Source organism: Novipirellula aureliae, from assembly GCF_007860185.1.
In the GTDB taxonomy this organism is placed as follows: Bacteria; Planctomycetota; Planctomycetia; order Pirellulales; family Pirellulaceae; genus Novipirellula_A; species Novipirellula_A aureliae.
Window position 1 is genome coordinate 57,672 of sequence record NZ_SJPY01000013.1, and the last position, 44,748, is coordinate 102,419.

The window sequence follows — 44,748 nt, forward strand, 5'->3', positions numbered from 1 at the left end:
ATGATCGAATGAATTTTGTCACCATCGCGACGAGCATCTTTAAGACGCTTCAGGATCACAACCGCGACCCCTTCGCCGGGTACAATCCCAGCAAAGTCGCGGTCAAAGGGGGCTCGTGGATTCGAAGAAGTATCTAACATTCCGCTTGCTGCAAACATCTCGTAAGCGGTCGCACCCATACTTCGCTGTCCGGCACACAGAATCATCATGTCGGTGTCGCCGGCGAGCAGCATGTCGGAGGCCAAGTTCAATGCGGCCAGCGGCGCAGCGCTGCCACAATCGATCGTGACCGCGCCTCCCATTAAATCCCATGTCTTGGTGATCCGTGATGCCAATGAACTGGTACTAAAACTACCGCTCTCGTCGATCAGGGCGGGCCAGTGGCCGAGCAACACCTCAGCGAACTTCTTCTCGACCACCGCGATTTGATCTGCGGGGATTTCACGCGCGGCCAGCGAACGCCGAACGATCCGTTGAATCTCAGGAATCCGCAGAGCCAATTGTAGCTGAGAGCTAAAATCACCACCGAATTCTGTTCCCATGATTACACCCGTTCGGGTACGATCGAACGGTTTTTCGTTGTAGCCGCTGTCGGTGATCGCTTCGTCCGCCGCAGTCAACAGCATGAATTGCAGCGGGTCGGCCTGTTGCACTTGCTTGGGCGGAACCTTGTGTCGCCGCCAATCGTATTCGAAATTCGTGATGAAGCCCCCAAACGTGGTCGGCGTGTGGTGGGGTTTGAAACCATCGTTCAAAACATAGAGCTCATGCGGCAAGCGTTCCTTGGGGGCCTTGCATTTCGGGTCGGTCCCTTCGTTGAGCATTTTCCAGAACTCGTGATGATTCAACGCGCCTGGTTCAACACATCCCATGCCGATGATCGCGAGACTCGCCTCGTCGCTTCCGGGAGTCACCGTCGTTGGAATACCACTAGCGCCAAGTCGTGGCGCGGATGCTAATGCGAGTTGGGCAGCTTTGGGCACGTACTCATCCACAACGACGTGCATGTTCAGTCCCCCGATTCCGAAAGCATTCACACCGGCACGGCGTGGCGAACCATCCGCTTGCGTTGGCCACGCCTCGGGCTGTTGGGGGACGTATACCGGCGCCTTCTGCCAATCGATCTTGGGGTTCAATTCTTGAATGTTAATGGCTGGCGGGATGATTCCGTGTTGCATACAAAGCACCGACTTGATCACGCCTGACATTCCAGCCGCTTCAAGGGTGTGACCAATATTCGCCTTGACGCTTGTCACAGGAATTTTGTGTCCGTCGGCGAATGCTCCCGCTAGGAATTCGCTGATCGAGCTGATCTCGGTGGCATCACCAAGCTGTGTGGCGGTCGAATGCGCTTCGATATACTGAAGTTTGCTTCGATCCAAACCATTTTCGTATGCGCGTTGCATCGCCTTCAGTTGCCCCTCTTTACGAGGCGCCCAAAGACTTTTGCCCTTACCGTCTGAGGCCACTCCCATGCCGGAAATGACCCCTTGAATGTTGTCGCCATCGGCGATCGCTCGTTCGAGCGCTTTCAGGACCATACAGACGTAACCTTCGCCCATGATCAATCCGTCGGCGCCGACGTCGAACGGACGACTTCCCGTGGAACTCATCGCCTGCGCCGCCGAGAAGAGCACCAATGAATCGGTTTTACAATCCGAGGCCCCCCCGACAATCGCCATTTCCACTTGGCCGGACTGTATCGCCCGAGCCCCCATCATGATTGCCTGTAGCGAGGATGCGCATGCTGAGTTAAGTGCCAAGAATGGGCCGGTGAGCCCAAATCCCTTACTGATCGTCCCAGCGATCATATGACCCGAGATACAATGGGTCTTGTCCGAAACCACAGGCATCCGCGTTTGAACGTCTGCAATCAACTCTTTGATGATCGCGTTTTGCATCGCTGGGGCCAGCGTTTGAAACTCATCCACTTCACGCAGAAATTGCGCTGCTTCAACGATCATCGTTCCATACGTGTTGTTCCCGGCCCGTTCACTTCCTTGAGCGTGCCCAATGTAAACCGCGACATTTCGAGTTGGTAAGTTGAACGGATCAAAGCCACCGTTTGTCAACGCTTGATGCGCGGTTTGGCACATCAAAAGGTGACAGTGATCCACGGCGTCAACCAGCTCTTGCGAGATCGGGCAGAGATCGTGACGAAACTCCTTGCTTTTGACAAGGGCGGCAAGCTTGGAGTAGGTCTTGTTACGCACCCCTTTTTTGGGATCGAAATATAACTCTTGATCCAGAAGCTCAGGAGGTACCTCGGCGATTGCCGAGCGACCTTCGCTGATCAGTTGCCAGTACTCTTGCAGATTCTCTGCTCCAGGTAACCGGCACCCCATCCCTACGATGGCCAATGGGATTTTCTTCATGCTATTGGGGGAATTAACGGGCATAGTTTTCTCTGCTCGTCCTTGGATCTTGGATCAAGATGGATTGGATTTGGGCAATTGTTGAGCGACGTGGTCGACAAAATCTAAGACGGTGTCGAGCGAATTTCCGGCACCTTGGACGACCAAATTGCCGACTCGCAACGCGTCGGCCGCTTTGGTTTCCCCCGACGCTAATCGCCGGAAAGTGTGCGAACTTAGGTACGCGTGTGGCAGTGATTCGTCCGCTCGACCGTCGAACAATTCTGCCAAATGAGGACCCTGTCGCTGTAACGTCCATTCGCCTCCGCCCGGACCCGAGACCTCCAGTACCGCGCAAAAAGGAGACTCCATCGCGTAGCCGTTGATCAGTGGGCGATCGGATCGCGCACGTTGCAGCAACTGAGTACCAACATCCAGAGGTGCCGGCACCGGTCGGGAAATGGGCCAGCCAAAATTGTTCTCGACAGCAAATTTAGCCAAACGCCACATGACTTCGCCATCGATGACGGGACACGGAATCTCCGGGGCCGCCGCCAATGTGTTCGCTGTGCCGAATTCAGGGTCGTCTCGCCAGTACGATTGGTAGGTCTCCATTTGCGTCCGAAAAATATCTTCGAACCCTTCGCTGTCGAGCAAATCGGGACTCGCTTTTTCTAACGCAGGAATCGAGAGTTTTTGGATCGCATCACTCAACACTGCGGTCATCTCGTTGATCGAGACGCGATTACTTGGCGTCAAATGATAGGTTCGGCCGTGCAACGACTCGTCCGCCAAAATGTGCGTCATCACCGATGACACCCAGTCGACCGGTACGAAGTTCTTACGCTCCTCGCCAGTCAATCCCAACGCTTGCAGTAGGAACAAAACGTTCATCTCGGATGCGGGTACCTTCCCGACCAACATGTGAACGACCTTCAGCGGTGTATAGAAACCATGATAGGTCGTTGTGTATCCCGTTTGTGAATCACCGACAATGATTGCTGGGCGGTGAACCGTTAGCGTATCGATCCCTTCCCAAGTGCGGACAAGCTTTTCCGCTGCAAGCTTGCTTTCTTCGTAGGGGTTCCCAAGCGATTGGCCAACGTCGACATCGGATTCGAGTATCTTGCCTGTCCGCAGACCACAGACGTAGGCGGTTGATACTTGATGAAACTTGCGGATACCGACCTTGCGAGCAAACTCAAGTGCGTTTCGAGTACCCTCTAGATTCGAACGCCACGGCTCGTTCGTCTCTTCATCCAATTCAAAGGAAAGACTCGCAGCACTGTGAACCAAACTGTGACAGTTCTTACCAACCCATTGCTGTGCTGAATCACTCAATCCCAAGTCCTTTTGGCAAATGTCGCCCTCGAGCACGATGGGACGAGGTAGAATGCAACCTAGCCGTGACTCCCAGCCAGCAAGAATACTCTCGACTCGCCCTTTTGCGCTTTCGATTCGGCTTTTGCGAACCAAGACGGCGATGGGTAAGCCCTGACGCAGGCAATCCCGCATCAAAAAACTGCCCAACAATCCGCTGGCGCCGGTGATTAAGAAATATCGATTCACGTGTTAGCAGACGGTAGTGTTAATGGGCCAATGTAAAGTACGGAGATCTGCGGTATCTGCGCTCAATGGTTTAGGAAGTTTATTCCGATTACAGGGCTTGGTCAAGCGGGTTCGCCACCCCCCAAATATAGCAAGGGTGCTTTCCCGTTTCGTGCAGAAATACTCAAACAGGATTTTCCCAAACGTTACTCCGGTGCGTTTTGAACCGTGACAAACGACGACGCTCGCTATCCTTTCGACCCAACGATGAGATGAAATTCACGCCTAAACCGTTCCTGGACGTCTGTCTCCAATGCGATACTGCTTGGATTTCTCTCAATCGCCCACCAAACAACGCGATCAATCCGGCCATTGCCCATTCATTAAAGACAATGTTGAGCGACATTGTTCGTGATCAGCGAATCGATTCTATTGTGCTATCGGGATCAGGAAAGTGCTTTGCAGCGGGTGCCGATCTCGCATTCTTTGCCAGGCAGGCCGATGCGGAAGACTTCCATCGCATCGAGCAATTCTCTGCACAATTGCACGCACTATGCAATTTCATTGCTGCCTCGCCCAAACCGATCATTGCTGTGGCCGGCGGTAACACACTTGGCGCGGGACTCGAATTGGCACTGGCATGCCACCGGATCATCGTCAATCGAACGACAACATTGGGGTTACCCGAAACCGGGCTCGGGATTTGCCCTGGTAGCGGCGGTACCCAACGGTTACCTCGTCGGATCGACCCCGGACTTGCAAAATGGATGATTTACAATGGAGCCATGTTGTCCGGAAAGGTTGCCGAGAAGTTGGGGGTTGCCGATCATTGCTTGGTGGAGGGTGACTTTGACCTTGGTATTGTGAATCAGGTCGCCAACGTCATTCTACAAAATCGCAAGCGCCCCGCGCCTCCGCAGGAATATCAAGTACTTGCTCAAGTTTTTTCGCAGTTCAGTGTTGCCGAGTTACTTCAACTTGCGTCCCAAGAGTCGATGCCATCTCCATGGGATGGACGTACGCGCCGGGCGGTGAAATCGTTGCTGAAACGTCCACGATGTGCGTTACTGCTAGCCGAGCGATTGATCGAAGAGGGGAGTCAATTGCCATTGAACGAGGCGTTGAAATTAGAGATTGCTGCTCAAAGAGAAATGTTTGAAAACGCGGACGCCCGTGAAGGACTGAAGGCGGCGTTAGCGTCCCAAAATCCCATTTCGTAAGCGTCGCCCGATGCGAGGCTGATTCAATAAAATAAGAGGTGAGCTTCGTTCGATCCCTACCATTTCACCATCTCACAACCCTGTCGCTGTATCATAAATCGTGAATTCCTGTTTGGGTCCTCGACCAACTCGGCTAACCGGAATCTCGATGTCATGGTTCCAAACGACCCAAGTTCTCCGCTCGACGGCATCGGCAAGAATTTTTGGTTTCACCGATCGGGTTTGAAGCGGATACAACTCGTAGGCTGTGTGCCACTGGGGCCGAACATGAGCGGCGGAAGGACAGATGTCTCCAATGAACAGCACCGAGGATTCCGCGTCTTCAAAGTAGAAGCAAGTGTGACCGCGAGTGTGCCCGCCACTGAGTCGGGCGGTTAAGCCTGGCAACAATTCACCGTCGTGCTGAAAGACGTCGACTAAACCCGCTTCGGCCAACGGGCCAATGTTTTGAATCGGATAGGCAGCTCGAATCTCGCTGGCTTGCCCCATCGCGTCTTCCCATTCCCACTGGTGGACCCAATGCCGTGCGTTTGGGAACGTCGGCACGATCTGGCGATCGGTCGTCCATCGGGTCGCCCCCCCAGCGTGGTCAAAATGCAGATGGCTAAACAATACATGGGTCACCTCCTCGGGCTTGATACCGAGACTTGCGATTCCTTCGACGATTGGCTCGCGTGGCTCCAAATCATTGACTTTGCGATCCAGCGGCGAGTATTTCCCTCCGTAGCCGGTGTCGATCAAGACGACGTTTTGACCGTCGCGTGCGACGATGCAATGGGTGTCGACCATGGTGCGATGCAGCGAGTCCACCGGTGGTGCAACGTTCTGCCAAACCGTCCGAGGTACGATCCCGAATAGGACTCCGCCATCGATTCGAAACCGACCACCACTAATCAGGTCAAGTTGCCAGTTTCCGATTCGCATGGTTAAGTTTTCAAGAGAGGAGAACGATGCCGCAATTCGGCCTTGAGTTGTTTAACGTTCTCGGATACGTGTGGATTTGTGTCGGACCCGAGGCGAAACTACAGATTGGACAACGCGGCCATGTCAATCTTGCCAGTGGCGTTGCGCGGTAACGCTTCGACAAATGAAATCATACTTGGACGCTTGTAGTACACCAAGTTCTTCTCGCAATGAGCCCGAACATCCGCGTCGTCAACCCCATGAGCAACAACTGCTGCTTGTACCGATTGGGATCCCGTTCGATGCTCACGTGAATAGACTTTTGCCTCAATCACACCCGAGATACGAAGCAGCACATTTTCGACTTCACTCGGGATTACCTTCATTCCCGCAACATTGATCACTTCAGATTGTCGGCCGTGTAGATAGATTCGGCCCTCGGTATCCTGGTTTGCAATATCACCTGTCTTGAACCAGCCATCGACCACGAATGATTGATCCAGCCCGTTCTCGTCGAGATAGCCGGTCATCATTGATTCACTGCGGACGTAGGTCATGCCAAGCCCTGGTGCCAGACCTTGTCCATCGTCGCGAACATCGACTTCGACATCCTTCATCGCAGGACCAACGCAAATTCCTGCCACCGCTTGGGAACCGGGTAGACTGATCGCAATACCGCCCGTTTCGGTCGTTCCGTAGAGCGGACGAACCGCAATACCAAACTTATTCGCGAAGGCCTTTGCCGTTTTTTCGTTGAGCGGCGCACCGGCGCTAAAGACGGTGTTGACGCGTGCAAACAAATCGCCCCTGGTTCCAAACATCAACGAACCCAACATGGCTGGGACCGCTGGCACGACCGTGACGTTGGTGTCACGAAGTGCCGATTGAACCAAGCCCGCTTCAAATCCTCGCATCGTAATGATTGAAGCTCCACATAATAGTGGCACCATCGTTCCCATCCCATAGCAATAAGCGTGACTCTGGGGAGCCGCGACCAGAATCGTATCGCTTGCTTGAATCCCTGTGGTTTCGATGTAATGAGCTGCTTCCGCGATCGCAGGTCGGCCGGGCCTCAGGGCTACTTTGGGTTGTCCGGTTGTCCCCGAAGTCGGGTGAAGGGGCACACCAGGCAAAACCAGAGAGACATTGCCAGCCGACTCATCGACGATTTTCACGTTCGCGCAAAGCAACCGGGCCCAATCCGCTGCTTCGACTAGATAGGGTTCCAGCCCCGTTTCGCGATACTCCGTTTCGCTGCTGCCGTCACCAAAAACCATTCTTGCCGCATATCGCTCGGCATAGCGACGCATCTCTGCCGCAGGAGTTTTCGCATGTAAAATGAGCGGTGATGCGCCACGAGCCAGAACCGCGCAGAGCGCGGCGGCAAATAGGGGACCATTGGCCACTGCCATCACCACCCGATCGCCGTAACCGATTCCACGTTTGGCTAGCAGTCGTCCCAACGCAACTCGACCCCTGGCGAACTCGACCGCATCAACACGCACTCCCGTGTCAATCGCGTGCATTTCGCCCGAGTAGTTCTCAGCGGCCGACAGAATCGGTTCGGCACTCAGTTCACTTGCAGCAGGTTTTCGCAGCAGCATCCGCAAATCGCTCCAGCGCCATGTCGATGTCGTCGGCAGTGTGAGCAGTCGACAAGAACATTGGCTCAAACTGGTTGGGGTGGAAGTAAACGCCGCTGTTTTGCATGTGATGTTGGAAGTGAATGTACTTGTCGAATTGACAATGTTTTCGCACGTCGCGGTACTCGTTGACTTTCTCAATCTTGCCATCGGTCAAGAACAGACCAAGCAGTGGTCCGACGTTCTGAACCAAATGAGGAATCTTCAGGCGGCCAAAGATCTCTCTCAGTCCATCGGCGAGTTTGGTTGCTAGCCCTTCCATGTAAGGATACATGGTTTCCCGGCTCTCAAGAATCGTGTCCATCGCCGCTTCAGCCGCAGCCATGACCACCGCGTTTCCAGAAAAGACGCCGCCATGGAAAAGTTTTTGTTCCGTGATCATTGACATCATTTCATGCGACGCACCAAAAGCACCGACGGGATAACCTGATCCGAGTGCCTTGGAGATCACCGTGATGTCGGGCTGAACCATGTAGCGACTTTGAGCTCCGCCGGCCGCGACTCGAAAACCGGTGATCACTTCGTCAAAAATCAACAAGGAATCATGGTTCAGCGTCATCTCGCGAACTCCCTGTAAATAACCATCCGCTGGCGGGATAACCCCCGAGTTGCCCATCACCGGCTCCATGATGCATGCTGCAATCCGATCACCATATTCGCGGAAACATGCTTCAAGGGCGTCGATGTCGTTCCAACGCACGACGACGACATCGTTCGGTGCGCCTGCAAGACCAAGTGTCCCCGGGATGATCGGTCCATAACCCTTTTCAGGCAATGCGTCGAGCGGAGCATGGTATTTGTTGAACACCGCGTCGCTCCAACCATGGTAGTGGCCTTCGAACATCACCAAAACGTTCTTGCCGGTGTAAGCACGTGCTAACCGAACTGCCGCCGCACAGGACTCGGTGCCGGAATTTGCGAACCGCATCAATTCCATACCCGGATAAAGCTGCTTGATCTTTGAGGCGACGCGAGCGCTTATCTCGGTCGGAAAGCCAAGTTGCGATCCGCTTGTGCTGATCTGCTTGACAACACTATCAATCACCCGCTGAGGGCAATGCCCAAACAAGAGTGGCCCGTATGCCATATTGAGATCGAGATACTCTTTTCCATCCACATCCCATACGCGTGCTCCCTCACCACGCTCGGCGACCAAGGGCAGGTGGTATGATAATACCCGCATCGAGCTGCTGTCGCCACCTGCAATGCTTTGGCGGGCATTCGCAAGTGCAATTTCGCTTCGAGAGGGTGATTCGTTCGTCGACGGAGGGTGTGAAAGCGAATCCGAAATCGCGTAAGACATGTTAAACCCCGGTGCAGATTTGAAGTGTTGTGGCAGACTTGATGTGAGGCGGGCGATCAACAGAACGGGAGAAAAGGTGTACCACCCAGATGTGATCTCGACCCCCCCCTTCTGTCTAGGTTCTCGTAATATATCGAGTAGCAACCCACTGTCAATCTACGATTTGCCCTATCGTTCGCAAACTACCAAAACCACGTCGTTTAACCGCGGCAGAGCGGCAAAATTGCCCATGCTATCTTATCGTTAACGTGTCCCAGCGGTCCGTCTCGTTTTTTGGAGAAGAAAGAATTTCCCCAATGGACTGTAAAGAATTGCTGGCAATAAGACCAAGTCGGCCAACAATGCTACCGAAAGTAGTGAAGCCATCAGCCAAGCAAAGCGTTGAATCGGCACGAAGGGACTCAGCGCAAAGACCAGCATTCCGAGTCCACATACTAAAGTGGTTTGTGACATTGCCGGCGCACAAGTTCGTAGGCTTTCGATCGCAGCTTGTTGATGAGAACCATGGCGAGCGAACGAATCGCGAAAAGCCATGATTAAGTGCATGGAATCATCGACGCCGATTCCCAACACGGCGCTGGCAGTCATCACGCCGCCAATTTCAACATTCCAACCCATCGCTCCCATCAAGCCGAATACGCCCAGCGCGGGAATGACGTTTGGAAACATCGCCAAAATGCTCCCGATCGGATTACGCAAGACAATCGCCAAGGTGATTGCGATCAACAGCAAGGCTGTAAAATAACTGAAGGTCAGATCACTCAATAGCCGCTGCTGGGTCTTTGCGGCCAAGGGGGCGCCACCGCTAATCGTAAACGAAACGTCAGGATCGGCGGCCTCTTTGAGAGTTTTTGCAGTAATGGCTTTAAGTTCACTCATGATCGCCGAGTAGTCTTGTTCTATGGATCCTTCCACGCGAGCAGTCAATCGCCAAAGTCGTTGGTGTGATTCTTGTCGCAAAAACCGCAGCGACTCAAAGCGGTCAAGCGACTGGTTGACTCCTGAAGACCAGCCGGTTCGGTAGGCAATATCACCAACCGATTGTCGCACTTGGTCAGGCGGGATCGGAGGTGTGAAGTTCAGGGCTGAAATCAAGCTGCCGACTGCTTCACAGCCCCTCAGTTGTCGTTGCAATTCCGCTACCCAACGAAGTTCATCCACTATTTCACGATCATCTCGAAGGGGAACTTCGACGACGATTTCAACCGGGACCAGCGGCCCGATGCGTTGCTCGATCCATGCGTAGTCGCCAAGCAATTTTGCGTCGTCTGGAAAAAGGTCGTGCATCCCAGTCGAAATCCTTAAGCGACGGGCGTTGTACGCTCCCACGACCGCTAGCACGAAAAAAAACGACAGAATGATCGGCCAATAACTCATCCAACGCCACCGAGCGGCGGACTCTTTGGGCGACTCGTTGGCAGCAAGCGAGCCTGGATTCAACGACACATGGACGCTTGGAACATCTCTCCCCGAAAGGCCTTTCCGGCTTGCAGGAAAGTACATCGCTAAGTACCAAAGTGTCAAAAGCACAGCCGTGGGAGCCGTAATCGCTGTATAGAGCCCGAATTTATGGACGGGTACGATTTGGCTAATCGCCAAAGACCCAAAGCCAATCCCCGTCGTGATGGCCGCAAGCAATGTTGGCTTGAACGCGGTTCGGAGCGCGACCCATGCTGGACTTTCGTCACCCGCTTGCTGACACGCATGGCGATAGTAGCCGTACATATGAATGCCGGCCGACACGCTAAGCACCAAGGCCAAATTGGCGGTCAACAGTAAGATGCTATCCATTTGCGTGCCGCTGTAGTGCATCAGCGCCATCGACGCTTGCTCGTTGTAGAGACCGATTCCAAAAATCACCAATGCATACCAAATCCGACGCATGCATATCATCAATAGTCCGACACACACCAAGAAGGAATAGCCATTCAATCGTAGAAGTGACGATTGGCTCGCTTCGTCAATCGCGACCGTTTCGATCGTGGATCCAGCGAAATGGATTTCGTCGATGGGTAGCTCCAAAACGCTTGACGCACTTCGTCGGGCAAAGTCGATGGCGGAATGCCGGTCTGCCATTCCGGCGTCGGAGACCAGTGCAAGCATCGCTGTCGTTTCTTCTTTACCAAGAATCCAACCGAACATACGTGACATGGCTTGACGTCGGGACAAAGCAAGTGGTGGGGCTTGCATTTGCTCGAGAATGGAATCACCAGTCCAAACGTCGCGAAAAAAAACACGGTGGTTACGATCGAGCGGATCAGCCGCGAGCAGGACCTCACGTAAACGCTCGATCTTGGGATCACCAAGCTTTGCACCATCCCAACCAATCATCAGCAATTCATCGCTGCCGAATCGCTGATAAAACTGATAGAGTGTCTCCGTTTCCTCAAATCCAGCTGGCAACCAATCTTCAACTTTCGTGCCACTGTTTTCCCACGCTCGAATTGCTCCGAGCATGACAATCGGAAACACAGCAAACGCAAGAATCAAGCTGCCCCAACGAACCGTCACGCTTGGCCAACGGTGCCTTTGGTCAGTGTTAGCGGGTCTTTTTGTGCTCATGAATGAACCATCATCTCTTCCTTCCACCTCGCAACAAGTTGAAAGGCGGCTTGTTGCGAAAGAATCTCCGGCATCACTCGTAGCGATAGATTGATTCGGCCGCCCGTCGTGTTAATCAACGTGGTGACGTGGGTTCCCGGTCGCAGCGGTGCAGCACCACTGATTCGTTTCAAAGTAAGATCACCTGCAATGGTCAAGCCATCCTCGTTTAGTGGCAATTTGGTGCGGAATCGCCGCGGAACATCCCCAAGGTTGGTTACCACACAGCTGGCTGGACGAGTTGCACGAGTCGCAGCATAAAGTCCCCCGGGGATTCGATCGGCCATCGCCACTCCGTCCAAGAACATTGCACCAATCTTCCATCGCTGAATGAAGCGACTATGCTCGGCGACCGTTTGCAAGGCAGAATCCCAATCGTCGATCGCATCACGTTGTCGCGATAGGAATCCATAGCCTATCATGTTCGCCGCACTCATTCGCACCGCTTGCCTTGGTCGAAGCAAAACAGGCATGTTTGCGACTAACCAACTACGACGCGATCCCACAAGGTGTTGGTCGTTCCATTTTGCGATCACTCGCAGTAACGATAAAATCGCCCAATCGTTCAACGACACCTCCGCTTCATTGGCCGCCGCCCGGACTTGACTGCTTTGGGCCATATCAAACGGTGCGTCGAGTATTCGGATATCGCCACACTGTACTCTCTGCCTGGAGTCTCGGGCAATATCCCCCGCGACCATTTCCGCGCGACGAGTGAAAAACCTCAGAGATTCCATGGCAGTAAACCTGAATGCCGTCATCCGGTCCACGGGTTCGGGGATGGCTCGATCCACTTCAGCGCGGCGAGACAAGTATTTTTGATGAGGCCGACGAAGTTTCGTGCGATCAAGTTTTCCGATCGCCACGGCGTAATTTGCAAACACATCGCCACAGAATTCCATAAACGAAACCCCATCGGTGGCAGCATGATGAAACATGAACTCAATCGATGTTTCCTCACCTTGCTCGACGACGTTGCAGCGAATGGTGGGACCTTTAAAAACATCGACTTTGCGATCGGCAGCCGTTGGCGTTTCGCCATCGGAAAAGATCTTAACTTCAGCGATGGCCTTGTGATTAATTCGCCAAACCTTGCGATCCACTAGGCTGTGCAGCATAGGATGCCAAAGAATCGCCTCACGAAAAGCAATGCGAAAAGGTTCGCGTTGCGGTTTGCCCTGGACGGTCCAACGAATGGGCACACACATGGAATAACAATCAAGTCGCTCATCGCATATCATGTAGCGTTCAAAGGGCGACAAACGTAGCGGGTCTCCGTTGAAATCGCTAGTCGGATTGTTAGATTCAGTGGCCATCAAGTCTTGGAATTGCACGGATTTTTGGTCGCTGTTTTGCTTTGCTGCCGATCGGCCGTCAGTCGAAATCTCGGAGATGCCAATTGTAGCCGCGTTGACTGGCTCCGATAGCATATACTCTCGTCGCACGAGACACAGGCCCTCTTGCGATTTGCCAGAACAAAATGTTTAGGTTGTTTGCGCCGGACGTCTTGAGTATTCCATCGTTGCATGGCCGAGAATTTGCTTGCCAAAGAATATCATTCGGTTGGCCATCTCCGATTTAGAGCACAAGAGAACCCTCTTCTTGAAAAGTGTTCCCATTCGCTGCCCGGATCGCGGTCATCATTGATTTCACGCCGTTGTCTTTGAGCTCCCCTTTGAATTTCGACGTGAACCTTGAATCATTGTCCATCATTCGAATCGTGGGATCTCCATTTCTTAGCCAACCAATTCAATTTGACAGCGGTTGCGGCCCATATACCGAGGCCACCAAAGTACTGCGTAAACTAGCGCCAACCTTTGAATCAACTTTCTGGTACCAGCAACGACTGTCCGGGGGTCAGCAACGGTCTATTGGTTTGCCCAGTTCGGTTTGGAAATAGTGTATTTCCAAACTCCGATTCCGTTCCTCCAACGGACTTGGGGGCCATCCCTTAGGTTTACCCACATCTATTCAGGTTTCCCATTGACTCGGCTTCCGTTACCACTGCCTGTATCTCGCTCCAGTCACGCCAAATCGTGATCCAACCTGGAGCACGATCGCCTTTGCGGTTTCAGTGTCGCGATCTACTGGAGAGAACCGCCGGAGTGGCAAGCTTGCCGTTAGTTGAAAAGGCACGCCTGATGTCGACTTAGCCCATGATGAAGCGGTGTTTGACGAATCTGGTAACGAGAGTGACAGTATCTCTGCTCGTGAATTGGGGTTGGATAAGTAGACCGACGGATAGGTCGTCGTGATGCGTGTACCGAGATTGCCACCGATCCATTCCCTCAATGTACTTCGCTTGGCGATTGCACGTTTCATCGCCAAGTTGTCCATGTCTTTTGCCTCGTTTCGAATCGATGTGAAACGACGACGTGTAGGCGGGCCGACAACCATCGCGACGATGCCAGCATGCAACGATTCGGTGCTGCGGTTGACAATGCGGGGCGTTCATTGGTTTGGGATGGAAAATGAAACCAATGAGCCAAGGGGTGTTCCAAACGGACCATCCCCTCGGTGGGGCCACCAATCTACAACCGTGATCGCTTCGTTTGAATCTATTTTTCGGCGAAGCGACCACAAGTTGTCGCAATCTGTTTTAACGCTCCTAAATCGATCTTTCCCATACTGGTCATCGGCAATTCATTCACTTCGATAAAATCGGCTGGCTTGGGAATCCATAGCGGTGGAAACTCATTTTCAGTCAACTGTTGAACAATTTCAGTGGGCGAGTATTTGATTGGTGGTGTGTGAATCACAATCAGACGTTCTCCCTTCGCGGTATCGGGGATCGCGGTAACCGCCGCGTATTGCAAGCCTTCGTCCGCGTTGGGGGCTACAATTTGGTTGATTGCGTTTTCCACCGCTTCGTGCGGGACCATTTCGCCGCCCAGTTTTGAAAAGCGGCTTTGACGCCCGGTGATGGTGATGAAACCGTCCGCATCTTGTTTGGCAAAGTCGCCTGTGTTGTACCAACCATCGTGTAGGACTTCTGCTGTCATTTGGGGTTGCATCCAGTACCCTAGCATGACGTTGGCGCCGTGAGCCAGCAACAACCCCTCACATCCGATCGGGCGTTCCACTTGCGATTCGGGGTCCACCACTTTTACTTGCACTCCCGGCACGGGCCGACCGACCGTTCCTGACCTATCTCCGGTAACTCCCTTTTGCAACGTTCGAGAAGCAGGTACGTTGACGGATATCCATGGCGACGTTTCGGTCGTTCCATAACCTTCAACCGCCGTTGCCTTGAATTTCTCACTAAACGATTTTGCCAACATTGGATCAAGGCGTTCAGCACCGACAATAGCCAATTCTAAATTTGCAAAATCATCCGCGTCACATCGACGTAGATACATTTTCAAAAAGGTTGGCGTTGCAAACAACACGGTCGCTTTGTACCGTCTGGCGAGCTTCCCAATTTCCTTGGATCCGAATGGATCAACGTGGTAGACTGCTGCCATATCCGTTACGAGCGGCAACCACAATGTGCCGGAATAACCAAAGGCGTGAAAGAAAGGCAAGATACCAATCGTTACATCGTCACGATTTACTCGGTATAAATTCCGAATCGCATTCAGACTGGCGTCGATGTTTCCATGCGACAACATCACTCCCTTGGGCAGTGTGGTTGTGCCCGACGTGAATAGAATGGCCATTAGATCGTCGTCAGAATTCTTGTCTAGGCCAAGCATTCGACCGAGCATCGTAACGGGAAGAAGGTAGCCCGCAGCGATGCACAACAGTCGATCCCACCAAGTCGCAAGTTTTGCCAAATCCTCCACGAAAATCATTTCGGCAGAAAGCTCAAATGGTCGTCGCTTCAGGAATCGCCGACTGGTCAATACGTGCGTGATCGCACACTGCGTGACACAATGCTGCGCTCGGTCGTTCTTGAATGTGTAGTTCAGATTCACCACTGTTTTTCCAGCGAAAGCAACAGCTAGGTTGGCCAAGACCGCAGCAACCGACGGAGGCAGAAGGATACCGATCGATGACTGTGCGGAATTCGCAATTCCCGATCGGATTAGCACACGGCGAAGCACCAATGATGCAGCGAGTAGGCGGCCACCACTCAATTCAAGACCTGTTGAATCAGCCACCTTGCAACGAAACATCCGACAACGGCAGCCGCGAATAAAGCCAAACAATGGAGACACAGTAAAACCTCAAAGCGAAAACGGCGGTCTTGACCGTAAGCACCATACTCTCGGTGGGACCGCCTGATTCGATGTAACAAGCAAATCTAGTTCCGGCACGCCGATTGCTCGTTTCCAATTCGGAGGTTAACAGGATGAGTATCACGAAAACCGAGTCATCAACCCAAGTCCAAAGTGTGATGCAGAGGCATCCGGTCAAAGTCTTAGAATCGGACGCGATCACGGATGCAGTCGATCGAATGCGAGAGAATCACGTTTCCGCCCTACCCGTTGTCGACGAGGGGGGCTATTTGAAAGGGATACTGACTCTCAACGATTTCCTGCGTCTGATTCAAGACACCGCGACCACCTTGAAAGATTCGTTCCCACGCTATGAGGATGCGTACTGGGTAACACAACTCGTTCGAGAGTCCTTTGGCAGCGACGATGTTTCCTCTGCGATGACGACGCAGCCGATTACGGCTTCTTTGGACGATTCACTTCTGGATTTATCGAAATCAATGGTCGATCACCAAGTGCATCATATCCCTGTGGTCGGAAAGGACGGCAAATTGTTGGGCATGGTTTCAACGATTGACATCGTTCGTCTCGTGGCCGATGGGGTTTTGAGTTCATTGCACTTGAATCGATTGTGATCTCAAACGTCGCTAGAATGGCGATCGATTGCCGAACACAGCCATGCCCTATTCCAATTTCTTCTCGCCGACGATTGCCATGGGCGTCCTTTGGGCATTGATGCATCCCCCCACTTGCTTGACGTGGGATTCGGCAGCCGCGTTTAGGGCAATGTTTCGTCGCAATGAAGAAGGAGGGGAAGGATCTTACCTGGCTGTGGCTTCCAGCCGCAGCTTAGGGCGTCAAAAATGGATACCGCAATAGACCATCCATTCAAACAACCGGTGGGGAGGGTTAACGCCTGGCCTCGTCCAATGCCGCTATTTCAATCTGCAGATAATACAAGATACGAACACCGAGTGCGCACCAGCGGACAGTCTCTGAGACAACGGTGCGTCGGTGTCACAGGCAACACCGTTGGTTTTTGAGAATTTTCATAGCGTCGTCCGATTGAATTGACGGAACAGGAATTGCGTTTCAGAAACAAGCACATTGCAACGGCGCAATTCTAAACGTAACGAAATAGGGAGCCACCAAAATGAGTAGTCAAGACAAATTGGTCGCGGAATTAATCCGTGGACTGAAACATGAACGCGATGAGTTGAAGGTTCAAATGAATCTCGGCAAAAAGGAACTACAGGATCAATGGGAAGCAATTGACGAAAAACTCGATTCCCTAGACCAACGCTATACAGCCCTCAAAGGTGCAGTCGACGAAACGGCCGACGAAGTCTATGACTCGCTAAAATTATTGGCGAGCGAAATCAACGTTGGTTTCGATCGTATTCGGAAACATCTGTAAAGTTTCGATCCTCTTTCCAGTGCAGGACTTCCACGACCGGAACTCTCAAACGTTTTGGGAGGAGTGCTAAGAGGATGCTGGTGAAGGTGACGAAAACCTCCGCCTTCGCCATTCATCCCGTCACCGTTCATCCGGATCAGACGGTATCGGCTACATAATCATCGCCTGTCGAAAGTTCGAAAGCTCGGCTTCCCAGAGTTCATCGGTAGAAAGCACCGATTGGCAGGGTAGCACATTCGGAAAAAGATGGCTGCTAAATTTAGACGAAGATGCGTATCACGTACACGTGATTCTCCGTCATCATGTCGCTGTGGAGACGTCTCATGTTCAGATGCAACAGGTAGCCGATCACCAATAGGGGGCAAACGATCGTGGCTCTACATGCTAAAGCACAGGAACTCGCTCCACGGGTACGATACGAATATGACATGTTCGGTTGGTCAGCAGACAAACTATTTGCGTGCCGAAGCGAGTTCCTAGAGGAGGGAGACGACGGCGATCTGATAATCGACGATTGCGAGGATGAGTTAGGGCGACCATTTATCATTGAAGTCGCTTCATCTGGGTAGCCAAGTCCTCCGGTGGTGTGTCCTCGGTGCCTGCCGAATGGTGATCTGCCCAATGGTGATCTGCTAGACCGAATTGCATCTTGAATTCTTTGAAGCCGCAATAGACGACGGGCACGACAAATAGGGTGACGATTTCGACGGCCATGCCACCGAACACAGGCAGGGCCATCGCGCGGGCAACGTCGGCACCTCGGCCAGTCGCCATCAGAACGGGAACGAGTGCGACAAGCGTGGTTGCGGTTGTCATTAGGCAAGGCCGAATCCGTCTGACTCCAGCGTCGATCGTTGCCGCCCGAATGTCGGCAATCGTGTTCAACCGTCGTCGCGTGAAGACTTGATCGAGATAGGTTGCAATCACGACGCCGTCGTCGACTGCGATGCCGAATAGGGCAATGAACCCGACCCAAATCGCGGTATTCATTTCCGCTCCGTTTATCGCTAATAGAATCATGCCGCCGCCAAAGGCGACGGGGATTCCAGCGAACACGGCCAGCGTGATGGGGACGTGACGGAATTGCAGATAGATGACCAGCAAGTTGATGACAATGACCAGCGGCACCAACCACATCAGCCGATTGTTGGCTTCAATTTGATTGCGAAAACTGCCAACAGCTTCGATCGAGTAGCCAGGCGGAAGGTGTAGTTTGGAGGTGGGAGATAACGTTCCTTCACTCCCCCCTCCTTCACTCCCCCCTCCCAACTGTGCCAGTCGCAACTGCTCCTCAATCGCCGATATCGATTCCAGATCGCCGATCGCACCATTGGAGGAAAAGGAAACGTGAGCAATCAAGCGAGCGTTCTCACTGTTGATCGCACCCGGTCCCCACGTCGTTTCTAGCTTTGCCAGCTCACCCAACGGAACGACGGCTCCGCTGTGCGTGACCACTGGCAAACGATCGAGTTGTTCGATTCGCTCTCGCAGATCGCGGTTGTAACGCAAGCGGACGGGATAACGCTCTCGACCTTCGACCGTATTGATCAGGTTCATCCCGCCGAGTGCGGTTTCGATGACCTGGTTGACCATCTGAGCCGACATGCCGTACCGCGATGCGGCTTCGCGATCAACGGTGAATTCGATGTACGGCTTGCCCAACACGATGTCGGGATTGACCGTTCCCGAATTGACGTAGGGCGATTGTTTGAGTTGTTCGGACACCTGCAGCGCTGCATCGGCAAGCGTTTGCAAGTCATCTCCGTAAATCCGAATCGCCATCGGAGCTTTGATGCCACTTTGCAGCATCACGACGCGGCCTTCGATGGGCTGGAGTGGCGAAGCGGGCGTCACTCCCGGCAGCGTGGCAACGCGGTTGATTTCATCCCAAACTTCGCGGGCCGTCACGCCAGGTCGCCACTGCTCGCGAGGTTTCAGCATGACATAGGTTTCGACCATCGCGGCGGGTGCCGGATCGAGAGCCGAATCAATCCGACCGATCTTGCCTAGAACGTCCTTGACCTCTGGGATTTGGCCGATCAACGCGTCCTGCGTTTGCAGTATCTGCATCGACTGGCTGAAGCTGGCCGCCGGGTAAAGCGTTGGCATGTAGAACCAACTGCCCTCATCCAGTGCGATCCAGTCGTCGGTTTGAAGGCCTTTCGCATCCACTTTCAAACGGGCGTAACCAGGAAGCTCGTTAAGATTCGTTCCCACAGACTCGGTTGCAATTTCCAATGGCCTGAGATATGACAACAACGGTTCGTCGCATACTTTGCAAACGACTCGGTCAGTCGGATTCTCAAACTGGCAGTTTTGACATTTGGGATCCAAGCCAAGCCCTTGCCAACAGACAGTTCCTGCGATCACGATCACAACCGGCAGACTTGCGAACGCCAGCTTGTGCCGCAGGAAAAGCGAAAGCGTTGGTCGATAGACTCTGACGATAAAACGGCTGACGATGTTCTCATGCATCGGTCGCACACGTTCACGAGTCAACATCCAACCCGCTACCGCGCCCTGTACTGCTGCTGTCGCCGTCACTGCCGATAGCGGCAAGTCAAACTCATCGACGACGTGATGACCCCAGATGAAAAACGCGGTTAGGCCGAACAATGCTGCACCCGCGAACGCTGCCAGCAACGCGGTTCGCTTTCGATAGTTCGCACTGCGAAGCATCAATCGGCACAGCGTGGGAACGATTGTCACCGCTGCAATCAATGCTGCTGATATGGCAAACGTCTTGGTCATCGCCAACGGTGCGAACAGCTTGTAGTCGCGACCCGTCAAAAAGAACACCGGCAGGAAGCTGACGATGGTTGTGGTGACAGCGGTTAGAACTGCGGGCGCAACTTCCGCCGCCGCATCGTAGATGACGTCGCTACGCGAGCTGGGAAGTCGGGAGTTGGAAGAAGGGGAGTTGGGAGTGAAGGAGTTGGGAGAAGGGGAGTTGGGAGAAGGGGAGTTGGGAGTGAAGGAGTTGGGAGTAGGGGAGTTGGGAGAAGGGGAGTTGGGAGAAGGGGAGTTGGGAGTAGGGGAGTTGGGAGAAGGGGAGTTGGGAGTAGGGGACCTCCGAAGCTCCATTTCTTCACTCCCGTCTCCTTCACTCCCGTCTCCTTCACTCCCGTCTCCTTCACTCCCGTCTCCTTCACTCCCGTCTCCTTCACTCCCGTCTCCTTCACTCCCGTCTCCTTCACTCCCGTCTCCTTCACTCCCACCTCCTTCACTCCCAACTCCCCTTCTCCCACCTCCTTCACTCCCACCTCCCGACTCCCATTCCGCCAAGTGCTGATAGATGTTCTCGCTGACGATGATCGCCATATCGACCATCGTTCCAATTGCTATCGCGATTCCCGCCAGCGACATGATGTTCGCTCCAACGCCAAACACGTTCATAGCGATGAACGACAGCAAGACGGCAATGGGAAGCGTAACGGCGACGATGAGGCTGCTGCGGATGTGCAACAGGAACAGCAGAATGACGACTGCGGTGATGAGAATTTCATCCCGTAGTGCGGTAGAAAGCGTTGCCACCGTTTCGTCGATCAGACCCGTGCGATCGTAGATGCCCTTGATCGTAACGCCTTTAAGGGAAGGTTCGATTTGGGTGATCTTATCTTTGACTCGTTCGATGACCGCTCGCGGGTTCTCGCCGTATCGCATCACGATCACGCCACCGACCGCCTCGGCCCCGTTGTAGTCGAGTGCACCGCGGCGAAAGTCCGGCCCGAGTTGCACGGCGGCAATGTCGCGAACCCTGACCGGTACGCCGTCACGCTGCATAATGACAGCTTGCTCAATGTCGCGGATCGTCTTTTCGGTATCACCATCGCTCCCGAGAAGGCCCTTGCCGCGAACGATGAACTCCATCCCGCCGGTTTCAACGGTCTTGGCTCCGACATCGAGATTGCTGCCGCGTATGGCGTTCACGACTTGATCGAGCGGGATGCCGTGAAAGCGAAGTTTGTCCGGATCGACTTCCATTTGATATTGGCGAACATAGCCGCCGATTGATGCGACTTCGCTGACGCCCTCGACGGCCTGCAAGTCATACTTGATGACAAAATCCTGCAGGCTCCGGAGGTCAGCCAGACTCATGCCGTCCTCGGGAGGAACCAGCACGTAGTAGAAAACTTGCCCAAGCCCGGTCGCATCGGGGCCAAGTTGGGGGACGACACCATCGGGTAGCTGGGCAGCAGCAGTGCCGAGCTGTTCGGACACTCGGCTGCGTGCCCAGTAGAAGTCGACACTTTCCTTGAACGTGATTTGAACGAAGCTGTATCCGAACATGCTCTTGCCGCGAACCGATTCGGCTCCCGGCACCGCCAGCAGCGACACGCTTAGTGGGTACGTGACCTGATCTTCGATGTCTTTTGGCGAGCGACCCGGCCAAGGGGTCAGCACGATGACTTGGTTTTCACCGATGTTTGGAATTGCATCAATCGGAACGCGATTGTAGCTGATCCAGCCGAAGACCGTGACGCCAATCGTCAACATCACGACCAGCCAGGGTTCTTTAACGCAGAAGCGAATGGTTGCGTCAAGCATCGCTTCGCCCCGAGTTGGAAGAAGGGGAGTTGGGAGAAGGGGAGTTGGGAGAAGGGGAGTTGGGAGTGAAGGAGTTGGGAGTGGAGGAGGTGGGAGCTAGGAGAAGTTGTTGATCGAGTATGGGGCAGTCGTTCGCATCAAAGTAGTTCACTCCCACCTCCTTCACTCCCATCTCCCCCACTCCCAACTCCTTCACTCCCACCTCCTTCACTCCCATCTCCCCCACTCCCAGCTTAAAGTCGATGCACCACTTCGACGAACCATGAATCATCGCGACGATCATCCGCAAAATTTCGTCGTAGAACTCGATGACCTGTTTTGTTGTTTCCGGGTCGAGGTAGCCATGCGCGGATGCGTACTCAATCCAAACCTGCGTTTCGGCGGCTTCTGCCTCGGCAACATTCATCGTACTACAAAAGTGCTTTTCGTAGCGTCGCTTTCGCCATGCTTCAGCGATGTTTGCACTCACACTCCGCGATGAACGACGTACCTGATCCGTTAACGAGTACATCTCTTCACGAGGGAACGCTTTCGATAATTCAAAAATCCGTTTCCCTGCCGCAAAAGACTTTTGGTAAACGATCAAATCGCGGTGTGACCTTATTCGCTCATTCATTTCAATTCTCCATGCAACGCATCATCGCCCGTCTGTACACTCCCAACTCCCAACTCCTTCACTCCCACCTCCTTCACTCCCACCTCCTTCACTCCCAACTCCTTCACTCCCAACTCCTTCACTCCCACCTCCTTCACTCCCAACTCCTTCACTCCCACCTCCTTCACTCCCAACTCCTTCACCGTCTCACCGCAGGAAAGCATTTCGCTGCCCCAATATGGATTGACCAGTTTGCCCTCAGGTTGCATCCAATCGCCACCACCGCCGGGAACCATCGGGCAATACATGTGAACGAGTTTCGTTGCCGTTTCCTTGCCACGCACGATGGTTGCCGCACGAAGAAGCGAATGACTGAGCGGCCGGAAGGCTTTTCGGACCTGTTCCAACGAACCTTGCATTCGCGCGAGCGATTGCTTGGCACTTTGCAGATGACTCTGGGCCTCGTCGGGAACGGCCGCCAATCTCGTCAACTTGCCCAGCGAATCATCCAGCTTCTTCAGCTCAAGCGGCGGAGGACTCTGGTCGGCGGCCAAAGCTTTCTGAATTACAAAGTAGGCGGCGTATGCTCGGTCAAATTGCTCGGCACCATCGCCGGTCAATACGATCGGATCACCGTCGGGCAGTTCTAGCGGCCCTGGCGGATAGCTGGCCGCTTTGCTCGGGTCCATCAACGACGGATTTCCTGCAAGCTGCATCTGCGAGTCAATCAAGAAGTTGCCGTTCGTCGCAACCGTTTCACCCGCCGACATACCTTCCAGGATGACGGCTCGATCGTCCGTCATCGGCCCCACCGTGACCCGGCGAATTTCAAATCGACCGGGTTCCGTCTCAACATACAAAACGCTGTTCTCGCCCGTCATCAGCACCGCATCGCGGGGAACCGTGACGATCTGCTGTTTCGGCAAAGGCTCGCTGGCGTAACCGAGCTTTGAAGTGGGGATCAAATCCATGCCACCGATTGGGCAAGCACCCGGTTGATCACGTATTACCTGCGGGTGCATGGGACTGATGTACTTTCCGGCAAGGGCGGGATCGTAGATTCGATCTTGGCGAATGGCCGGAACGGAGACGCGTGCGGTCGCATAGTCGCCGGGCCTTAGCTTCGCATCCGGGTTCGGCATCTCGACGCGAACTCGAACCGTGCGGGTCTTGTGGTTCACAATAGGGTCGATGAAGGCAACCCGTCCCATGAATAATTCGCCGGGTAGCGATGAGACTTCCGCTTCGACCCGTTGCCCGAAACGCATCCGAGCGGCATCGTCCGGAAATAGATCGAGCATCAGCCAGACTGTCGACAAATCGGCGATACGAAAAATTTTGTCGCCCGTCTTGATGTAATCACCTTCAACGGCGTGCTTCTCGATCACGGTGCCTTTGATCGGCGAGCGAACGCGAATCCGGCTTTCAGCTTTCCCGCGTGAACGAAGCTCGGCGACCTGGTCTTCGGTCAAACCAAGCTCGATCAGTTTTTGCTTCGAGAGTTCACTCAGGTTTGATGAACCACCCAGCCGTTTCAGCCCGCCGCCTTGTAACGCCATCAAATATTCGACTTGGGCCGAATATAAATCGGGGCTGTAGATCAACGCGAGGTCATCGTTCTTTTCAACCGGCACACCGATATAGTTGGCGTAAAGCTTTTCAATGCGACCGCTGGCGTAGGCGGAGATCGTTGCCAACTTGCTCTCGTTGTAGTCGATCGAACCGATCGTGCGAATGGTCTGCGAAACAGGGCCGAGTTCTGCAGTCGCGGTTTGAATGCCGATCAAGCGACGAGCAGCCGGTTCGATCGTTACAGACATTCCATCGCCGCCGCCACCACCGGTTGCTTTGACCAACTCCATCGCGCAAACCGGACAACGACCCGGTTCGCTCGATGGTGGAGTACACATCATCGGGCAGATATAGCGGCCATTCCCGGCGTTAGCGTTCGCAATAGGCGGCTTCGCCGAGTCAGCAACCGGCACCAACTTCATCGCACAAATCGGACAATTGCCCGGCTCGTTCTGGCGAATCTGAAGGTGCATCGGACACGTATAAGTCGTTCCTGAGTTGTTGGAGCCAGCATCGTTGCTCTTCGCGATCATCTCACCACTATGAAGCCAGCCCTGCCGCTGGGCCAAGCCGACAAGCGCAATGCCCAACACGAACACCGTCAACATGACACCGGCATGCGTGACCGTCCGTCCGAGCCATTTCAAGCCGCTTAGCCTTGAGCGAATGTTCATAGCTTTGGGAGTTGGGAGTTGGGAGTTGGGAGTTGGGAGTTGGGAGCTGGGAGCTGGGAGCTGGGAGCTGGGAGTTGCTCACCGCTAGCTCCTTCACTCCTCCACTTCTTCACTTCTTCACTTCTTCACTCCTTCACTCCTTCACTCCTTCACTCCTTCGCTCCTTCACTCCTTCAAACTTCTCCGCTTTCTCTTCTTCGCTCAACGCAGCCCACTTTTGCGGGCATCCATCACAGCAGAATCCGATCGTTTTTCCGTCGTATTCGGCGGTCAATTCTTTGGTCGGTTTGCCGCCCATGATCGGGCATTTGGAATTGGCAAAGCTAACGGGCGTCGCCTCAACTTGGTCCGTCACCGACGGTGCCGTTGTGGTTTGGTCCGATTCAGCGCAACCGACAATGGTTGCTGAAAGAAGTAGCTGCAGAGCTGCGGAAATTGCAAAATAGCGCATGGAAGTTTTCTCTGTAGGAAGACGGAAATTAGTCCGTCAGAAGGTTTTGGGGATCGTTGAAGATTCGTTTCGCTGAGCGCGCACGCTCACCTGAGAAACTTTTTAAATCCGCCAAACGCAGAGAAAACGCTGTGAGAAATCGGCACGACTGCCGAAAGAATCATCGATCGCTTGAAGCCGATCGACCGCCAGAGGCATTTCATCCAAGACGACAAAGTCCAGCATCGAAAGACGAACCGCAAGCTCGCGAACGATTTGCTCGCGTGGATTCGTTCGGTCCATCGGTGGCGTTGAAACGCCGCAAGAGCAATGCGATACCGCCGGCTTTGATCCAGCCGCCATGGTAACATCGACGTTCTTTTCGGTCGGCTGCTCGTCTTCCTCGGTGAGCTGTGCTTCAGCGGTGCAGCAACAACAACGATCGTCCACTGATTGCAGCTCACAGCAACCACAACCGGGACACTTCTGCGTTTGATCGCAGCCCTTGTCCACACAGTTGACAGGCATCGCCAGCGAAGCCATCGGCTGAATCGTCGTGCTGACGATCAGGCAAGCTGTGACGGCGATGCGGATTGTTGTGAGGTACATTCAGAACGACCGGAGGAAAGATACGCTAATACCGTATGCCTATTAAATCCAGATGCCGAAAAGAAGTCAAGAGGAAGCAACATTACCCCCGGAATTTGGGTGCAACACGAATGAGCCAATTGCAAAAATCAGCAACGAAATTGACTCGGCTCAGGAAACGCAAGTTGCTGGTTGCTCTGTTGGTCACGCTGTCCGGGTGTCGAACTGCAAGTGAGTCCTTTCTCTCCAAATCCGCATTGCCGCCGTCGAACTCGTATGCTTCGATGGATTCCCCCCCAACGGCCGACATCGCTCGGGTGACTTCGGGGCGCGGTCCGGGCGTTAAGAAATCCACCGCTGCAACACTGGTGGGATTTCGGCTCGATGAAGACGATTCCGAATTCGAGAAACTTCACTCGGATGCCCCATCCGCGCGAGGCGGCGAAGACAATAGCGAAGGCACTCATCAGTCGGGCTCAGACACCGAAAACAACTTCGCCGATTTCCTGGAACGTGTCGAAGTCGATGTAACCGAACAGGGAACACCCGTCACACTTGACGAACTGATCGCCACTGCCCTCGCGACTCATCCATCGATCGCCGCCGCGCGACAAAAGCTCGCTGCTGCTTCACACCGTATTCCGCAAGCTACCTCGCTCGAAGACCCCACCGTTGGAAACATTTTTTGGCCCATTCCTGACCAGGCACTCCAGACCGCTGGCGGACGCATTGGTCATCAGTTCTCACTCAGCCAGAAGGTTCCGTGGCCCCAGAAGTTGGACGCTCGTGGCAAGGTTGCCTATCAGGAGGTCCAAGTCGCTCGAGCAGAGGTCGCTCAGCAGGAAATCGAGATCATCGAATCCGTTCGTTTGGCCTATTACGAACTCTGGCTTTCCGCTGAACTCGTGCGCATTGTAGACGACAACGCCGAGCTGGTCGAAGACCTAATCGCGGTTTCCGAAGCCCGCTACAAAACTGGCGGCAGTCAGCAGGATGTTCTTCGTGCCGAAATCGAAGGAGATCGTCTAGCCGAACAACGGATCGTACTACGGAGGCAACATGAACAGGCGCGTGCCGATCTTGGTGCCCTCGTTCGTATGCCGGTCAGTTTCATGCCCACCGCGTACGACGAATTCAATGTCGATGAGGTGGCTCCGCAAATCGAACAACTTGTCGCTCAAGCGGAGCGGTACAATCCAACGCTCCAAGGACTGGCCGCCGAGATCGCCCGCGACCGAGCCAAAGAGTCACTGGCATGTTTGCAGCAGTACCCCGACTTTCAACTTGGTCTCGGATACTCCATCATCAGCGACGATCGTGATGTCCTCAGCCCCGTTGCCAACGGCCACGACAACATTAACTTCTCTATCGGAATAACGCTTCCGATTTGGCGAGACAAGATCAACGCGGGCATCAGTGAAGCTGCCCACAATCGCAGCAGCACGACACTACGCCAAGAAGCCGAACGCGACCGTCTGCGTGGCGCGCTCCGCCGCCAAGTCGCCGCCGCCTACGCGGCGATCGAACAACTTGAACTCCTGAGCACGCGATTGATTCCACGGACCGAACAAACGCTCACGATCAGCACGGCCGACTATCAAAACAAGAAGGCCGACTTCACGGACGTCGTCGCCACCTACCGCGAGCTACTCGCCCTGCAAGTCCAAGTCGCCCGCACCAAAGCTTCCCTCGCCAGCACTCTGGCGCAAATCGAGCGTTTGATTGGGGGCTAGGGGGCCGGGAGCAACTTGACCTCCTCATCTCACCGACATCCCATCTTTTCCGAGGCCCCTCTGGCTCGCTGCTTGCCACTGAGTTGTGGGATCAACTGAGTTGTGGGATCAAACGCATAGGGACAGAGCATGAGGTTGACGGATTTTCCTTTTCCCTATTGGGGGCATGCGATTTTTCAGAGAGGTTGCTGACGCTTTTCTTCTGGAGGTGCGTAATGGTTCGTTTGGCCCGTAGCGAGGTGTTGGATCCACAAGAGGTGGCGATCGTCCATCTCTACAATCGGACCTGCCGACGATGTTTCCTGATGGGAAATGACCAAGCGTCTGGCAAAAACTTCGATCACCGGTAAGTTTGGATCGAAGAGTACCTGAAACAGTTTGCGCAAGCGTTCAGAGTAGAGGTTCCAGCATTCGCGAAAATGTCGGACCATTTCCACGTGATTCTCAGATTGCGGGCTGATGTCGTCGCGACCTGGAGTGATGAGGAGGCGGCTCGGCGCTGGTTGATGCTTTGCCCCCATCGCCGCAAACCAGACGGGTCGCCTTTGCCGCCAAGCGAAGTAGAAATCAAATCGATCGCGGGTTGTCCGATGAAATGCCAAGAAATCCGCGAACGGCTATGTCGTTTTAGTTGGTGGATGCGGCGATTGTGCCAACGCGTTGCAATGCGGACAAATCGTGAAGAGGAGGAAATAGGCCGGTTTTTCCAAGATCGATTCCGGACAACTCGGCCGGTCGATGAAGCCTCGCTTCTGGAGTGTGCTGCCTACGTCGACTTGAATCTGATTCGAGCCGCGATGGCGGAAACGTTGGAGCAAAGCAAACGCCCGAGTGATAAGGGTTTCTTGGCAATGCAGCTTGTCGATTACCTTAATCTATTTGTACCCAAATCTACTTGATTGGACGGCAAGGCAAACCGTTTCGGGCAAACGTGGAGTAACGTCTTCGGCCGCACCGTCGATTTTGGTTCGGCTGGGACTCGAGCAATCGACTTGGTGCGAGTTGGTCAAAGATTTTGGGAAACTATTTTGTCGTGTTGCTGGACGCCCCGATTGCGTCGATTCGATGCCATTGCACGCACCGCAGCTACCATCTTCGCCGCCGTGCTCGCGAGCTGTTGAAGTTCCCCGGCTGAGCGTCTCTTCTATTTCAGGCTCTTCAGAAGAATTTGGGCATAAAAGGAAGTTGCGGAAGGTTTTTTGTGGAGGGCATGGCAGTCGCGATACCCATTGCCACTCTTGTTTGACTCCCTCGATGCCTCGGAGCAAGAAGCAACGCCGATCGAACATCACCTTGATGACCGGGAACGGTGTTTCGCTGAAATGACGGCGGCGACGGTATGCGATCTTGGACTCCTCCTTGGGCCTCTTTGCTCGGTGCCGACGACGGGCCGATTTGTGAATGTCATCCATCACTTCTCGACCGACGTCGCATTGTTTTCAGGCCGGAGGCCGACACATCCTCGCTGGTGTGTCGCCCTTATAGCTTCTACCAAACACTCCGGGCTAGCGGTTCGTGGTTCGGTTGTCATCCACTGCCGGTGGATCACACCACCGGCAAGGATGTTTCGGTCTCCGGCCTGTGGGGCGATGGTGCAACGATCCACGGATCGAAGGCTCACGCCACCGGCAGCGGATGTTTCGGCCTCCGGCCTAGCTCTGCTGAGGAGCAACTTACTTAGGAGCAACTTACTTAGGGACAACGGGGGCAGGGAGGGAAGAATGTCTCGCTTGGCCTTGATAAATCGGCTATCCCTTGGGCGGTTGGTTCTCACCCGAGCCGACCTCTGTTTCACCGAGCCACTTCGTCCTACACAAAGTCACATCGGACATCACTCGCCATGCCTTGAAAAATCTCGAGGGTTTGGGGAATGGCACCCAATCACGCTGGGCCCTTCACAAAGGGATTCGGAAATCTTTTGCCGAATCCGTATTGACTAAAAGTAAGACCGTCGCTGTCCCTATGGCCGCTGCCATCTGATAGGATGCTGTCCCTATGGCCGTCCGTCCCTATGGGCGTGCCTGTATCTGGACACAAACCAACAGCCAGCTTGATGAAACCAACGCGTCTCGATAGGTTTGGAACAAGGCGAGGCAATACCGCAAACCACGACCAAACACCAACACAAAGAAATCATGGGGCGAACAAACCGATGTCCGAACCTCTTTTAAAGATCCCGAACCATCAAGCCACAACCTGCGGCGAACCACCGATCGCGGGCGGCGATGAATCGCAACCTGTCTAGCCAAACTCCGAAACGGATTGTCGTCGCAGCGCCACGCGGATTAGCGATCTGAACTGCGCATGCAGGCGTCGCCTGACGGCCCGATAGTACTGGGCTCTTGGATAAAGCCAGCGGATTTGCGGTCTCGACCACGCCGTGTAGACGAATTTTAATCCGAGCTTTTGGTGTTCTTGGGAACTGATTTTTGTGACGAGTGTGACTGGTGAGGGATTAAACTCAGTGAATCCAGTTGAATCAGCAAAACCGGCGAGTGCTCCCCAGAGTTCCAAGTCGACGGCGGGAGTGAATAACGAAATGCCCATCAAGGCGAAGTTTAGGAACCTTACTCCTAAAGAAACGGAACTCGAATTTGAGTTCAGTGAACGTGTGAATCCTTGTCCTGAAATCGAGACTTCCTAGGTAGCGAATGTTCCATCCAAAGGAATTAAACAAATGTCGTGGCTTTCAACTTCAGGCCAGCAGTAGGTTTAAATGGGGTTGCAGTTCGTGGGGCATCGTTGTCGCTATTGTTTTGAGTTCGCCTCTCACCGTCGATGCCGCCGAGACCAAAAGTGTCTTGATCCTGTATTCGAACGAGAGTTTCTTGCCAGCAAACATCTCGCTCGGAAACGCTATGGTCGACCAAATGCGACGAGACTATCCCGATCGCATCGAATTTTATAGCGAGTTTCTCGATCTTGTACGATTTCCTGGAGAAAGTCATCTTTCGCGGACGGCGGACAAACTCCTTGAAAAATACGAAGGTCTCGACTTCGACCTTGTCATCTCGGCGGGGCCTCAAGCTCTCAATCTTCTGGCCGACCAGCGACACTCTCTATTTCCCGATGTTCCGGTCGTCTTTACTGGCGTGCGAGAGGAAAGTGCCACTTGGGGTGAGCGGAATCGTGCAACTGGGATCTTGATGAAGCTTGATCCATTGCCGACGTTAGAGTTGGCGATGAAATTGCAACCCCAAACGCGACAAGTCGTTGTCGTCTCCGGAGCTTCGGATTTTGATCGCGAGTGGGACGATTTAGCGAGAGAACGATTTCGCAATCACGAGCCTCGGCTTGAGTTTACTTATCTCTCAGGCTTGCCGATGCAAACGCTTTTGGAGCGTTTGCGTGACCTCCCGTCGGATGCGGTGGTGATTTTTTTAACGTTCTTCACCGACGGCGAGGGAGAATACTTCCTTTCCGCCGATGCGGCGAAATTAGTCGCGAACGCGTCCGCGGTCCCTGTTTACGGACCCTACGACACCTATATGGGAACGGGCATTGTTGGCGGATGCATGGATACGTTCGATGAAGTGGGCCGAGAGACGGGAGATTTAGCTCTGCGAATCTTGGCGGGCGAAAAGCCTGAAAATATCGCACCCTATTTTCCAGGCAAGGATTTGCCAATCGTCGATTGTCGCCAATTGGCCCGCTGGGGATTGAGTGAAGATCGACTCCCAGCACGAAGCGAATTGCGGTTCCGCCAAAGTTCGCTATGGAAAGAACACCGCAGCTCGGTTCTAACAGCAACTTTCGTCTTGGCACTTCAAGCCGCGCTGCTGATCGGTCTGTTATTCGAAAGAAGAAGTCGCATCCTAGCAGAATCGGTTGCCGATGAGACGCGAAGAGAGCTGACGCACGCATCACGACTCGCTACCGTCGGCGAACTGACGGCGTCGATTGCGCACGAGATTCATCAGCCTCTTGGCGCTATTTTAAGCAATGCGGACGCCGCAGAGATGCTGATCGATTCTTCGCCTGACTCGATGGATGAACTGCGGCAAATTTTGGTAGACATTCGCCAGGACGATTTACGGGCCTGCGAGGTCATCGAGCGACTGCGAGCCTTGATGCGAAATCGCGAACTGGAGTTGCAAGCTGTTGAACCGAATGAATTGATCGAAAACGTGATACAACTTATCCACCGTGAGACGAAGCGACGTGACGTTACCGTCCACACGGAACTCGCGCCAGGCGGGCCGCTCGTCATCGCGGACAAAGTGCACTTACAACAGGTGCTACTCAATCTATTGCTCAATGGTATGGAAGCAATGTCAGAAATGAACCAGCCAAAGAAGCTGTTTGTGCAAACTCAACTTCAGAGCGACAAATTGGAATTCTTGGTCCAAGACTCCGGGCCTGGTATTCCAACGGAGAGGCGTTCTTGCTTGTTCGATCCTTTCTTCACAACCAAGAAGGAGGGCATGGGGTTAGGGCTTTCAATTGCTCGAACGCTAGTGGAAGCTCACGAAGGTCGCATCTGGGTTGACGATAACTGCCACACCGGATTGGGTTTACGGTTCACTGTTCCGCTCGCGCAAAAGTCATTGAACGAAACGAGTCCGTTCGCTTGTTTATCTCAGGAGCAAACCGGATGACGCTACCGAACCCGACGGTCCATGTTGTTGATGATGACGATTCTTTCCGTCAATCGATCGTCCGCTTGCTACGCGCGGCCGGTTACGAAGTCCGCGAGCATGCTTCCGCGGCCGAGTTCTTACTCTCGCGGGCAAGCCGCGCCCATGGTTGCGTTGTACTGGATATTCGCATGCCCGGTCTCAACGGACTCGAACTTCAAAAAGGGCTTAACGACTTCGATAATGCGCTTCCCATTGTCTTTCTTACAGGACATGGTGATATTCAAATGAGCGTGCGAGCAATCAAGGCGGGAGCGGTCGATTTTCTGACGAAGCCGGTCAAGCGGGATTCGCTGTTGTCTGCCGTTCGCAATGCAATCTCAAGTGACGCATTGAACCGGGTAAACGATGAAAGCCTGAAACTCCTGCGTGATCGGTTCGGGAAGTTGACAGAAAGGGAAGTCTCCGTTTTTCTACTCGTTGTCGATGGAAAGCTCAACAAAAATATCGCCTCGGAACTTGGTATCTCAGAACGCACCGTCAAATCGCACCGAGCCAATCTAATGGAAAAGCTTCAGGTCACTTCGCTAGCCGGTCTGATCGCCTCGGCCGTCCAACTCAATCTGCCGATCCCAAAAAACTGATTCGGGACGGCCGACGCGGAGTGACATTTGTCCACCTGCACCAAAGGGCAATTGAAATTACCCCTGGGGACAATTGCAATCGTCATCAACTCGCTCACACTGTTGTCAGAATTGCCTTGACACAAGCTGGAGCATTTTAATGCCGAGCGACCTACTCGAAATCGTCGTTGTTGAAGACGATCCCAGTATGCGTCGAGCCATTGAACGAATGTTACGAGTAGGTGGTTTCAGACCAATCATGTTCGGTTCGGCAGAAGCCTCTATTGAAGCGGGCATTTTGTTAACTGCAGACTGCTTGATTTTGGACATTCAATTGCCGGGTATGTCGGGACTTGACTTGTTTGAATACTCCTTAGCCGATGGAGATTCGCCGCCGACCATTTTCATTACATCATTTGATAGCTCCGCATTTCGCGACAGGGCCGGAAGGCTCGGTGCGATCAGTTATCATCAAAAACCATTCCTTGGGCGAGTTCTGCTTGATGCTGTCAAGCAAGCCTTGCAGGCTCCTCGGGAAAATTGCAGGCTCAACGAATAGACCTTTTCACTTACAAAATTTGCCTTTTCACCCAGAGAATTTAGATGATTCGAATTCGTCCTTTACTATCGTTTTTCCTTGCATGTAGCGCAGGCATCGCCTGTTCTACTATGGCTCATGGCCAGTCAACCGACTCCAAGAAGCCCAATATCCTCGTTATTTGGGGAGATGACATCGGAGTCTGGAACATCAGCCACATGAACCATGGCATGATGGGCTACAAGACTCCCAACATCGACCGCATCGCCAAGGAAGGTATTAGTTTCACCGACTACTACGGTCAGCAATCTTGCACGGCGGGTCGCGCGGCCTTCCTCAATGGCAGCGTGCCGGTCCGTACCGGCATGACCAAGGTCGGGCTGCCTGCAGCTCCGCAAGGTTGGCAGGAGACTGACGTCACTTTCGCCGCCGTCCTCAAGGGCCAAGGCTACGCCACCGGCCAGTTCGGCAAGAACCACCAAGGCGACAGAGACGAGCATCTGCCGACCAACCATGGCTTCGACGAGTTCATGGGCAATCTCTACCATCTGAATGCGGAAGAGGAGCCGGAGGACCGCGACTATCCAGCCGATATGGTGCTTGCCGACGGCTCGACCTTCCGTGAAAAATTCGGTCCCCGCGGTGTGATCAAGGCCACCGCCGGCGGCAAGATCGAGGATACCGGGCCGCTGACCAAGAAGCGGATGGAAACCGTCGACGAGGAAACTCTCGCCGCCGCCAAAGATTTCATCCAACGCCAACACGAATCTGGCAAGCCTTGGATGTGCTGGTGGAACGGAACCCGGATGCATTTCCGCACCCACGTCAAGGAAGACCACAAGGGACTCGCAGGCAAGACGGGAGATGAGTACCACGACGGCATGGTCGAACACGACATCCATGTCGGAGAATTACTCGATCTGATCGATGAACTTGGCATCGCCGACAACACGATCGTCCAGTATTCCACCGACAACGGGGTCCACTACAACACCTGGCCGGATGCGGGGACCACCCCTTTCCACGGTGAGAAAAACTCCAACTGGGAGGGTGCCTTCCGCGTTCCCTGTTACGTCCGCTGGCCCGGGAAATTTCCTGCCGGTGCAACCGTCAATGGGATCGTGTCTCACGAAGACTGGCTTCCCACATTCGCAGCCGCTGCCGGCAACCCGGACATCAAGGAGCAGCTGCGTGAGGGTGTCGAGTTGATCGGTCGAGAGTACAAGAACTACATCGACGGCTACAACCAGCTCGACTACCTCAAGAAGGCGGGAACGTTTGATACCATCGACGCCGACCTGGAGGCCTCGCCACGTAAGGAGTTCATTTATGTGACCGACGGCGGCGAAGTCTGCGCCATTCGCGTTCAAGACTGGAAAGCCACTTATCTGGAGAACCGGGCCGATCGCCTGCAGATCTGGCGGGAACCCTTTATCAAGTTGCGAACGCCGCACCTATACAATCTGCGCCGCGACCCCTTCGAGAAGGCCCAGGTCGGTTCGAACACCTACGAAGACTGGTTTATGGACAAGGTTTACTTGTTAGCCCCGATGCAAGTCGTCGCTTCCAAGTTCCTCATGACCATGAAAGAGTATCCGCCTAGTCAGACGCCGGGCGACTGGAGTCTTTCCACACTGGAAGAGCAGATCAAGGACATGAATCCGGGCGGCAAGTGATCGGATCGAATCATCTGGCGGGCGCCTCCCAAGGGACGCCCGCCATTTTCTTGATTGAATAGGGACTACCCGTAGACGAGTTCATCGCCAGAAACGCGGACCCAATCTGGTTGCATCAAAACGAAATGTGGGAATGCATCTAGCCCGGTATTTGATGACAATCGCTACGAATTCATCCTGCAACGTACCCCGTTCAATAGTCGTCGTTCAATAGTCGTCGTTCAATAGTCGTCGTTCAATAGTCTCTGATTAGTAAATTCAAAGGCGGTGGGGAAGACAATGAACGTGCAAGCAGTCATGGGGATCGTCCCTGGTTTTGTTTTATGCCTAGCCGGTTCGGCGGCGTACGCGGGTGGTTCTACGAGATCGATTGATGGCAAAACTGGATTGGAAACTCGCAGTGATTCGATGGATGATCCAAAAGCGCTTCCCATTCCCTTTCCCGACAACCTCGAGCAGCAGGAGTTAGAGGTTCACTGGTCTCCGATTAAGACAGATGCGCTCGGAAACAAATTGATGCTCTCGGGCAAGTTGTTACAAGTCGACGACGCCGATACGGCGGTTCCGCTCTGTAACCAGCCGTTTTCCATCTATCTTGCCAGGCAACACGATAAGCGTCTCGATTGGTCAAAAAAGGCGGGTTACGACGAGACGATGATGGTCGACGGACTAAGCGACGAAAATGGAGACTTCGTGGGATCGGCCGAGCTTTCGGAAACGGACCTATCTCTCGATAAGTTCGGAAAGGTGCAAATAGCGATTGCGCCGGCAACCATTGCTAGGAACGGCCAAACACGATGGGTCAAAGATTTGTAGGAAACTATTTTTGTAGTGTTGCTGGCCGCCACGATTGCGTCGATTCGATGCGATGCCATCGCACGCACCGCCGCTACCATCTTCGCCGCCGCGCTCGCGAGCTGTTGAAGCTCCCCGACTGAGCGTCTCTTCTATTTTTTATCTTGTAGCGACCGACCATGCAACGTCGATAGATAAAGGTAGTCACTCGTTGCGGCCACTGAGGCGGAAACCGCCTGTATCCGAGCGTCATTCGCCTTTTTTCAGACGATTGAGGTAATACGCAAAACTCAAAGCGGTTCTGCCGGGGCGGTCCTAAACCACCTGACAGGATGATCTGTCCCCATGGCCGTCTCCCTATGGCCGTCCCCATGGCCGGTCCGCAAAACACAAAACTCAAAGCGGTTCTTCCGGGGCATCGCCGAACCCCCTGTTGTGGAGTTCTGACCCTATGGCCGGTCCACAACGATGGCGCAAAACATTAGTGCGATGTCGCAAGCCAGACTATGCAAAGTGGATTGCATTGCTACAATAGGGTCGTAATGTTTGATTTCGGCACATAACACTTTGGAAACATTGAGACAAAAATGAATTTAGCAAGATTGAGAAAGGGCTTCACGCTGGTCGAACTTCTTGTTGTGATTGCGATTATTGGGGTGCTTGTGGGGTTGCTGTTGCCTGCGGTTCAAGCCGCACGTGAAGCGGCTCGTCGGATGAGTTGTAGCAATAATTTTAAGCAGATTGGCTTGGCTGTGCATAATTACCATTCCGCTTACAACCAGCTTCCCATTCATGGTAGCGGTACCATTGATGATGCTGGAAAAGATTGGGGTCATTCGGTGGTCTCATCCAATGGTCTTAACTTGAGTGCATTTGTCGGACTATTGCCGTTCATGGAGCAGCAGGCACTTTGGGAGCAGATCTCCAATCCAACGCTTGGTCGAGTGGATGGCAGCACAACGGACAACCCCGGCGGAACGATTCCCTGGAACGCGATGGGACCATGCCCTGACAACCGTGACTACATCCCGTGGTCGGTAGAAATCCCTGGGATGCGATGCCCCAGTGATCCAGGAGTAGGGCTACCCGCACTTGGCCGAACCAACTACGCCGTCTGTCTCGGAGACTCTGCAAACGGAACGGCGGCCTTAACGGGTAGTCGGCATCATGCGGACCTAAGGCAAATTAATGATACCCGTGCCTCCGAATCGGGAGCGGCGGATCGTGGCGTCTTCCTACTCCATGACAAAATGGCGTTTCGCGGAATCGCTGATGGTCTTTCCAACACAATCATGATGGGTGAAATCGCAACAGATCTCGGTGATCACGATAAGCGAACCATTGGCGTCAATCACGGTACAAGTCAAAACAACATTTCTGCCAATCCTTTGTATTGTCGTGAAGAAATCGACGACCTTCGACCAGGCTTCTGGGAATCTGGCCTTGACTTCCATGCTGAAATCTATGGTCGTGGCTTCCAGTGGGCGATGTCACGGACGGTCCAAACGGGAATGCGGACGATACTGCCCCCGAACACCGAGATGTGTACCAACAAAGACCATCGCGAAGTCAACTTTGGTAGCGCCGCTAGCCGCCATCAAGGAGGTGCACATGTGCTGATGGGTGACGGGGCGGTTAAGTTCATCACAGACTCGATCGAGGCGGGCAACTCGTCAGCAGGCGGCGTCTACGTTGGTGGTTCAGGAGCTCGCTCCCCCGGCTCGAAAAGCCCCTATGGATTGTGGGGTGCCTTGGGGACTCGCGCTTCGAAGGAAGTTATCCAAGAACAGTTTTAAGCTCTATCGATGAGCTTTTTAGTGACATTAGCCGGTTGCAGCTCCCCAAACATTTTGCGTTTCACAGCTCAACCGGCTAACTCCGAAACAAATAAACACCTAATCGTTCGAGAAAAAGAGTTTCCCATGATTCGAAAACTGATTGCTTATTCGTTGCTAGCTTGCTTTATCGTGGTCCCCTTGGTCGGTTGTGGTGGCCAAGCCGCTGGTGTGCCTGACGCCACGCAAAGTGAGCGTGACAAGTACAAAGCAATGCAGGCTGAGGCCGAAGCCGAAGCGGCAAATTACACGCTGGATCCGACTGCCAAAACCTAAGTGACGAGAAACGCCGGGCTCTTTTCAAATTTTAATTCCAAGGTTAGCCCAGGGCGTCAGAACTCTGGAATTAAGGCAACTTTCGATTACGCTAGTGCTTATCCGTTTGACGTCTAGATAAGAAAGCATAGCAACGTATAGGGACAGAGCATGAGGTTGACGGGTTTGCCTTTTCCCTATTGGGGGCACAGGATTTTTCAGAGCGTTTGCTAACGCTTTTCTTCTAGAGGTGCCTGATGGTTCGTTTGGCCCGTCGCGAGGTGTTGGATCCACAAGAGGTGGCGATCGCCCTTCTCTACAATCGGACCTGCGGGCGATGTTTCCTATTGGGGGGAATGACCAAGCGTCTGGCAAAAACTTCGATCACCGGTAAGTTTGGATCGAAGAGTACCTGAAGCAGTTTCCGCAAGCGTTCAGAGTAGAGGTTCCAGCATTCGCGAAAATGTCGGACCATTTCCACGTGATTCTCAGATTGCGGGCTGATGTCGTCGCGACCTGGAGTGATGAGGAGGCGGCTCGACGCTGGTTGATGCTTTGCCCCCATCGCCGCAAACCAGACGGGTCGCCTTTGCCGCCAAGCGAAGTAGAAATCAAATCGATTGCGGGTTGTCCGATGAAATGCCAAGAAATCCGCGAACGGCTATGTCGTTTTAGTTGGTAGATGCGGCGATTGTGCCAACGCGTTGCAATGCGGACAAATCGTGAAGAGGAGGAAATAGGCCGGTTTTTCCAAGATCGATTCCGGACAACTCGGCCGGTCGATGAAGCCTCGCTTCTGGAGTGTGCTGCCTACGTCGACTTGAATCTGATTCGAGCCGCGATGGCGGAAACGTTGGAGCAAAGCAAACGCCCGAGTGATAAGGGTTTCTTGGCAATGCAGCTTGTCGATTACCTTAATCTATTTGTACCAAAATCTACTTGATTGGACGGCAAGGCAACTCGTTTCGGGCAAACGTGGAGTAACGTCTTCGGCCGCACCGTCGATTTTGGTTCGGCTGGGACTCGAGCAATCGACTTGGTGCGAGTCGGTCAAAGATTTTGGGAAACTATTTTGTCGTGTTGCTGGACGCCCCGATTGCGTTGATTCGATGCGATGCCATCGCACGCACCGCCGCTACCATCTTCGCCGCCGCGCTCGCGAGCTGTTGAAGCTCCCCGACTGAGCGTCTCTTCTATTTTTTATCTTGCAGCGACCGACCATGCAACGTCGATAGATGAAGATAGGCACTGGTTGCGGCCACTGAGCCTGAAACCGCCTGTATCCGAGCGTCATTCGCCTTTTTTCAGACGATTGAGGTAATACGCAAAACTCAAAGGGGTTCTGTCGGGGCAATGATGCACCACCTGATATGATGCTCTGTCCCTGTCCTGATCGCTCTGTCCCTGTCCTGATCGCGGATTTCGCCAACCATGATGATATCGGGATCCTGACGCAGCACGCTACGAAGTCGTCAAGACTTTCGTTCCTCATCTCAAGGCGGTTTCGCCGCAACGTCGCTTTGCTCTCCGAGCACCGAATTAAACTAGGTTTCATCAGAAATCACGGCCCCAAGGGGCTATTGGAGTAATTCTGACCAGATACATATAGTTTCTTACAGCATTGAGTCGGACTCACGCAAAGCGTTCGGCCAATCGCTCGACTGGTTCTAAATCACGTGAAGCAACACGCAACCGATGCTTGGCCTCGGTGATGATGGTGGCCATGTTGCTCAGCGTCAGCCTTCATCGAATCGGGACGTCCGATACATCCGCTGTTGCCAAAATACTTAGGCCAATTCCAAACCAGTTCTCGCCACATCGAAACATCAATGCCGATTTCAGCAATCCGCTTGGCAAGCGACGCCGGGACCTTCCCTGCCATCTCCGCAAGATTTTGCTTCGCCGTCCAACGAAGCAAGCGTTTGTAGTCCGACCAAGCGAGATTCAAGAACCCCTTGTCACTACTGCGATATCCGTTGGTGTGGACCTCCGCATCTTTAGACAAATTGCTAGGGTCCATTGTCAAAGGCGCAAGCCATTCGTCACGCCGGATCTTTCGCCCAGTCGGGTTTCGTCGCTTCTCGCTATGCTGAGTGCGAAGCTCCTCGACCGGCGTCGTACGGATAATTTTCCCTGCTTCTTCGGTCGGAATCGGTTTCAGATCAAAGGCAGCCGAATCAATACGTCGGCCCCTATCCGCCTCGATCCGGTCGTAAGCCGACGTGTGGACCGAATCATTGGGACTTTCCGCCATCGCTGCCCTGACCGGATTAAGGTCCACGTACATACTGCAAGCTAACAACCCCGCTTCGTCCACAATCCGCTGAGCTTTAAAGCGTCCCTCCCAAAACCGTCCCGTGCATTGGTCTTGCTTATTCGCCATACGGGCGATCGGCTCAGCTAACGCACGCATGAACCACGAAATGTCCGACAATCGCTCTCGGACTAATGCCAACCGTTCTTTGTCACGAACTAATGTCTTCACATCGTTTTCCGTCGGTTCCGCCAAATGTTCTTCCATTCGGCGTCCTGGAAAAACCCGCAGCCAACGAATTGCGACTTCTTCGTCGGACCAAGCCGCGCAAACATCAGGCCGATTGCGAAGAATATTGTGCGTATGGTTGCTCATGATAGCGTAAGAAAGCACATCGACGGCAAAAACCGAAGCGAGAGCTTCCATTCGCCTCCGAATCCACTCTTTACGAAAGGAGTAGTCCTTTCCGGTCACTTGGTCGACTCCTGCTAAAAACGCACGTCGAACGCAGCGTTGAACAACATGGACGATACAAACGTCACCCGAATGAAACTGTTCAGAGCGTTGAGGTCGAGGCATTGTGATCTTTCCTATAAGAATCAAAGCAGATACCAAATTATAGCAAAATACGAAATCACTACAACCGGTTAGTGGGTGGCACCATCCATCCATTCACTGCGCCGATGTTTCGCCATCCAAGGCTACACATCGGCTTCGCTCACGACGCCCGGTCTCCGCGGCGGCCCTCCGGTGCGGACTCCGTTCGTCGCAGGCTCCTCACTACGCCTTCCCTCCATGCTCGCCGCTCCGACCCGGCTACGGACGACACCGCTCGTTCCTCGCTTCGTGTCGTCCTCCGCCGGGCAACCTCCTGTTGCCGGGCTTCGATCATCGGCGAACATCCTATTCGCCGTGCCTTCGGCGAATCGTGTCTACTAAGCTGCATGTAAAACTCTCACTTCGCTGACGCTCGTTCGCTATTCGCTTGCGCTCACAGCTCGCCTATCGGCTCGAAGCGTCGCGGACTCGGCATCCAGCCGAAAGCCTGTGGTAGGCATCCTGCCCACCAACGAAAAACGGCAGCCTTTCGGCTACCGTTTTAGTGTCGCTTCGCTCCGGTGCAAGCAGTGGATTACTTCGAAACGGTACCGGACACCTTAAACTTATTCGGACACCTTAAACTTATTCGGAGTTTTTTTACAGGACGCGCAAAGGCTGATCGCCCTTCTTTCCGTCGTTCTTACGCAAGTTCCATAACTAAAACTGATATCAGGCACCTGCTCAGACAATCGATACGTCGGGCTGGGCAAAGGTTCCAATACGTTTACAACGCAAGCAGACTCTAGTGCAGAGTTCGGAGGGTATGATTCTGTAAGTTCATTAAAAACGGCAAACATCAAAAACAAGTTCAGCATGAGAACCTTCGCGTATTAGGAATGCAATAAGCAATCAACTATGTGGAATAGGGTCGACATCAGGCTAGAAGTACTCGAAACTAACCTGCTGAGTCAAGGTCCGATGATGTACAATCTGTCGGCAGCGGGGAGGGCATGCGGCGATTAAAGAGCGGAGTGGGGCCAGCAATTTCTTTGTATCCATGAAATATGTCCGCACCGAATGGCCCCTCCGGAGCGAGTAGCCAGTTCTCTTTTTCGTTCTCTTCGTCTATCTTGCCTTGAGAAAGATCTTTGTACCTATTAAAATCTTCTATTGCGAGGCTACGGGCCTGTTGCACGTAAGTTTGCAACATACTGTAGGCCTCACCCTTCCTTTTGCGGCACAGTGTTCCCGCTAAGCTAGCACCCTCAACCGGAGCAATATATGCGTAGTATCCGGCGCGAAGTGCAGATCTGCGTCTAGCTTCATGGCCAATCACGGCGACAATGCCATTGAGCGTCATCTCAAGTTTGTCTACTGCATCACTTGGTATAAGACTAGTAACATGCAAGTTCATTGTTTTGGTCCAAACAACAGTTGTGCAGTAGCAGCACCCACGTTTGCTTTCGACCATTATGTCCATTCCGGCCCAAGACCCACTTCCGAAGGTTGTGCCTGAATCCCCAGGGGTGGCTTGTGGATGGCGATCAATCTCAGCTAAAGTCACCACCTTCACTTCCTCCGTATAGATGAGCCCTAAAGGATCAAGTCCGTTCAATACAAAGTAGCCACGATATAAACTGTTTCCATCCACATACCCGATCGGGTCTCTGGAGCAAGACTGTTTTGGAGAAAGCGTAGGTGTAAACGATATCATCGTAGAGGCAATTTCTTCACGATTGACGGTCACGTAGACGTTGCTGCAATTGGGCTATCCGCGTCGTAAGTGCAATTTTCTCACACTTGATTAGCTCCTCGTCAGTACTGACTGCTTCGCCCAGCAGCAATTCAAGCGTCTGAATCGTGCCGGCAAGCTTTCCCTGCTCCACCCCCTCTTCACGGCCCTCTTCTCTCGCACCTGAGATCGCCCATTCGTAGTCCCGCTGGGCTTTTTCTCTTTGATCGTACATGCTCTTATCCCTCGTTTTAGCGGAAATGGTTTCGATCGTTGTGATCGCCGTGTTAAACTCGATGCCTGTTAGAAGTTGTTTTAATTCTTCCGCCTCGTAATCTTGAGCCTTTGACAGCAAGAATGCCCATTGCTCCAGTTTGCTCGCTTTTGAGATCGTCTTCTCGTCTAAATTATACTTGGTCATCTCGACCGTGTGAACTTCGATCGCATTATCAAGCTCTCGGCCGCTTTCCTTATCAAGCATTTGAAAACGGTGGTGAGCTTGCACGATGTCGCGGAAAAGAACACGATTTAGCAGACAAATCGATATCGATCGATTCGAGAGAGCATAGTTGCCTCCCACCGTCAACTGATCGACATACATTCTACAGGCGTAATGGACAAGTCGCTCAATCAGTCCCGCATAAACGGAAACCTGCATTTCGACGTTAAGCCATTTTCCCGCCGAGTCACGGCACCGCACATCGAGAACCACGAGCTTGCTGTCGGAAAATTCTTGATAACTGAATGGATTCAGAATCTCCACCGCTTCAATCGGTCGCTCAAAATCCAAGATCGCATTGAGCAATCCAATCAACGCGATGTCGTTCTCCGGAGATCCAAAGATTTTCTTGAAGGCAAAGTCAACGGTGGGCTTAATTCTTAGAGGCATCCGTCACCGTGGGGCTAAAACAAAAAGCTGAGTATAACAGAGTTTCGTTGGGTTGGTGGCTATCACGATCCGTCTTCTCGGCTTCATTCTCGGACGCCCGGTCTCCGCTCGGGCGTTCCGCTGCGGACTCCATGCTCGCCGCTACGACCGGGCTACGGACGACACCGCTCGTTCCTCGCTTCGTGTCGTCCTCCGCCGGGCATCCTCCTGTTGCCGCATCTTCCATCATCAGCAGACATCCTATCCGCCGTGCCTTCGGCGAATCGTGTCTACTAAGCTGCACGCAAAACTCTCACTTCGCTACCGCTCGTTCGCTATTCGCTTGCGCTCACACTCACCTATCGGCTCGAAGCATGCGCGGTCCCGGAATCGTGCCGAAAGCCATGGCGGGCATCCTGCCCACCAACGAAAAACGGCAGCCTTTCGGCTACCGTTCTAACGTCGCTTCGCTCCGGTGCAAGCAGTAGATTGCCTCGAAACGGTACCGGACACCTTAAACTTATTCAGACGCTGAAAACCGAAGATCAAGTCTGACCCCCGCGAAGCGTTCTCTCTATTAGACCGTTACTGACCCCCCGCGAAGCGTTCCCAAACAGTGCCATTCGTGTCCGACACCTTTGATCGCTCCGTAGAATGGACATCTGCTTTATTTCGACCTAACTACTTTGCAGGTTGCGATTCTATCATTGATGCTTACGTACACACTGTAGCGAACATCGGCACAACCGTCTTTCCAAGATGAAATGAAGCGATTTGGTCGGTTTGAATTGGTGCCTATCAATTTTTCATCCTGATACGGAATAGTCTCAAGTGCATCTTCAGAGACTCCACTGCGAAGAATTGCTATTTTCGACACTCGCAATACTTCCTGGTTGTCAATTTTGCCGTCTTCGAGCCCAAGAAGCGTTACCTCGTACTCCTGTGGTCTGTTGAAAAACCAGATAGTCAATATGAAACTGGCTACACAAGCGGCAACAACAAACGAATATAGCTTTGTCATTCTTATTCAAGCATCTCTGGAGGGTAGTCGTCGCAATCGCACTTCGCGTAGTGTTGGCAATTCCAAAAGCACGTGCTCCCGTCCTTGGGCGCTTTGGGGTTGTTGCATTTAAGTTTTTTTAGTTTGGGGCAAACCATTCTTGGCTCGCACTTCCCAGTCGGATTGCCTTCAGTCGGTACGTCCTGGCCCTGTTCTATGTCGTTATCCTGATGTCCGTAGCATTTCTCATTTGGACCACTACAACAAACATACATGTGAGTTAAGAATATCCCTTTCCATCCCCCCACGGGACGACTGCAAACCCAATAGGTGACCTTCGCAACAACTTGGCCATTTTCGCAGCACTCTGTGCTTTTATTGTAAACAACTGATTTCTTCGTTCCAGCAATCGGGCAACAGCCAAACCACTGAGTCGGCACCGAAGGAGAACCACACTCACAATTACTAACAGTATCCCCTGCCGCTGCTTGCTTGCCCGAAGGATCGAGCAACTTCGTTGGTTGCCCTTGAACATACTGATACCGATTTGGACCATCCCAATACCCGATAGGATCTCTGGAGCAAGACCCCAACAAGGCTTGGGGTTTGTAGGGTCGGCGGCGTTTTTGCCGGGGAAGGGTTGATGAGTGGCAGCTCAATCGGCGATGGTTGCAACTACGGCCAGCCTCACGCGCGCGAGGCGCGTGGGGAGAAGGTCGACGAGTTTTTGCTTGGAGCGTCATGATCGTTAGTTTAAACGATTCCA

General features: G+C 53.4%; 37 protein-coding genes and 1 pseudogene (1 of these 38 cut by a window edge). 18 read left to right on the forward strand and 20 right to left on the reverse strand.

What is annotated here, in order from left to right:
- Together Q31b_RS26815 and Q31b_RS26820 are read right to left on the reverse strand one after the other, a co-directional pair.
- On the reverse strand, positions 1-2,375 hold the beginning of the coding sequence (locus tag Q31b_RS26815; RefSeq protein WP_197172463.1) for a type I polyketide synthase. 7,762 nt of this gene lie to the left of the window's left edge; only the first 2,375 of its 10,137 coding nucleotides appear in the window; the start codon lies at positions 2,373-2,375; its stop codon lies off the left edge, out of view.
- A 54-nt stretch (positions 2,376-2,429) separates the two neighbouring features.
- Positions 2,430-3,923: an SDR family oxidoreductase gene (locus tag Q31b_RS26820; RefSeq protein WP_146602753.1), complete on the reverse strand. Its 1,494-nt coding sequence runs from the start codon at positions 3,921-3,923 to the stop codon at positions 2,430-2,432.
- Between the two features lie 251 nt (positions 3,924-4,174).
- Between Q31b_RS26820 and Q31b_RS26825 the strand changes: the two genes are divergently transcribed.
- Positions 4,175-5,122, forward strand: a complete 948-nt coding sequence (locus Q31b_RS26825) for an enoyl-CoA hydratase/isomerase family protein (protein WP_146602754.1) — start codon at positions 4,175-4,177, stop codon at positions 5,120-5,122.
- Positions 5,123-5,194: 72 nt separating this feature from the next.
- On the opposite strand, the gene Q31b_RS26830 is transcribed toward Q31b_RS26825, so the two are convergent.
- The 7 genes from Q31b_RS26830 to Q31b_RS26860 form a co-directional block, all read right to left on the reverse strand.
- Complete coding sequence (locus Q31b_RS26830; RefSeq protein ID WP_146602755.1) at positions 5,195-6,046, reverse strand: MBL fold metallo-hydrolase; 852 nt, start codon at positions 6,044-6,046, stop codon at positions 5,195-5,197.
- 98 nt (positions 6,047-6,144) lie between these two features.
- Positions 6,145-7,629 carry a class I adenylate-forming enzyme family protein gene (locus Q31b_RS26835; RefSeq protein WP_146602756.1) on the reverse strand — a complete coding sequence of 495 codons (1,485 nt, stop codon included), beginning with the start codon at positions 7,627-7,629 and terminating at the stop codon, positions 6,145-6,147.
- Positions 7,601-8,971, reverse strand: a complete 1,371-nt coding sequence (locus tag Q31b_RS26840; RefSeq protein WP_146602757.1) for an aspartate aminotransferase family protein — start codon at positions 8,969-8,971, stop codon at positions 7,601-7,603. The genes Q31b_RS26835 and Q31b_RS26840 overlap by 29 nt, the downstream gene beginning before the upstream one ends.
- A gap of 243 nt (positions 8,972-9,214) precedes the next feature.
- Positions 9,215-11,533, reverse strand: a complete 2,319-nt coding sequence (locus Q31b_RS26845) for an efflux RND transporter permease subunit (protein ID WP_146602758.1) — start codon at positions 11,531-11,533, stop codon at positions 9,215-9,217.
- Entirely contained in the window at positions 11,530-12,888 is a 1,359-nt protein-coding gene (locus Q31b_RS26850) for a hypothetical protein (RefSeq protein WP_146602759.1), read from the reverse strand. The genes Q31b_RS26845 and Q31b_RS26850 overlap by 4 nt, the downstream gene beginning before the upstream one ends.
- Positions 12,889-13,570: 682 nt before the next feature.
- The gene (locus Q31b_RS26855) at positions 13,571-13,990 is read right to left on the reverse strand and encodes a SufD family Fe-S cluster assembly protein (RefSeq protein WP_146602760.1); all 420 of its coding nucleotides are present in this window, start codon (positions 13,988-13,990) and stop codon (positions 13,571-13,573) included.
- 140 nt (positions 13,991-14,130) lie between these two features.
- Positions 14,131-15,675 (reverse strand): AMP-binding protein, encoded by a 1,545-nt coding sequence (locus Q31b_RS26860; RefSeq protein ID WP_197172466.1) that lies wholly within the window; start codon positions 15,673-15,675, stop codon positions 14,131-14,133.
- A 191-nt stretch (positions 15,676-15,866) separates the two neighbouring features.
- Between Q31b_RS26860 and Q31b_RS26865 the strand changes: the two genes are divergently transcribed.
- Positions 15,867-16,367 carry a CBS domain-containing protein gene (locus Q31b_RS26865; protein WP_146602762.1) on the forward strand — a complete coding sequence of 167 codons (501 nt, stop codon included), beginning with the start codon at positions 15,867-15,869 and terminating at the stop codon, positions 16,365-16,367.
- A 518-nt stretch (positions 16,368-16,885) separates the two neighbouring features.
- Complete coding sequence (locus Q31b_RS26870) at positions 16,886-17,149, forward strand: hypothetical protein (RefSeq protein WP_146602763.1); 264 nt, start codon at positions 16,886-16,888, stop codon at positions 17,147-17,149.
- Positions 17,150-17,692: 543 nt separating this feature from the next.
- Here the strand turns inward: Q31b_RS26870 and Q31b_RS29215 are convergent.
- From Q31b_RS29215 to Q31b_RS26900, 5 genes are all read right to left on the reverse strand, one after another.
- Positions 17,693-21,697 (reverse strand): efflux RND transporter permease subunit, encoded by a 4,005-nt coding sequence (locus tag Q31b_RS29215; protein ID WP_231617885.1) that lies wholly within the window; start codon positions 21,695-21,697, stop codon positions 17,693-17,695.
- The gene (locus Q31b_RS28740) at positions 21,690-22,313 is read right to left on the reverse strand and encodes a four helix bundle protein (RefSeq protein ID WP_197172469.1); all 624 of its coding nucleotides are present in this window, start codon (positions 22,311-22,313) and stop codon (positions 21,690-21,692) included. Before Q31b_RS28740 ends, Q31b_RS29215 begins: the two co-directional genes overlap by 8 nt.
- A complete protein-coding gene (locus Q31b_RS26890; protein ID WP_197172471.1) occupies positions 22,310-24,538 on the reverse strand; it encodes an efflux RND transporter periplasmic adaptor subunit in 2,229 nt (742 codons plus the stop codon). The genes Q31b_RS28740 and Q31b_RS26890 overlap by 4 nt, the downstream gene beginning before the upstream one ends.
- A 133-nt stretch (positions 24,539-24,671) precedes the next feature.
- On the reverse strand, positions 24,672-24,989 hold the full coding sequence (locus Q31b_RS26895; protein WP_146602764.1) for a hypothetical protein: 318 nt from the start codon (positions 24,987-24,989) through the stop codon (positions 24,672-24,674).
- A gap of 102 nt (positions 24,990-25,091) precedes the next feature.
- Positions 25,092-25,577 carry a hypothetical protein gene (locus Q31b_RS26900; RefSeq protein WP_146602765.1) on the reverse strand — a complete coding sequence of 162 codons (486 nt, stop codon included), beginning with the start codon at positions 25,575-25,577 and terminating at the stop codon, positions 25,092-25,094.
- A 110-nt stretch (positions 25,578-25,687) separates the two neighbouring features.
- On the opposite strand from Q31b_RS26900, the gene Q31b_RS26905 reads away from it, so the two are divergent.
- From Q31b_RS26905 to Q31b_RS29240, 15 genes are all read left to right on the forward strand, one after another.
- Complete coding sequence (locus Q31b_RS26905; RefSeq protein WP_146602766.1) at positions 25,688-27,289, forward strand: TolC family protein; 1,602 nt, start codon at positions 25,688-25,690, stop codon at positions 27,287-27,289.
- A gap of 215 nt (positions 27,290-27,504) precedes the next feature.
- On the forward strand, positions 27,505-27,639 hold the full coding sequence (locus tag Q31b_RS29455; protein ID WP_261343891.1) for a hypothetical protein: 135 nt from the start codon (positions 27,505-27,507) through the stop codon (positions 27,637-27,639).
- Positions 27,640-27,708: 69 nt separating this feature from the next.
- Positions 27,709-28,188 carry a hypothetical protein gene (locus Q31b_RS29220; RefSeq protein WP_231617886.1) on the forward strand — a complete coding sequence of 160 codons (480 nt, stop codon included), beginning with the start codon at positions 27,709-27,711 and terminating at the stop codon, positions 28,186-28,188.
- 440 nt (positions 28,189-28,628) lie between these two features.
- A complete protein-coding gene (locus tag Q31b_RS26915; RefSeq protein WP_146602767.1) occupies positions 28,629-28,970 on the forward strand; it encodes a hypothetical protein in 342 nt (113 codons plus the stop codon).
- 970 nt (positions 28,971-29,940) lie between these two features.
- Entirely contained in the window at positions 29,941-31,887 is a 1,947-nt protein-coding gene (locus tag Q31b_RS26920) for a sensor histidine kinase (protein ID WP_146602768.1), read from the forward strand.
- The gene (locus Q31b_RS26925) at positions 31,884-32,510 is read left to right on the forward strand and encodes a response regulator transcription factor (protein ID WP_146602769.1); all 627 of its coding nucleotides are present in this window, start codon (positions 31,884-31,886) and stop codon (positions 32,508-32,510) included. Before Q31b_RS26920 ends, Q31b_RS26925 begins: the two co-directional genes overlap by 4 nt.
- Before the next feature lie 139 nt (positions 32,511-32,649).
- Positions 32,650-33,048, forward strand: coding sequence for a response regulator transcription factor (locus Q31b_RS26930; protein WP_146602770.1), 399 nt, complete (start codon positions 32,650-32,652; stop codon positions 33,046-33,048).
- Between the two features lie 110 nt (positions 33,049-33,158).
- On the forward strand, positions 33,159-34,703 hold the full coding sequence (locus tag Q31b_RS26935) for an arylsulfatase (RefSeq protein WP_197172475.1): 1,545 nt from the start codon (positions 33,159-33,161) through the stop codon (positions 34,701-34,703).
- Positions 34,704-34,982: 279 nt separating this feature from the next.
- Positions 34,983-35,519 carry a hypothetical protein gene (locus Q31b_RS26940; protein ID WP_146602772.1) on the forward strand — a complete coding sequence of 179 codons (537 nt, stop codon included), beginning with the start codon at positions 34,983-34,985 and terminating at the stop codon, positions 35,517-35,519.
- A gap of 566 nt (positions 35,520-36,085) precedes the next feature.
- Positions 36,086-37,294 carry a DUF1559 domain-containing protein gene (locus tag Q31b_RS26945; RefSeq protein WP_146602773.1) on the forward strand — a complete coding sequence of 403 codons (1,209 nt, stop codon included), beginning with the start codon at positions 36,086-36,088 and terminating at the stop codon, positions 37,292-37,294.
- Positions 37,295-37,420: 126 nt separating this feature from the next.
- Positions 37,421-37,609: a hypothetical protein gene (locus Q31b_RS26950; RefSeq protein WP_146602774.1), complete on the forward strand. Its 189-nt coding sequence runs from the start codon at positions 37,421-37,423 to the stop codon at positions 37,607-37,609.
- Between the two features lie 236 nt (positions 37,610-37,845).
- A complete protein-coding gene (locus Q31b_RS29225; RefSeq protein WP_231617887.1) occupies positions 37,846-38,004 on the forward strand; it encodes a hypothetical protein in 159 nt (52 codons plus the stop codon).
- A gap of 47 nt (positions 38,005-38,051) precedes the next feature.
- Complete coding sequence (locus Q31b_RS29230) at positions 38,052-38,270, forward strand: hypothetical protein (protein ID WP_231617888.1); 219 nt, start codon at positions 38,052-38,054, stop codon at positions 38,268-38,270.
- Between the two features lie 27 nt (positions 38,271-38,297).
- The gene (locus Q31b_RS29235) at positions 38,298-38,531 is read left to right on the forward strand and encodes a hypothetical protein (RefSeq protein ID WP_231617889.1); all 234 of its coding nucleotides are present in this window, start codon (positions 38,298-38,300) and stop codon (positions 38,529-38,531) included.
- Positions 38,491-38,772, forward strand: a complete 282-nt coding sequence (locus Q31b_RS29240; protein WP_231617890.1) for a hypothetical protein — start codon at positions 38,491-38,493, stop codon at positions 38,770-38,772. The genes Q31b_RS29235 and Q31b_RS29240 overlap by 41 nt, the downstream gene beginning before the upstream one ends.
- 147 nt (positions 38,773-38,919) lie before the next feature.
- Here the strand turns inward: Q31b_RS29240 and Q31b_RS29770 are convergent.
- The 6 genes and pseudogenes from Q31b_RS29770 to Q31b_RS26985 form a co-directional block, all read right to left on the reverse strand.
- Positions 38,920-39,051: pseudogene (locus Q31b_RS29770) on the reverse strand (ATPase, T2SS/T4P/T4SS family); the annotation flags it as partial.
- Positions 39,052-39,260: 209 nt separating this feature from the next.
- Entirely contained in the window at positions 39,261-40,421 is a 1,161-nt protein-coding gene (locus tag Q31b_RS26965; protein ID WP_146602775.1) for a transposase, read from the reverse strand.
- 122 nt (positions 40,422-40,543) lie between these two features.
- The gene (locus Q31b_RS26970; protein ID WP_146602776.1) at positions 40,544-40,744 is read right to left on the reverse strand and encodes a hypothetical protein; all 201 of its coding nucleotides are present in this window, start codon (positions 40,742-40,744) and stop codon (positions 40,544-40,546) included.
- Between the two features lie 593 nt (positions 40,745-41,337).
- Positions 41,338-42,129 (reverse strand): hypothetical protein, encoded by a 792-nt coding sequence (locus tag Q31b_RS26975; protein WP_146602777.1) that lies wholly within the window; start codon positions 42,127-42,129, stop codon positions 41,338-41,340.
- Positions 42,113-43,003, reverse strand: coding sequence for an Rpn family recombination-promoting nuclease/putative transposase (locus tag Q31b_RS26980; protein WP_146602778.1), 891 nt, complete (start codon positions 43,001-43,003; stop codon positions 42,113-42,115). The genes Q31b_RS26975 and Q31b_RS26980 overlap by 17 nt, the downstream gene beginning before the upstream one ends.
- Positions 42,987-43,232 (reverse strand): hypothetical protein, encoded by a 246-nt coding sequence (locus Q31b_RS26985; RefSeq protein WP_146602779.1) that lies wholly within the window; start codon positions 43,230-43,232, stop codon positions 42,987-42,989. Before Q31b_RS26985 ends, Q31b_RS26980 begins: the two co-directional genes overlap by 17 nt.
- Positions 43,233-44,748 lie beyond the last annotated feature (1,516 nt).

Coding starts and splice junctions, on each gene's coding strand:
- Q31b_RS26825 (WP_146602754.1), top strand. CDS start 4,175: ATGAAATTCACGCCTAAACCGTTCCTGGACGTCTGTCTCCAATGCGAT.
- Q31b_RS26830 (WP_146602755.1), bottom strand. CDS start 6,046: ATGCGAATCGGAAACTGGCAACTTGACCTGATTAGTGGTGGTCGGTTT.
- Q31b_RS26835 (WP_146602756.1), bottom strand. CDS start 7,629: ATGCTGCTGCGAAAACCTGCTGCAAGTGAACTGAGTGCCGAACCGATT.
- Q31b_RS26840 (WP_146602757.1), bottom strand. CDS start 8,971: ATGTCTTACGCGATTTCGGATTCGCTTTCACACCCTCCGTCGACGAAC.
- Q31b_RS26845 (WP_146602758.1), bottom strand. CDS start 11,533: ATGAGCACAAAAAGACCCGCTAACACTGACCAAAGGCACCGTTGGCCA.
- Q31b_RS26850 (WP_146602759.1), bottom strand. CDS start 12,888: ATGGCCACTGAATCTAACAATCCGACTAGCGATTTCAACGGAGACCCG.
- Q31b_RS26865 (WP_146602762.1), top strand. CDS start 15,867: ATGAGTATCACGAAAACCGAGTCATCAACCCAAGTCCAAAGTGTGATG.
- Q31b_RS26870 (WP_146602763.1), top strand. CDS start 16,886: ATGAGTAGTCAAGACAAATTGGTCGCGGAATTAATCCGTGGACTGAAA.
- Q31b_RS29215 (WP_231617885.1), bottom strand. CDS start 21,697: ATGCTTGACGCAACCATTCGCTTCTGCGTTAAAGAACCCTGGCTGGTC.
- Q31b_RS28740 (WP_197172469.1), bottom strand. CDS start 22,313: ATGAATGAGCGAATAAGGTCACACCGCGATTTGATCGTTTACCAAAAG.
- Q31b_RS26890 (WP_197172471.1), bottom strand. CDS start 24,538: ATGAACATTCGCTCAAGGCTAAGCGGCTTGAAATGGCTCGGACGGACG.
- Q31b_RS26895 (WP_146602764.1), bottom strand. CDS start 24,989: ATGCGCTATTTTGCAATTTCCGCAGCTCTGCAGCTACTTCTTTCAGCA.
- Q31b_RS26900 (WP_146602765.1), bottom strand. CDS start 25,577: ATGTACCTCACAACAATCCGCATCGCCGTCACAGCTTGCCTGATCGTC.
- Q31b_RS26905 (WP_146602766.1), top strand. CDS start 25,688: ATGAGCCAATTGCAAAAATCAGCAACGAAATTGACTCGGCTCAGGAAA.
- Q31b_RS29455 (WP_261343891.1), top strand. CDS start 27,505: ATGGTTCGTTTGGCCCGTAGCGAGGTGTTGGATCCACAAGAGGTGGCG.
- Q31b_RS29220 (WP_231617886.1), top strand. CDS start 27,709: ATGTCGGACCATTTCCACGTGATTCTCAGATTGCGGGCTGATGTCGTC.
- Q31b_RS26915 (WP_146602767.1), top strand. CDS start 28,629: ATGCGATCTTGGACTCCTCCTTGGGCCTCTTTGCTCGGTGCCGACGAC.
- Q31b_RS26920 (WP_146602768.1), top strand. CDS start 29,941: ATGTTCCATCCAAAGGAATTAAACAAATGTCGTGGCTTTCAACTTCAG.
- Q31b_RS26925 (WP_146602769.1), top strand. CDS start 31,884: ATGACGCTACCGAACCCGACGGTCCATGTTGTTGATGATGACGATTCT.
- Q31b_RS26930 (WP_146602770.1), top strand. CDS start 32,650: ATGCCGAGCGACCTACTCGAAATCGTCGTTGTTGAAGACGATCCCAGT.
- Q31b_RS26935 (WP_197172475.1), top strand. CDS start 33,159: ATGGCTCATGGCCAGTCAACCGACTCCAAGAAGCCCAATATCCTCGTT.
- Q31b_RS26940 (WP_146602772.1), top strand. CDS start 34,983: ATGAACGTGCAAGCAGTCATGGGGATCGTCCCTGGTTTTGTTTTATGC.
- Q31b_RS26945 (WP_146602773.1), top strand. CDS start 36,086: ATGAATTTAGCAAGATTGAGAAAGGGCTTCACGCTGGTCGAACTTCTT.
- Q31b_RS26950 (WP_146602774.1), top strand. CDS start 37,421: ATGATTCGAAAACTGATTGCTTATTCGTTGCTAGCTTGCTTTATCGTG.
- Q31b_RS29225 (WP_231617887.1), top strand. CDS start 37,846: ATGGTTCGTTTGGCCCGTCGCGAGGTGTTGGATCCACAAGAGGTGGCG.
- Q31b_RS29230 (WP_231617888.1), top strand. CDS start 38,052: ATGTCGGACCATTTCCACGTGATTCTCAGATTGCGGGCTGATGTCGTC.
- Q31b_RS29235 (WP_231617889.1), top strand. CDS start 38,298: ATGCGGACAAATCGTGAAGAGGAGGAAATAGGCCGGTTTTTCCAAGAT.
- Q31b_RS26965 (WP_146602775.1), bottom strand. CDS start 40,421: ATGCCTCGACCTCAACGCTCTGAACAGTTTCATTCGGGTGACGTTTGT.
- Q31b_RS26970 (WP_146602776.1), bottom strand. CDS start 40,744: ATGTTCGCCGATGATCGAAGCCCGGCAACAGGAGGTTGCCCGGCGGAG.
- Q31b_RS26980 (WP_146602778.1), bottom strand. CDS start 43,003: ATGCCTCTAAGAATTAAGCCCACCGTTGACTTTGCCTTCAAGAAAATC.
- Q31b_RS26985 (WP_146602779.1), bottom strand. CDS start 43,232: ATGATGGAAGATGCGGCAACAGGAGGATGCCCGGCGGAGGACGACACG.